Source organism: Streptomyces sp. NPDC002838 (assembly GCF_040295365.1).
In the GTDB taxonomy this organism is placed as follows: Bacteria; Actinomycetota; Actinomycetes; order Streptomycetales; family Streptomycetaceae; genus Streptomyces.
On record NZ_JBEOVF010000001.1, the window covers coordinates 98,799 to 156,469 of the forward strand.

At 68.6% G+C, this 57,671-nt stretch carries 50 protein-coding genes, 1 other RNA gene and 5 pseudogenes (1 of these 56 only partly in view); 25 read left to right on the forward strand and 31 right to left on the reverse strand.

Annotated elements, in window-relative coordinates:
• From ABT063_RS00440 to ABT063_RS00475, 8 genes are all read right to left on the reverse strand, one after another.
• Window positions 1–1,520, reverse strand: partial view of a type I polyketide synthase gene (locus ABT063_RS00440; protein WP_351054834.1) — the 5' end (the start) only. 2,515 nt of this gene lie to the left of the window's left edge; the window shows 1,520 of its 4,035 coding nt (coding positions 1–1,520); the start codon lies at window positions 1,518–1,520; the stop codon falls past the left edge of the window.
• Window positions 1,517–5,515 (reverse strand): SDR family NAD(P)-dependent oxidoreductase, encoded by a 3,999-nt coding sequence (locus ABT063_RS00445; protein ID WP_351054835.1) that lies wholly within the window; start codon window positions 5,513–5,515, stop codon window positions 1,517–1,519. Before ABT063_RS00445 ends, ABT063_RS00440 begins: the two co-directional genes overlap by 4 nt.
• Window positions 5,516–5,526: 11 nt before the next feature.
• Window positions 5,527–6,375 (reverse strand): LLM class F420-dependent oxidoreductase, encoded by an 849-nt coding sequence (locus tag ABT063_RS00450; protein WP_351054836.1) that lies wholly within the window; start codon window positions 6,373–6,375, stop codon window positions 5,527–5,529.
• A gap of 13 nt (window positions 6,376–6,388) precedes the next feature.
• Entirely contained in the window at window positions 6,389–7,981 is a 1,593-nt protein-coding gene (locus ABT063_RS00455) for a type I polyketide synthase (RefSeq protein ID WP_351054837.1), read from the reverse strand.
• A complete protein-coding gene (locus ABT063_RS00460) occupies window positions 7,978–9,747 on the reverse strand; it encodes a fatty acyl-AMP ligase (protein ID WP_351054838.1) in 1,770 nt (589 codons plus the stop codon). The genes ABT063_RS00455 and ABT063_RS00460 overlap by 4 nt, the downstream gene beginning before the upstream one ends.
• Window positions 9,732–10,271: a hypothetical protein gene (locus tag ABT063_RS00465; protein WP_351054839.1), complete on the reverse strand. Its 540-nt coding sequence runs from the start codon at window positions 10,269–10,271 to the stop codon at window positions 9,732–9,734. The genes ABT063_RS00460 and ABT063_RS00465 overlap by 16 nt, the downstream gene beginning before the upstream one ends.
• Window positions 10,241–10,882, reverse strand: coding sequence for a hypothetical protein (locus tag ABT063_RS00470; protein WP_351054840.1), 642 nt, complete (start codon window positions 10,880–10,882; stop codon window positions 10,241–10,243). Before ABT063_RS00470 ends, ABT063_RS00465 begins: the two co-directional genes overlap by 31 nt.
• 215 nt (window positions 10,883–11,097) lie before the next feature.
• Window positions 11,098–11,727, reverse strand: a complete 630-nt coding sequence (locus ABT063_RS00475) for a class I SAM-dependent methyltransferase (RefSeq protein ID WP_351054841.1) — start codon at window positions 11,725–11,727, stop codon at window positions 11,098–11,100.
• 155 nt (window positions 11,728–11,882) lie between these two features.
• Here ABT063_RS00475 and ABT063_RS00480 point away from each other — a divergent pair, with 155 nt between their 5' ends.
• Genes ABT063_RS00480 through ABT063_RS00490 form a run of 3 tightly spaced genes read left to right on the forward strand, consistent with a single transcriptional unit; the run spans window position 11,883 to window position 14,904 of the window.
• Window positions 11,883–13,046: a zinc-binding alcohol dehydrogenase family protein gene (locus tag ABT063_RS00480; protein WP_351054842.1), complete on the forward strand. Its 1,164-nt coding sequence runs from the start codon at window positions 11,883–11,885 to the stop codon at window positions 13,044–13,046.
• Window positions 13,047–13,088: 42 nt separating this feature from the next.
• Window positions 13,089–14,141: a 3-oxoacyl-ACP synthase III family protein gene (locus ABT063_RS00485; RefSeq protein WP_351054843.1), complete on the forward strand. Its 1,053-nt coding sequence runs from the start codon at window positions 13,089–13,091 to the stop codon at window positions 14,139–14,141.
• A gap of 25 nt (window positions 14,142–14,166) precedes the next feature.
• On the forward strand, window positions 14,167–14,904 hold the full coding sequence (locus ABT063_RS00490; RefSeq protein WP_351054844.1) for an SDR family oxidoreductase: 738 nt from the start codon (window positions 14,167–14,169) through the stop codon (window positions 14,902–14,904).
• 50 nt (window positions 14,905–14,954) lie between these two features.
• Here the strand turns inward: ABT063_RS00490 and ABT063_RS00495 are convergent, their stop codons facing one another.
• Entirely contained in the window at window positions 14,955–16,523 is a 1,569-nt protein-coding gene (locus ABT063_RS00495) for an MFS transporter (protein WP_351054845.1), read from the reverse strand.
• Between the two features lie 149 nt (window positions 16,524–16,672).
• Between ABT063_RS00495 and ABT063_RS00500 the strand changes: the two genes are divergently transcribed.
• Window positions 16,673–17,116, forward strand: coding sequence for a nuclear transport factor 2 family protein (locus ABT063_RS00500; RefSeq protein WP_351054846.1), 444 nt, complete (start codon window positions 16,673–16,675; stop codon window positions 17,114–17,116).
• A gap of 58 nt (window positions 17,117–17,174) precedes the next feature.
• Here ABT063_RS00500 and ABT063_RS00505 read toward each other — a convergent pair whose 3' ends face one another.
• Entirely contained in the window at window positions 17,175–17,828 is a 654-nt protein-coding gene (locus ABT063_RS00505) for a TetR/AcrR family transcriptional regulator (protein ID WP_351054847.1), read from the reverse strand.
• A 207-nt stretch (window positions 17,829–18,035) separates the two neighbouring features.
• On the opposite strand from ABT063_RS00505, the gene ABT063_RS00510 reads away from it, so the two are divergent.
• Both ABT063_RS00510 and ABT063_RS00515 read left to right on the forward strand, forming a co-directional pair.
• The gene (locus tag ABT063_RS00510) at window positions 18,036–19,529 is read left to right on the forward strand and encodes an MFS transporter (RefSeq protein WP_351054848.1); all 1,494 of its coding nucleotides are present in this window, start codon (window positions 18,036–18,038) and stop codon (window positions 19,527–19,529) included.
• 237 nt (window positions 19,530–19,766) lie between these two features.
• Window positions 19,767–20,480, forward strand: coding sequence for a LuxR C-terminal-related transcriptional regulator (locus ABT063_RS00515; RefSeq protein WP_351054849.1), 714 nt, complete (start codon window positions 19,767–19,769; stop codon window positions 20,478–20,480).
• 97 nt (window positions 20,481–20,577) lie between these two features.
• Here ABT063_RS00515 and ABT063_RS00520 read toward each other — a convergent pair whose 3' ends face one another.
• From ABT063_RS00520 to ABT063_RS00550, 7 genes and pseudogenes are all read right to left on the reverse strand, one after another.
• A complete protein-coding gene (locus ABT063_RS00520) occupies window positions 20,578–20,733 on the reverse strand; it encodes a hypothetical protein (RefSeq protein ID WP_351054850.1) in 156 nt (51 codons plus the stop codon).
• 174 nt (window positions 20,734–20,907) lie between these two features.
• Window positions 20,908–21,510, reverse strand: coding sequence for a TetR/AcrR family transcriptional regulator (locus tag ABT063_RS00525; RefSeq protein ID WP_351055219.1), 603 nt, complete (start codon window positions 21,508–21,510; stop codon window positions 20,908–20,910).
• A 35-nt stretch (window positions 21,511–21,545) separates the two neighbouring features.
• Window positions 21,546–21,894, reverse strand: a pseudogene (locus ABT063_RS00530) (CoA transferase subunit A); the annotation flags it as partial.
• Between the two features lie 50 nt (window positions 21,895–21,944).
• On the reverse strand, window positions 21,945–22,124 hold the full coding sequence (locus ABT063_RS00535; RefSeq protein ID WP_351054851.1) for a hypothetical protein: 180 nt from the start codon (window positions 22,122–22,124) through the stop codon (window positions 21,945–21,947).
• Window positions 22,121–23,806: an FAD-dependent monooxygenase gene (locus tag ABT063_RS00540; RefSeq protein WP_351054852.1), complete on the reverse strand. Its 1,686-nt coding sequence runs from the start codon at window positions 23,804–23,806 to the stop codon at window positions 22,121–22,123. Before ABT063_RS00540 ends, ABT063_RS00535 begins: the two co-directional genes overlap by 4 nt.
• 79 nt (window positions 23,807–23,885) lie before the next feature.
• Window positions 23,886–25,028 (reverse strand): alpha/beta hydrolase, encoded by a 1,143-nt coding sequence (locus tag ABT063_RS00545; protein WP_351054853.1) that lies wholly within the window; start codon window positions 25,026–25,028, stop codon window positions 23,886–23,888.
• Window positions 25,025–26,188 (reverse strand): homogentisate 1,2-dioxygenase, encoded by a 1,164-nt coding sequence (locus ABT063_RS00550; protein ID WP_502990725.1) that lies wholly within the window; start codon window positions 26,186–26,188, stop codon window positions 25,025–25,027. The genes ABT063_RS00545 and ABT063_RS00550 overlap by 4 nt, the downstream gene beginning before the upstream one ends.
• A 185-nt stretch (window positions 26,189–26,373) precedes the next feature.
• Between ABT063_RS00550 and ABT063_RS00555 the strand changes: the two genes are divergently transcribed.
• From ABT063_RS00555 to ABT063_RS00565, 3 genes are all read left to right on the forward strand, one after another.
• Window positions 26,374–27,090 carry an IclR family transcriptional regulator gene (locus tag ABT063_RS00555; protein WP_351054854.1) on the forward strand — a complete coding sequence of 239 codons (717 nt, stop codon included), beginning with the start codon at window positions 26,374–26,376 and terminating at the stop codon, window positions 27,088–27,090.
• Window positions 27,091–27,592: 502 nt separating this feature from the next.
• Window positions 27,593–29,113, forward strand: a complete 1,521-nt coding sequence (locus tag ABT063_RS00560) for a GMC family oxidoreductase (protein WP_351054855.1) — start codon at window positions 27,593–27,595, stop codon at window positions 29,111–29,113.
• On the forward strand, window positions 29,110–30,570 hold the full coding sequence (locus ABT063_RS00565) for an aldehyde dehydrogenase family protein (RefSeq protein ID WP_351054856.1): 1,461 nt from the start codon (window positions 29,110–29,112) through the stop codon (window positions 30,568–30,570). Before ABT063_RS00560 ends, ABT063_RS00565 begins: the two co-directional genes overlap by 4 nt.
• A gap of 542 nt (window positions 30,571–31,112) precedes the next feature.
• Here the strand turns inward: ABT063_RS00565 and ABT063_RS00570 are convergent.
• Window positions 31,113–32,081 carry a helix-turn-helix transcriptional regulator gene (locus ABT063_RS00570; RefSeq protein WP_351054857.1) on the reverse strand — a complete coding sequence of 323 codons (969 nt, stop codon included), beginning with the start codon at window positions 32,079–32,081 and terminating at the stop codon, window positions 31,113–31,115.
• 97 nt (window positions 32,082–32,178) lie between these two features.
• On the opposite strand from ABT063_RS00570, the gene ABT063_RS00575 reads away from it, so the two are divergent.
• Entirely contained in the window at window positions 32,179–33,717 is a 1,539-nt protein-coding gene (locus tag ABT063_RS00575) for a carboxylesterase/lipase family protein (RefSeq protein WP_351054858.1), read from the forward strand.
• Window positions 33,718–33,783: 66 nt separating this feature from the next.
• Here ABT063_RS00575 and ABT063_RS00580 read toward each other — a convergent pair whose 3' ends face one another.
• Window positions 33,784–33,999: a hypothetical protein gene (locus ABT063_RS00580; RefSeq protein ID WP_351054859.1), complete on the reverse strand. Its 216-nt coding sequence runs from the start codon at window positions 33,997–33,999 to the stop codon at window positions 33,784–33,786.
• Window positions 34,000–34,075: 76 nt separating this feature from the next.
• Window positions 34,076–34,540, reverse strand: a complete 465-nt coding sequence (locus tag ABT063_RS00585; RefSeq protein WP_351054860.1) for a MarR family winged helix-turn-helix transcriptional regulator — start codon at window positions 34,538–34,540, stop codon at window positions 34,076–34,078.
• A gap of 159 nt (window positions 34,541–34,699) precedes the next feature.
• Between ABT063_RS00585 and ABT063_RS00590 the strand changes: the two genes are divergently transcribed.
• The 5 genes and pseudogenes from ABT063_RS00590 to ABT063_RS00610 all read left to right on the forward strand — a co-directional run bounded on the left by ABT063_RS00590 (window position 34,700) and on the right by ABT063_RS00610 (window position 40,138).
• Entirely contained in the window at window positions 34,700–35,644 is a 945-nt protein-coding gene (locus ABT063_RS00590) for an NmrA/HSCARG family protein (RefSeq protein ID WP_351054861.1), read from the forward strand.
• A 141-nt stretch (window positions 35,645–35,785) separates the two neighbouring features.
• The gene (locus ABT063_RS00595; RefSeq protein ID WP_351054862.1) at window positions 35,786–36,166 is read left to right on the forward strand and encodes a DoxX family protein; all 381 of its coding nucleotides are present in this window, start codon (window positions 35,786–35,788) and stop codon (window positions 36,164–36,166) included.
• A gap of 42 nt (window positions 36,167–36,208) precedes the next feature.
• Window positions 36,209–37,246 (forward strand): pirin family protein, encoded by a 1,038-nt coding sequence (locus ABT063_RS00600; RefSeq protein WP_351054863.1) that lies wholly within the window; start codon window positions 36,209–36,211, stop codon window positions 37,244–37,246.
• Between the two features lie 718 nt (window positions 37,247–37,964).
• A complete protein-coding gene (locus ABT063_RS00605; RefSeq protein ID WP_351055221.1) occupies window positions 37,965–39,095 on the forward strand; it encodes an SGNH/GDSL hydrolase family protein in 1,131 nt (376 codons plus the stop codon).
• 323 nt (window positions 39,096–39,418) lie between these two features.
• Window positions 39,419–40,138: pseudogene (locus ABT063_RS00610) on the forward strand (IS6 family transposase).
• A gap of 357 nt (window positions 40,139–40,495) precedes the next feature.
• Here ABT063_RS00610 and ABT063_RS00615 read toward each other — a convergent pair.
• The gene (locus ABT063_RS00615; protein WP_351054864.1) at window positions 40,496–40,786 is read right to left on the reverse strand and encodes a DUF4193 domain-containing protein; all 291 of its coding nucleotides are present in this window, start codon (window positions 40,784–40,786) and stop codon (window positions 40,496–40,498) included.
• Between the two features lie 79 nt (window positions 40,787–40,865).
• Entirely contained in the window at window positions 40,866–42,950 is a 2,085-nt protein-coding gene (locus ABT063_RS00620; RefSeq protein WP_351054865.1) for a HelD family protein, read from the reverse strand.
• A 791-nt stretch (window positions 42,951–43,741) separates the two neighbouring features.
• Here ABT063_RS00620 and ABT063_RS00625 point away from each other — a divergent pair.
• A complete protein-coding gene (locus ABT063_RS00625; protein ID WP_351054866.1) occupies window positions 43,742–44,029 on the forward strand; it encodes a pirin family protein in 288 nt (95 codons plus the stop codon).
• On the opposite strand, the gene ABT063_RS00630 is transcribed toward ABT063_RS00625, so the two are convergent.
• On the reverse strand, window positions 44,013–44,369 hold the full coding sequence (locus ABT063_RS00630) for a hypothetical protein (RefSeq protein WP_351054867.1): 357 nt from the start codon (window positions 44,367–44,369) through the stop codon (window positions 44,013–44,015). The two genes, ABT063_RS00625 and ABT063_RS00630, sit on opposite strands and share 17 nt — an antisense overlap.
• A gap of 79 nt (window positions 44,370–44,448) precedes the next feature.
• Entirely contained in the window at window positions 44,449–45,234 is a 786-nt protein-coding gene (locus ABT063_RS00635; protein ID WP_351054868.1) for an SDR family NAD(P)-dependent oxidoreductase, read from the reverse strand.
• A gap of 86 nt (window positions 45,235–45,320) precedes the next feature.
• Between ABT063_RS00635 and ABT063_RS00640 the strand changes: the two genes are divergently transcribed.
• The 6 genes from ABT063_RS00640 (at window position 45,321) to ABT063_RS00665 (ending at window position 50,957) form a co-directional block, all read left to right on the forward strand.
• Complete coding sequence (locus ABT063_RS00640; protein ID WP_351054869.1) at window positions 45,321–45,770, forward strand: MarR family winged helix-turn-helix transcriptional regulator; 450 nt, start codon at window positions 45,321–45,323, stop codon at window positions 45,768–45,770.
• Between the two features lie 371 nt (window positions 45,771–46,141).
• Complete coding sequence (locus ABT063_RS00645) at window positions 46,142–47,110, forward strand: nuclear transport factor 2 family protein (RefSeq protein ID WP_351054870.1); 969 nt, start codon at window positions 46,142–46,144, stop codon at window positions 47,108–47,110.
• A 204-nt stretch (window positions 47,111–47,314) separates the two neighbouring features.
• Window positions 47,315–48,046 (forward strand): hypothetical protein, encoded by a 732-nt coding sequence (locus ABT063_RS00650; RefSeq protein WP_351054871.1) that lies wholly within the window; start codon window positions 47,315–47,317, stop codon window positions 48,044–48,046.
• Complete coding sequence (locus ABT063_RS00655; protein ID WP_351055222.1) at window positions 47,986–48,132, forward strand: zinc-binding dehydrogenase; 147 nt, start codon at window positions 47,986–47,988, stop codon at window positions 48,130–48,132. Before ABT063_RS00650 ends, ABT063_RS00655 begins: the two co-directional genes overlap by 61 nt.
• 68 nt (window positions 48,133–48,200) lie before the next feature.
• Window positions 48,201–49,109: a pirin family protein gene (locus ABT063_RS00660; protein ID WP_351054872.1), complete on the forward strand. Its 909-nt coding sequence runs from the start codon at window positions 48,201–48,203 to the stop codon at window positions 49,107–49,109.
• 669 nt (window positions 49,110–49,778) lie between these two features.
• Window positions 49,779–50,957 carry an amidohydrolase family protein gene (locus tag ABT063_RS00665; RefSeq protein ID WP_351054873.1) on the forward strand — a complete coding sequence of 393 codons (1,179 nt, stop codon included), beginning with the start codon at window positions 49,779–49,781 and terminating at the stop codon, window positions 50,955–50,957.
• On the opposite strand, the gene ABT063_RS00670 is transcribed toward ABT063_RS00665, so the two are convergent.
• From ABT063_RS00670 to ABT063_RS52145, 7 genes and pseudogenes are all read right to left on the reverse strand, one after another.
• Window positions 50,911–51,846: an SDR family NAD(P)-dependent oxidoreductase gene (locus ABT063_RS00670; RefSeq protein WP_351054874.1), complete on the reverse strand. Its 936-nt coding sequence runs from the start codon at window positions 51,844–51,846 to the stop codon at window positions 50,911–50,913. The two genes, ABT063_RS00665 and ABT063_RS00670, sit on opposite strands and share 47 nt — an antisense overlap.
• A 9-nt stretch (window positions 51,847–51,855) precedes the next feature.
• The gene (locus ABT063_RS00675; protein WP_351054875.1) at window positions 51,856–51,981 is read right to left on the reverse strand and encodes a hypothetical protein; all 126 of its coding nucleotides are present in this window, start codon (window positions 51,979–51,981) and stop codon (window positions 51,856–51,858) included.
• Between the two features lie 614 nt (window positions 51,982–52,595).
• An RNA gene (rnpB, locus tag ABT063_RS00680) (RNase P RNA component class A) lies at window positions 52,596–53,009 on the reverse strand.
• 115 nt (window positions 53,010–53,124) lie between these two features.
• A pseudogene (locus ABT063_RS00685) lies at window positions 53,125–53,907 on the reverse strand (DMT family transporter); the annotation flags it as partial.
• An 18-nt stretch (window positions 53,908–53,925) separates the two neighbouring features.
• On the reverse strand, window positions 53,926–54,765 hold the full coding sequence (locus ABT063_RS00690) for an AraC family transcriptional regulator (protein WP_351054876.1): 840 nt from the start codon (window positions 54,763–54,765) through the stop codon (window positions 53,926–53,928).
• Window positions 54,766–54,788: 23 nt separating this feature from the next.
• Window positions 54,789–54,950: pseudogene (locus ABT063_RS52140) on the reverse strand (Uma2 family endonuclease); the annotation flags it as partial.
• 4 nt (window positions 54,951–54,954) lie between these two features.
• Window positions 54,955–55,218, reverse strand: a pseudogene (locus tag ABT063_RS52145) (Uma2 family endonuclease); the annotation flags it as partial.
• A gap of 163 nt (window positions 55,219–55,381) precedes the next feature.
• Here ABT063_RS52145 and ABT063_RS00700 point away from each other — a divergent pair.
• The 3 genes from ABT063_RS00700 to yaaA all read left to right on the forward strand — a co-directional run bounded on the left by ABT063_RS00700 (window position 55,382) and on the right by yaaA (window position 57,614).
• A complete protein-coding gene (locus ABT063_RS00700) occupies window positions 55,382–56,134 on the forward strand; it encodes a MerR family transcriptional regulator (RefSeq protein ID WP_351054877.1) in 753 nt (250 codons plus the stop codon).
• Complete coding sequence (locus tag ABT063_RS00705) at window positions 56,131–56,733, forward strand: hypothetical protein (RefSeq protein WP_351054878.1); 603 nt, start codon at window positions 56,131–56,133, stop codon at window positions 56,731–56,733. Before ABT063_RS00700 ends, ABT063_RS00705 begins: the two co-directional genes overlap by 4 nt.
• A 98-nt stretch (window positions 56,734–56,831) precedes the next feature.
• Entirely contained in the window at window positions 56,832–57,614 is a 783-nt protein-coding gene (yaaA, locus tag ABT063_RS00710) for a peroxide stress protein YaaA (RefSeq protein ID WP_351054879.1), read from the forward strand.
• Window positions 57,615–57,671: the final 57 nt, after the last annotated feature.

Consider the following 57,671-nt stretch of genomic DNA (forward strand, 5'->3'; position numbering starts at 1 on the left):
CGGAACGCCCGGCGACCGTCCGCGAGGGTCAGCGCTGTGTCCGCCAGGTCGGAGTCGGGCCGCTGACCGAGGTGCGCCGCGAGACGCTCACCCGACTCGGCGAGGGCGCGTTCGGTACGCGCGCTCAGCACCAGTACCTGTGGTTCGGAGCGCACGGATGACACATCGCGCTTCGGCGCTTCCTCCAGCACCACGTGCACATTGGTGCCGCCCGCGCCCAGCGAGGTCACCCCGGCAAGCCGAGGCCGGTCGCCGGGCCAGTCGGTCAACTCAGCTTGTATTCGGAACGGGCCTCCTGCCAGCTCGAGTTCGGGATTGGCCTCGGTGAAGTGGAGCGTGGGCACCAGGGTTTGGTTCTCCAGACACAGAACGGCCTTGATGAGGCCGACGACTCCGGCCGCCGTCTCACAGTGCCCGACGTTGCCCTTCACCGAGCCGAGCGCGCACCAGGGCCCATCGGGCTGCTCGCCGAACGCTCTGCGCAGGGCGGCGACTTCCACGGGGTCGCCGAGCGCGGTGCCGGTACCGTGCGCCTCCACGTATCCCACGTCGCGCGGGTCCACCCCCGCCACGGCAAGAGCTTCGCGGACCACTGCCGCCTGCATTTCGACGCTGGGTGCGGTGTATCCCATCTTGAGCGAGCCGTCGTTGTTGACGGCGGAACCCCGGATGACGGCCCGGATGTCGTCACCGTCGGCGAGGGCGTCGCTCAGCCTCTTGAGCGCGACCACTCCCCCACCGCTGGTGAAGACCGTCCCGCCGGACTTCGCGTCGAACGGCCGACAGTGACCGTCCGGGGACATCACCGAGTCGAGATCTCGAAGGTAGCCGACGCGGTGCGGCACCTTGACGGACATGCCACCCGCCAGCGCCATGTCGGACTCGCCGCACAGCAGACTCTGGCAGGCGAGGTGCACGGCGGTGAGTGCGCTGGAACACGCGGTCTGCACGCTCAGTGCCGGGCCGTGGAGGTCGAAGGCGTGTGCGATACGTGTCGCGTAGAAGTTGACGTCGTTCGCCGACCACAGGGACATCTGGGCCGAGGACGAACCGGCACCCAGCAGCGTGCGCAGATTGTGCCGGGACAGTACGTGATACGGGTAGTAGCCGCAGGCTGATCCGGAGACGAACACCCCGATGGAGCCCCCGTGGCGTGCCGGGTCGCACCCGGCGTCTTCCAGCGCGTGCCAGGAGCATTCGAGCAGCAGCTTCTGTTGCGGGTCCATCGTGGCCGCGAGGCTGGGTGGGAATCCGAAGAACTCCGCGTCGAATTCCTCGATCCCCTCAAGCGTTCCGGCACGCCGCATATAGGTGGGATCGCTCAGCACGGAGTCGGGTACGCCCTGGCGGCGGAGTTCGGCATCGTCCAAGGTCTCCAGGCACTCCCTGCCCTCCCGTAGGTTGCGCCAGAACTCTGCGACCGTGCGCGCCATCGGGAAGCGTCCGGCCATTCCGATGACCGCGATGCCTTCAAGCGGTTCTTCGGCCATGTCCGTGTCCTGCGGGGGTCCGACGTTCACTGAGGCTTCCTCCTTCGTGCCTGCTGTGCCGTGCGCATACGACGGCTCCGGGTTCGCTGTTCGGCCTGACCGGTGGCAGGTTCCGTCGGCTTTCCCGCCATGTCGGTGAGACCGGCGACGATCTCGGTGGCCAGTGCGGTCACGCTCGCCCCCTGAAGAAGACGGGAGACGGGGATGTCGAGGCCGAAGTCGTCCCGTACGGCGTTCTTGATCCGCACGGCGGCCAGGGAGTCGAGCCCCAGGTGGACGAGGGGTGTGCCGAGCGGCAGCCTGGTGGTCTGATGGCGGAGCAACGGGCGGATCCGCTCGGTGAGCCACCTGGTCACCGCATGCTGCACCGCTTCGTGGCTCATTCCCTGGAGTCGGTGCCGGTCGAACTGAGCCGTGTTCGCCCGGTCCTGTGCCCGTCCCGCGACGATCCGCGCGAAGTAGGACGAGCCGCGAGTCTCGGGGAAGACCGTCGAGAAGTCGCGTCCGAGCCGGACGACGCCTGACTGGGTGTAACCGTGAGCCAGGAGTTCCTCCAGCGCGGCGAACGCCTCCCGTGGGCGTATTTTCCCGAGCCCACTGACCCTCGACTCCCGGGCTCCCCCGATCTCGGCCCAGGGTCCCCAATTGACGGAGAGCGCGGGGAGCCCGTGCGCGTGCCGCCACCAGGCGATCGCGTCCAGGCAGGCGTTGGCGGCGGCGTAGTTGGCCTGACCGGGGGCATCCAGCAGTGCGGCGGACGATGAGTAGCCGATCCACCAGTCCACGCCGTCCTCCGGTGTGGCGAGGTGCAGCCGCCAGGCGCCGACCGCCTTCGCAGACCACACCCGCCGGATGCGTTCCGCGTCGAGGTCGGTCACCAGGGCGTCGTCGAGTACGCCGGCGGCGTGGACCACTCCGCGGACCTGGGCACCGGCTTCCGTCACCCCGCGCATCACCAGGTCCGCGACGCCCGGTTCCGCGATGTCACCGAGGACGACCACAACGCGGGTGCCGGTGGCTCGGATTTCCTCGATGCCGCGGGCAGTGTCGGGGCCGGGAACGGAGCGCCCGTTCAGCACGACGCATCCGGCGCCTCGTTCCGCCAGCCAGCGAGCGGTGGCAAGGCCGAGTCCCCCGGTGCCTCCCGTCACCACATAGCCCCCTGCCGGCCGCACCAGCGTGCGCTCCGATGCGGCGGGGCGACCGGCCGGCAGCGGATTCAGACGGGCGACGTGACGCACACCGCCCCGCCACACCACCTCGTCGTCCGCCGCGGCGGAGCACAGTTCCCGTACCAGGTGGACGGGGTCGGGTTTCGGGTCCAAGTCGATCAGAGTGGGCCTCAGCTCGGGCCGTTCGGCGCGCAGCGACCGGGTCAGTCCGACCAACCCGCTCTGAGCCAGGTCGAGGGGAATCTCGCCGGTGGGCGGGCATGCACCGCGCGTGACCGCGTACAACCGGGGTGCTGCGGCCGCCTCTGAACGGCGAGCCATCCCTGCGGCGAATCGCATCATGGACAGCAGGCGCTGGTCGGCGCCGACCAGCGCATCGGAGCCGTCCGAGGCGGTCTGGCCGGTCTCCCAGCCGAGGAGTACTACGCCCTGTACGGCCGGTGCACCAGTCTCGGTCTCCAGAGTCCACGCCGAGAGATCCGAGCTGTCGACCAGCGTCGACCGGATGCCGGCACGCTTCATCTGGGTGAGCAGTTGTGCGCGGAAGTCCTCTTCCTCGTTGCCGCCGTACACCAGCCAGGTGCCCGACGGTGGTGGCCCGGCCTCAGCCGACAGGGGTACTGGTTCGTACTCCAGCGTGTAGAGCAATCCGTCCGTGGAGGCGGGGAGGGCGTCCTCGTCGATGTGCCGAAACGCCACACCCTGAAGTTCCGCCACGAGCAGCCCGTCCTCGTCGTACACCTCCAAGTCGGCCATGCAGCCACGGTCGTCGGTTCGGACTCGGGCTCGGCACATGACGTCGTCGCTCAACTCGCCGGTCAGCCTCAAGCTGCCGATGCCTTCGGGGAGGCAGGCCCGGCCGGTGTCCCGTACCAGGGCCGTGGCCACTCCGTGCAGACAGGCGTCGAGCAGGGCGGGATGGAAGCGCATGCGGGGATCGGGCTGCGCGGCAGCCGGACGGCTCACCCTGGTGAGGGTGAGGTCCCCGGTGACCGAGAGCGCGGTGAGGCCGGCGAACGCCGGACCGTGGTTGAGACCGGCGCCCCGCAGCTGAGGGTAGACCTCGGTGGGGCTGAGGAAAGGACCGGACAGGGCCTTCGGGTCCAGGGTGTCCGTGTCGTCTGGTTCCCGTGTCCGGACGGCGACCTTCGCCGTCGCGTGGACGATGTCCGCGTCTCCTTGCCGGCTGGTGATCTCCACCTCTCCCTCGCCTGCCCCGGTTACGGCCAGAGACGTGGTCACGGTCGCCGGTGAGGCGAGGGGCAACAGCCTCCGGAAGGCGACATCGGTCAGGACGATGTCCTCTGGTTTCGCCTCGAACGCGACACATGCCGTGGACAGTGCCATCTCGCAGTAGCCGGTCCCGGGAAGGAGCGGCAACTCGTCGAGCCGGTGGTCGGCCAGCCAGGTGAGGCGCGAGGTGTCGAGGGTCGTCTGCCAGATGTGTCGAGCCGGCGTGCCGGGCAGCCGGACGTGCACCCCGAGCAGTGGGTGGGTGCGCTCGGCCGCGACGGCGATGCGGCCGGTCACCGGTTGACGCTGCCCGTGGTCCCAGGGGGTCGTCGGAAGGTCCACGAGGCGGCCCGACGGATGTAGCCGCGCCCAGTCCACCTCAAGGCCCCGGCAATGTGCCCGGGCGAGTCCGAACAGTATGGCGGATCCTGCCGATTGCCCTCTGCGCAGGGATTCCCAGACGGCGGCGCCGCTCACCTCGGTGTCGGCCAGGGTGTCAGACAGGGACCGTACGGCGACAGGGTGCGGGGCCACCTCGATGAAGGTGCGCAGTCCGTCCGCCGTGGCGGCGTTGACCGCGTCGAGGAGCCGCACCGGACGGCGGACGTTGGCCGCCCAGTAGGCGCCGTCGAAGGCCGGTGTGGAGCGGGGGTCCGGCAGGGTCGTGGAGTAGAAGCGGACGGAGGGCGTCGTGCCGTTCACATCCGAGAGGAGCTCGGTCAGCTCTGGTACAACGCGGTCGGCGAACCTGCTGTGCCCGGCGGCATGGCCTCCCCGTACGGGAAACGTGGCGATGCCGTCCGCCTCGCAGGCGGACAGGAACTCCTCCATGATGTTCCCGTCGCCCGCCACCACGGTGGCTCGCGTCGAGCTGTAGACGGCGATTTCGAGATCGACACCGGCGCTCAGGCGCCGCTCCACCTCCTGGGCGGGCAGCTCCACGACGGCGGTGGCGCCGAGTCCGAACATTCGGCGTTGCATGACCTCGGAGCGCCGCAGAATGACGTGCGCCGCATCGGCGAGGGGCAGCCCGCCGCTCACCACGGCGGCGGCGAGTTCCCCCATCGACTGCCCCAGGACCGCGGCCGGCCTGATGCCGTACTCCTGCCACACAGCGGCGAGCCCCACCTGCATGGCGAAAAGCGCGGGCTGCACGAACGAAGCGTCGGTCCGGGAGAGGTCGGTCCTCGTCAGCAACTCGCGCAGCGAACCGCGCCCTTCGGCACGGAAGACGGGGTCCAGTTCGTCCAGCACGGCGGCGAAGGCCGGTTCCGCCACCAGACCACCACCCATGCCGTCCCATTGAGAGCCGTATCCGGAGAAGACGAAGACCACATCCGGCGACGCCTGTCGCGGTGCCTCCGCAGCGGCGATGCCTTCCCCACTCTCGCCGGCCGCGAGCGTGCGGAGCCGATCCATGAGCTCCTGGCGGTCATGGGCCAGAACCGCGCCCCGCACGGGGAGGTGGGGGCGACGCCGGGCCAGCGTGTAGGCCACATCGGCGAGGGCGGCGTCGGCCCCAGGGCCCGTGAGCCAGTCGGCCAGATCCGCGGCCCTGGCTCGCACCCCCTTCAGGGATCGGCAGGACAAGGGAAAGAGCAGCGGGCGCGCGGCTGACATCTCATCACTCATCACAAGTACTCAGCCTGTTCGCTCAGTTCCGTATACCAGTCGAGGAGTGGCAGCACGTCCTCCCGCTCGCCTGGAGGCAGTGTGAAGACGCACCGGCTGACGCCCGCCTCCACGCATCGGGCGACAGCCTCTTCCTCCGGCGGAACCTCCACGACCGTGACCGGAACCGGTCCGAGCCCCAACTCGGCGGCCTGCTCGTTGAGCAGGGCGATTCGCTCGGCCAGGCCCTCACCCTCCAGGCCGTACATGGGCATCCATTCCGCCCGAGCCGCTGTCACGCGGTCCAGTGCCCTGGTTCCGGTCAGCCCCATCAGGATCGGCGGATGCGGTCGTTGCACCGGCTTCGGCAGCGAGACGATGGGGTCGAACTTGACGAACTCTCCGGCGAACGAGGCCTCGTGGTCGGCCCAGATGGTCCGCATGACCTCCAGGTATTCCATGAGGCGCGCGGTCCGGGTCGCGGGGTCAACCCCGTGGTTGAGCAGTTCCTCGCGTACCCAGCCGGTGCCCACGCCGAACAGGAACCGGCCCTGGGAGAGCACGTCGAGGCTGGCCACCTGCTTGGCCAGGATGATCGGATCACGCGTCGGAACCTCGCAGATTCCGGTGCCGATCAGCAGCCGGGAGGTCGAGGCGGCGATCGCTGACAGCGCCGCGAACGGGTCGAGGCCCTGCATCGCTTCGGGGATGACCGGTCCGCCGTCAGGCCGTTCGCTTTCGATGCGTACGGGCATGTGCGTGTGCTCCGGTACGAAGAGGGAGTCGAAGCCGCGCTCCTCCGCCTGGCGTCCGAGTTCTCTCGGGTCGATGGAGAAGTCGGTGATGACGGAAAGCAGTCCGAACTTCATGAACACCTCGCAGTCACGGGCGTAAGGGTCGGGGGAGGTCGGAGAGGACGACGTGCGCGTTGGTCCCGCCGATACCGAAGGAGCTGACACCGGCCACTCGTTCGCCGTCGCCCGAGGGCCATTCGGTCAGCCGGGAGACCACTTCCATCCCGAGGGCGGACAGTGGAATGGCGGGGTTGGGCCGCGCATAGTGGAGGGTGGGGGGGATCTGTCCGCGGTGCAGCGCCAGGACGTTCTTCACCAGGCCCACGAGACCGGCGGCGGCCTCGAGATGACCGAGGTTGGATTTGACCGATCCGATGAGTAAAGGGGCGGCTTCCGGTCGGTCACGACCCAGGACGTTTCCCAGGGCGCCGGCTTCGATGGGGTCGCCGAGGCGCGTGCCGGTGCCGTGTGCTTCCACATAGGCGACCGCGGCCGACGGGATGCCGGCTCTGGCGTACGCCTGGGCGAGTAAGGCCTCCTGCGCGGCTGGGCTGGGGGCGGTCAGTCCGTTCGACCGGCCGTCCTGGTTCATAGCCGTGCCGCGTACCAGGGACAGCACCCGGTCGCCGTCCCGGACCGCATCGCCGTACCGTTTGAGTACGACGCTCACGCAGCCTTCGCCGCGTACGATTCCGTCCGCGGCCGCGTCGAACGGCCGGCAGCGTCCGGTGGGTGAGGACGCCGACGCCTGGTCGGCGTACACCGTTGCGCCGGGCGAGAGCAGCACGTTGACGCCACCGACGATCGCGAGTTCACTCTCGCCCGAGAGCAGGCTCTGGGCCGCCAGGTGCAGAGCCACGAGCGAGGACGAGCAGGCGGTGTCCACGGTGAGGCTCGGGCCGCACAGGTCGAGAACGTACGACAGCCTGTTGGCGATCACACTGAGGGCCGTGCCCGGCAGCGACCAGCCGTTGATCGCCTGGAGATCCTCCATACGCCGACGCGCGAAGTCGTCCCCGCTCGCGCCGACGAACACCCCCGTGCGGCTGCCCGCCAGGGTGTCCGCCGGGATCCCCGCGTGTTCCAGGGACTCCCAGGCGACCTCCAGAAACATCCGCTGCTGCGGGTCCATCTCGGCGGATTCCGCGGGAGGAATGCCGAAGAACTCCGCGTCGAATCCCTCGATGTCGTCGAGGAAGCCGCCGACTTGGGTGGTGCGGTCGAGCACCGTGGCGTGCGCCGGGGACGCCAGGCGGTATGCCTCCCATCTGTCCTCCGGTACCCGACGGATGGCGTCACTGCCGGCTCGCAGGAACTCCCAGAGCACGTCGGGGGTAGAAATCCCGCCCGGCAGCCGACAGCCGATACCCACCACGGCGAGTGCACGATCGGCGGTCTCACCGGGGTGGGCAGCAGTGACCGCCTCGCCGTCCCGGAGCTTCGACGCAGGCTGCGGGGAGCCGTCCAGCTGGTCAGACAGGCGACGCACCGTCGGGTGTTCCCAGATGATCGTCGGGGCGACGGGCCTGCCGAGAAACTGTGCCAGCTGACCGGACAGGGCGACTCCGTTCCTCGAAGTCAGTCCGTACTCCCGAAACGGCCGGTCGATATCGATCCGGTCGGCCTCGATGGCGCACAGCCGGGCGAGCCGCTCCACCAGCCACCGCCGCAACTCCGTCATGAAGGTGTCCGATCGGCAGCCAAGATCTGGGCCGCGAGCTCCCCGCCGGTGTACATGTCCCGGCAGATACGGCGGCGCAGTTTGCCGCTGGACGTCTTGGGAATGGTGCCGCGGGTGACGAGGGCGACGTCGTACAGATCGATGTCGTGCGCGTCCGCCACTGCGGCGCGGATCGCGGTGCGCAGATCCTCCGGATCGACGGTGGCATCCGGACGCAACTCGACGACCACGACGGCCAGTTCACGCTCCCCCGTCTCCACCGGGAAGGCGGCGACATGCCCCCGTCGCACCGCAGGGCTGACCCGCTCGGCCGTCACCTCGATGTCGATGGCGTGGTGGTTGCGTCCGTCGACGATGACGATGTCCTTCGCCCGGCCGGCGATGAACAGTTCGGCGTTGTGGAAAAAGCCGAGATCGCCGGTGCGCAGCCAGCGGGCCTCGCCGTCGAGGACGTTGCGGAACGTCTCGTCGCTGTCTGCGCGCTGCCAGTACCCCTGGCACACATTGCCGCCGCGGACCAGCAGTTCACCCACCACGCCGGCGGGTACCTCCTGCCCCGTGGCGGGATCCACGACGCGGACATCCTGTCCCTGGAAGGCCTCGCCACACCCCACTAGGGGGCGGGCGGCCGGGTCGGCGTCGGCGCACGGTTCGACGCGGCCGGCGGCCAGCGCGGTACGGTCGAAGCTGCTCACTACCGGCTCGGCCTCCGCGCTGATCCCGGTCACGATCAGAGTGGCCTCGGCCAGACCCCAGCAGGGCGAGTGTGCGGTATGCCGGAAGCCGTACGGGGCATACGCCTCGGTGAAGCGCTCCAGCGACTGCGCCCGGACGGGTTCGGAGGCATTGCCGAAGTACCGTATGGAAGAGAGATCGAGGCCCGCCCTGTCCTCCTCCGTGATCGCGTCCACGCACACATCCAGCCCGAAGTTGGGGATCATCGTGTGCGTCCCGCGGTACTCGCTGAAGAGCCGTAGCCAGCGCAGCGGGTGCTGGATGAAGGCGTACGGGGTCATCTGTACTGCGGGTATCCCCACGCCCAGCGGGAGAATCAACGCGAACACGAGCCCCATGTCGTGGAAGAAGGGGAGCCAGCTCACGATCGTCGAGTGCTCGTCGACCCGTTGGCGGTCGACATGCTGAGCGACCGACACGGCGATGTTTTGATGCGTGACCTCGACGCCGCCCGGTTTCCGGGTCGAGCCGGAGGTGTACTGGAGGTAGGCGGTTCCGGAAAGATCCGTGTCTACGGGGGTCCACGAGTCCGCGTGCCCGTCATCCACTTGGTCGGCGAGGACGATATGTGCACCGGCCGTCGAGCCGCCGACCGTGGCCAGGGCCTCCGCGACCGAGTCCTTGTGCCGGTTGATCGTGATGACTACCGCGGGGGTGCAGTCGGCGAGGGTGGGGGCCAACCGCTCGGTTCGGCGCTGAAGCTCGGGCGGCAGCAGGGTTACGGGCAGCAGCCCGGCGTACAGGCAGCCCATGAAGGCCGCCACGTATTCGGGGCCGTTGGGGCAGAGAATGGCCACCCGGTCGCCTGGACTCGCCAGCCTCTGCAGCAGTCCGGCCATCGCTGTCGCCCTGCTGTCGAGGTCGCCGCGGGTCAACCGGGTCGTCCGGCCTGCCCAGTCGGTGTCGTAGTCGAGGAACGTCATGGCGACCGCGTCGGGGCGTTTCCTGGCGAGTTCCCGCACGGCTGGGGCGAATCCGCCGTTCAGTGCGGAGAGTTCCTCCCGCAGGGCTGACGTCACGATGTCGTGCACAACGAGTCACCGTCCTTGGCAAGCCAGTCGGAGAACGCCGCCAGGTCGGGAAGGATCACCGTCGAACACGACAGAACGGCCACGTTGTAGCGCATCTCAGTGATCGTGACGACGGTCCGTCCTGCCTGGAAGGCGCCGTACATTTCGGCGGCGGTGCCCATGCTCGGTTCGTGTCCGGGCAGCCAGACGACGCAGATGTCGCTGGCCGAGGCGAGCCGGGCCATCTCATGGAACACGTCGAGAAGTTCGAGCACCTCGGGATCGAGGCGCTCGCGGACGATGACGGGGGCGTCGGCGATGGCCGCGAGCGCTCCTCGGATCTCCGTTACGCGGTCGCCGTAGCGCTGCAGCACCAGTTCATGGGGATCGTGCACCACGGCGGAGGGGTGGAGTCTTTCGATCATCCTGCGCAGCAGGAGGCGGTAGGACTGGTCGGCGGCATCGATGCCGCGGCGGCTTCCCTGCATGACGCCGGCCAGGAAAAAGCTCGTTGTCACTCGTCCTCCGCTGAGTATTCGGGCCACTTCTGGTCGAGCGGTACGACCCGGTGGTAGATCGCCGCGGCATCCATGACGAACTCCGTGACCTCTGCAGGTGTGCCGTTCACCGCGTCGGCGATCAGCTCCAGTACGCGGTCGAACGCGGGCGTCCCGGCCTTGCTCACCAGGCCCTGGTTGTCCTTGGCGATCAGGAAGGCGGGGTCCACCAGTTGGTCTCGCGGTCGTCCGCTGAACGGCAGGACGAGCTCGCCCATCCTGAGTTCCTGGCGATGAAGGGCGCGGATGGAGAGGTTGTTCTGCATGGGCTCCAGCAGAAGACGTCGTGCGAACCCCGATGGCACCGGGAACGCGGGAAGTTCGGTGCCCAGATGAAAGGTGAACGCCCGATGCGTCACCATGGCGGATCGTCGGGGGCTGTACCGGGAGTACTCCAGGAGGAAGACCCCGTCGCCCACCCACCACGTCGCGCTCAACCGTGACGGCGCGGGCGTCCCGTCGGCGCGGACCCTGAGCGGATAGGCGTCCGTACCTGCCTGCACCGTTCCGGATACCGCGTCCGCGCGACGCAGCCGGAGCGGTTCGAGATGGGGCAGATAGGGATCGAGAACGGTGATCTCCCCCTGTCCGAAGTACATCGCCGGCGAATGGCCGCCCGCATAGAGATGCGTCGGGCGAACGCCGCACCGCTCCTCCACAAGTCGCGCGACCTCGAAGGTCTGCCAGCCGCAACCGCGCCCCAGACGCCACGGCGGTGCCCCTCTCCCGTAGTACTCGTGATACGAGGCGGCGCTGCTGTAGGGGACTCGGAACTGCACTTCCGCCAGCGCTTCCGAGAAGACCGACGCCCCCATCACCGGCGGATCGCCGTTCCGGTGAAGTAGGGCCCGCTGAAGGGGGGCCTGGGCTTGATCGGCACCGGCGGATCGGAAACCTGCACCTCGAATCCCAGGGCCTGCATGCGCTCGATCGACCGTCGGTTGGGACGGCAGCCGAACTGCACGCGCCGCAGCAGCGGACTGGTCAGATCCTGGGTCCGGCCACGTCTGCCGACGTCACGGACATGCTCGAAGAAGGACAGCTTTCCACCCGGCTTCAGGACTCGGTGAATTTCGGTCAGTACGCCGTCGAGATCGTCCACCACGCACAGAAGAAGAAAGGAGACCGCGGCGTCGAATTCCTCATCTTCAAAGGGGAGGCGTTCGCCCGTCGCATCGATCAGTTCGACCACGGGTGCTGCGCTTTCTGTCTTCCGCATCAATTGCGAGCGCATCCCGGATGACGGTTCGACGGCAACGACGTGGTCAGCCTTGCTGTAGTACGGAAGATTACGCCCGGTGCCCGCACCTATTTCCACCACACGACCGGTCAGATCTCCCACGAGAGTGGTGCGCAGTTGGGGTCCGCCGATGCCTCTTTCAAGTCTTTCAGAGAGGCGATCGTACTGTCGGGCGAGCACTTGAGATACACGGCCGTTTCCCATGCCTGGCGACTCTAGCCCTGAGGACTGAACCGCCGCAATAGTCAGGTAAATTTCTACGAATTCGTAGAACTACAACGGCGTAGAAAATTTGAGTTACCTGTTGCTTCTGTCACTCATTCATCGCTACGGTAATTTCAGGAGACGAGGAGGCGAACGTGATCCACACTGATGCTTGGGTGCTCCATGCCGGTCCGAAGACCGCCGGCCCGGAGACTCGACCGACCGGGACTCTACACCGCGAGTCGTTTCCCTTCGTCGAACCGAGCGACCACGAAGCATTGGTCGAACCGCTGTACGGATCGTGGGAAGCAAATATTGAGCACGCCCGGTCGCGTCGACCGATCGATGTGTGCCGACTCCGGGAAGAGGAAAAGGTAGTCCTGGGAAACCTCGGCATTGTGCGCGTCCTGGACCCGGGTGCATCTGCTTCTCTCAAAGAAGGAGACATCTGCATGGTGATGCCCTTCTCTAAACGCGACCGCTATGGCTACGCAGAACTTGTCTACGCCTATGAAGCACCACAGACCATCGGGCTTCTGGCGAAGCGCACAAAAATCGATACCGACCTTCTCCTCCCCATTCCGAAGAACAGCAAGTACTCGCTGCCGCAATGGGCGGCCTACGCCCGCTACTTCACCGCTTGGGACAACTGGCGCATCGCCCACCGCTGCTGGTCGACGCAGATGGAGGACCAGGACCCCGGTGACCACCTGGTCTTCGGGTGGGGCGGCGGCGTCGTGCTCGCCGAGCTGCAACTGGCCCAGCGCGCCGGGTTCCGGGTCGCCATGACCGCCGGCAGCGATGCCAGGCTGGCCGAACTCAGCAGGCTCGGCATCACCGGAGTGGACCGGCGGCTCTTCCCGCATCTGACCCACGATCCCGACAACCCGCCGAGTGATCCCGCCTCGGTGGCACGTTACCGCACGTCCGAGAAGGAATTCCTGAGGACGATCAACGCTCTCAGTGACGGGGCCGGCGTAGCCATATTTGTCGACAACATGGGGGCACCACTGTACAAGGCAACCGTCAAGGCCATGGCTCGGCAGGGAGTCGTGACCACCGTCGGCTGGAAGCAGGGGATGCGAACCTACAATCTGCGCGCGAGCGAGTGCATCAATCGACACCTCCACGTGAACACGCACGTCTGGCGATACCAAGACTGCGCGACTATACGCGACCAGCAGGAGCACACGGCGTGGATTCCCTCAATCGATCCGGCCGGAATCTACGAATTCGACGAGGTTGAGCAGCTCGCTGAGGACTACTCAAAAGGAAAGATCGGATCCTACTTTCCGCTCTATCGCGTTAATCAGGCCTGAGAACTCGCTACGCAATACGCACGAGAGAAAGGAAACTACTCCATGGCGAGGCATTCGCTGTACGAAACGGAAAGCCGACCTGGGGTGGGAATCAGAGTGATCGGACGCTGCCTTCCGGAGCGGGTCGTCACCAACGCCGAGCTGGCGCGGACCCTTCCGACGAACGACGACTGGATCCGCGAGCGGATAGGTATCGAGGAACGCCGCTTCTCTGCGCCTGACGAGTGGTCGTCCGATCTGGGAGCGAAGGCCCTTGCCGACGCCTGCCATGAGATGAACATCAACGTCCGCGACGTGGACCTGGTCATCTGCAGCACCTACACGCCCGACCATATGCTGCCCAATACTGCGGCCGCGATCATGCACAAGGCGGGTATGCCCCCCACTCCAGGTTTCGACGTAAACAGCGGAGGGTGTCCGGGAGCAGTATTCGCACTCGACGTCGGTGCGAAGTACGTTACCTCTGGAGAGTATCCACGTGTTGCCGTAGTGCTCACGGATGTGGGATCGAAACTCTTCGATCCGGAGGATCGCACGGTCGGCGTCATCTTCGGCGACGCGGCGGCCTGCTACATCCTGGAGCCGACGCTTCCCGGAAGGGGTATGGGAGACGTCCTCCTACGCAGCGATCCCGATCACTACTCGTCGGTGTACGCCGCACGTGAGTTACGCACGGACAAGAACGGCCTGCCGAAGAAGTCCGCGTTCGGGGACAACTTCACGACTATGCGAGGAAACGACATCAAGGAGTTCGTCCTCGGCGTCATACCTGACTTCATCCGAGAGTTCGTGCTGAAGGCCGGGCTCGAGCTGGACGACATCGACTTCTTCGCCCTGCACCAGGCCAACCGAAATTTGGTGCACGGAATCCTTGACGCCCTCGGGCAACCGCGCGACAAGACGCTGACGAACATCGAACGCATCGGCAATACCTCCGGCGCGTCCGTCCCCCTCGTCTTGCGGGAGGCAGTCGACTCGGGACGCCTGCGCCCAGGCCAGCTCGCGCTGCTGACCGCATTCGGTGGCGGGCTGAACTACGGGGCCGCCCTGGTCCGTTGGTGTGGACCTGAAGACTTCGTAATCCAAGAGACGTGATCCTCACCTGGTAAGGAGACAACTCTTGCACGTTAACTATGACTTCACCGGACGGACGGTGGTCATCACCGGCGCCGGCCGGGGCATCGGCCTGGCGGCGGCCAGGTTCTTCCACACCGCAGGAGCCGTCGTATGGCTCGTCGGCCGTGACGGGGCCCGGCTCAAGGAAGCAGCCGACAGCCTGGACGGTGCGCGTTTCGCGGAAGTCGACGTCACCCGCACAAAGGAAGTCGCCAACGTCGTGTCGGATGTCATCTCGGACACAGGCCGGATCGACATCCTGATCAACAACGCGGGAATTCTACGGGACAGGATGATCTGGAACCTGACCGACGAAGACTGGGACTCGGTGCTCGCAGTGCACCTCGGGGGCCCCTTCCGCTTCATTCGTGCCAGCGTTCCGCACTTCCGCCGTCAAGGCTGGGGACGCGTGGTGAATGTGACGTCATACGCCGGAATGCACGGCAATGTTGGTCAGACGGCCTACTCCGCCGCGAAATCGGGGATCATCGGTCTCACCAAGACCGCCGCGAAGGAGTTGGTGCGATTCGGAGTCACCGTCAACGCGATATCCCCCGTAGCCGAAACCCGAATGATCACGGCTCTGCCCGATGAGCAGCGCGAACGACTCCAGAGCATCATTCCAGCCGGGTACTTCGCTCCCGCAGCCGAAATATCCTGGGCATTGGCCTATCTCGCGTCGGATCAGGCCGGCTATGTGACAGGCACCGTGCTCCCTGTCGACGGCGGGATGTCGATCTGACTCCGGATCCTGGCCGCCGACCGGGTACGAACAATGTCGACCGTTGTCGGTCAGCTGGGCTGCTTCTCCTGGAGACGAATACTCTCCGCCCTACCGGGAGCAAGGAGCAGGACGGCCACCGCACCCACCGCCACGAACGCCGCGGCGACAAGCATCGCTCGATCCAGCCCGTCAGCAAAGGCATAACGGGCTGTGTCAGCAACCCGGGCGCCGGCGCTGCCACCGATCCGCTCCGCGATGGCCAGCGCGGCATCGATGGAATTCCGCACCATCACCAGCGACTCTGCAGGGATTGTGTCGCTGCGTTCGCCGACACCGGAACGATAACCACTGTTGAAAGCACTGCCGAGGATCGCGATACCCAACGCTCCGCCGACCTCGCGGGTGACATCGTTCACCGCGGACGCCACGCCCTGCTTCGAGGCCGGGAGGGAGGCGACGATCGAGTCGGTGGCCGGCGCCAGACACATGGCGATCCCCGCTCCGACGACAGACGTACCCAACAGCACGGGAAGGTAGGTGGAGTCCTTGTCCAGGGTGGCCAGAACACCCATGCCCCCTGCCATGATCGTCATGGCTACCGTCATCACGACCCGCAGGCCCAAGCGCCGTACGAGAGCGGGAGCCGCGGGCGAGACCACGGCGACAGCGACGGTCATGGGCATCAGGGCAAGACCCGCGACCAGCGGTGAGTATCCCTTGATCCACTGCAGGTACTGCAGCATCACGTAGAAGAGGCCGAAGATCGCCACGCTCGCCATGACGATCACGACCGAGCCGGCGGCGAAGGCTCCGATACGGAAGAACCGGGGGTCAAGCAATGGATGGTCGACACGGAGTTCCCACAGCACGAATGCCAACAGCGCCCCGACACCGCCGACCGCCGCCACCACGACGGCGAGATCGGTCCAGCCGCGTTCGGGACCTTCGATGATCGCGTACACGATGGCCACGAGGCCGACGACCGACAGCAGTGCGCCAACCACGTCGACGGGGGTCTCGTCCGGATCCTTCGAGGTCGGCACAACCGCGAGAATGAGAATCCCGGACACGACCGCGAGTCCGGCGCTCACCCCGAATGTCGACCTCCAAGAAAACGCCTCCAGCAAAGCGCCAGAGATCAACAGCCCCATCAGCGCGCCGCCTGCGGCCACCGCCGACCAGATCGCCACGGCCCCTGCCCGCTCTTCCGAAGGAAAGATGGTGGTGACGATCGAGAGCGTCATGGGCATGATCATGGCAGATCCCGCACCGGCCACCACTCGTAAGAGGATGAGCACGCTCGGATCGTCCACCCACATCGCCGCCGCTGACGCCGCTCCGAAGACGAGCACACCGGCCAGCAGCATGCCCTTCCGCCCGTACCGGTCACCCAAGGCTCCGGCGGGCAGCAGGAACCCGGCGAAGACGAGACCGTAGGAATTCATGATCCACAGCAGCTCGGCCTGACTGGCCCCGGTGTCTCCAGCTATGCCCGGCAGCGCCACGGTGAGACCGACAACCATGCTGACGATCATCATCAGAGCCACACACATGACGGCCAGAACAAACCGCCGTCGCGCCAGTCCAGGCGGCGCGCTCACCACGGGAGACGAGGTCGTCCCCTGCGCTTTCTCCATGTTTCGCTCCTTGCGCGGCCATGCCCGCATGACGCGGAGGCCATCGATACAAACGATTGATTGAAACGATCGCTTGAACTACCGTACGGGAGACGCCTCGAGCGCCGCAACCAGGTGCGCAGCACCTACGACCACAGGAGGCAATCGCGTTGACTTCGCAGGGCAGCACCGAGAAGAACAAGGAAACGGTTCGCGCTTTCATCGACGCGCTCAATCGCCAGGACCTCGCCGGCCTGGATGCGCTCCTCGCGGATGACGCGACATGGACGGTGTGCGCACGTGACATTCCGGGCGCCGGCTCACACGAGAAGAAGGTGGTCCTGGATCGGATTCTCCCGACCATGCTCGCGATCTTCGAAGCCGGCGAGCCTCAGACAGAGATCACACGCATGATCGCCGAAGGTGATGTCGTCTGCGCGGAGGCGGTCAGCCACGGCCGGTTGCTCCACGGCGCGGTTTACAACAACCAGTACTCGCACGTCTACGAGGTCCAGGGGAACCGCATAACGTCCATCAGGGAGTACACGGATACCGACTACGCAGCGAAAATCATGGCCGGAGCAGTCGAAGCCGGTCACTCACTCGATCTCTGACGGGCATCGGGCGGGCTCGATACGGGGCGCGGTGGCAGCGCGCTGGGCCCGCATCAGTTCACGCGCCTTCAAAGACCGCCAGCACAGCGTCCACGAGTCGTTCCGTTTCCTTGTCCGGCCCCATCGGCGCGGGAGCGGATCCCGCGGGAGTGCCGTGGGGAGCCAGATCGGCGAGGGCACCCGCCTGATGCAGGGCAAGGAGACCGACCATGACCCGGTAGCGGAAGGCGACCTCGTCCGGGGGCAGCGCGGGCAGAGCTCGGATCAACTCCCCCAGATAGCGGCCTTCCACCGCTTCGACCTCCTGGGCGAACAAGCGGCGGATCTCAGGGTCCGGTTCCACCAGCACCCGGCCGAGGAGGCGTACGACGGCGGGCGTCCCGTCCTTCCGCTTCCGCGTCAGGTTCGCGCCCGTACGAACGAAGGCTCCGACGAGGTCCGCCACTTCGGGCTTGCTTTCGCCGGAGAGGAAGTCGTCCAGCAGGCGCTGCCGCTCCTCGTTGACCGGTCGCATGGCCCGGCCGACCACCGCACGCAGCAGGCCTTCCTTCGACCCGAAGTGGTAGTTGACCGCGGCCACGTTGGCCCCGGCTGCTTCGGTTACCGCGCGCGTCGAGGTCGCCGCGTAACCACGCTCACCGAACAGCCGCTCAGCGACGTCGAGAATCCGGTCTTTGGTGCCCGGAGGCGTGGACGCGTCCTTCTCAGCCATGACCTCAATCTAAAACGATCGCTTGAAACGGGCAAGGCCGACCTCGTCCGAGGGTCGACGCCACACCGTGCGCGGTCGGGCGAGGTCTGCGAACAGCAAGGCACGAACCCGGCACGACAGCCAGAGAAACCTTTACATTGCTGTTCACTTTAAGAGTCGACCTCGCTACGGTAACTCTTACGGCACTGTTAGAGATCAGGAGCACTGGTGACCCAGGAGAGCCCGCCCCACGGCCCCGCCCACCCAGAAGCACAGCACCATGAGCACGACCACGGCCCGCCTGTCCCTCACCGCTGGGCGACACTGGCCCTGCTGTGCATGGCTCAGTTCCTGCTCATCGTGGACGTCACCGTCATCAACGTCGCCCTGCCCACGGTCGGCGACGAACTCGCCCTGAGCGCCGGCCAACTGACCTGGGCGGTGACGGCGTACACCCTCTGCTTCGGCAGTCTGCTACTGCTCGGCGGCCGCGCCGGTGACACCGTGGGCCGCAAGCGAATGTTCCTCGCCGGACTGCTCGTCTTCACCGCGGCGTCCCTGGTGTCCGGTCTGGCCGAGGACGGCGGAACCCTGATCGCCGCCCGCGCCGCTCAGGGTGTGGGGGCGGCCATGCTGTCGCCCGCCGCGATGGCGATCATCACGTCGATGTTCCATGGCGCCGAGCGCAATCGCGCACTCGGCGTGTGGGCAGCCATCGGAGGCAGCGGTGCCGCCTTCGGAGTCCTGCTCGGAGGTCTGCTGACCACCAGCCTGGGTTGGGAGTGGGTCTTCTTCATCAACGTCCCGATCGGGGCGGCGGTCTTCGTCTGTGTGGCCATCATGCTCAAGGAGAACCCGGAGAGCTCCGGGGCCCACCGCCAGGACTCCCCCGGAAGCATCGACCTCGCCGGCGCACTCACTATGACGGCCGCGCCCGGTCTGCTGATCTACGGACTCGTCCAGGCACGCGACCACGGTTTCGGCTCGGCCTCGAGCCTGCTGCCCCTGGCGGGCGCAGTCGTCTGTGCGGGGGTGTTCGTGGCGGTGGAGAAGTCGGTCCGCGCGCCGCTCGTCCGGCTCTCCGTACTGACGCGCCGCAACCTGGTCGGCGGCAGCGTGGTCATGCTCGCCGCATCAGGCGTCCTGATCTCCATGTTCTTCCTCTGCTCGCTCTACCTGCAGCACGTCCTGGGACTGAGCGCCCTCAAGACCGGACTGGTCTTCCTCCCGGTGGCGGTCGTCATCACGCTCGCCGCGCACCTGAGTTCGCAGGCGATCGGCAGGTTCGGCTGGCGTCCCGTGGCGACCACCGGGTTCGTGCTCGGCGCCGCGGGGAGCCTGCTGCTGTCGCGGGTCGAGGAGAGCGGGAGCGCATGGACCCAGGTGCTTCCCGGCTTCCTGGTCGTCGCGCTCGGCCTGGGCGCAGGGTTCGTGTCCGCCACCACCAGCGCGATGAGCGACCTGCCGCACGAGGACATGGGGCTCGCCTCGGGTCTGGTGAACACCTGCCATGAGATGGGCGCCGCCCTGGGCGTGGCCGTGGTGGCCGCGGTCGCGGGCGCGAGTCTGGAGACCGGAGGGGATTCGGCCCCGCCGGTGAGCGGTTTCGACAGCGCGTTCTTGGCGTGTGCGGTGATCTCACTGGGTGCGGCTGTGGCCGGCGCGCTGCTGCTCCCACGTGGGCGCCCCGATCCGTCACAGGGACCGGTCTTCGCGCACTGACCGGGCACCGCCTGCCACCTGGCACTCCAGGCCAAGCGCCGTTCGTCAGACGCCCACGGGACACCCGCCACCCGGCCGTTCCCCCGACGCATCCGGGTGGCGGGTCGCTTCAAACTGCTTGACTATGTAAATACGGCGATCGATAGTACTTTCCGATGACAAGCATTATTCGTTGTCTATCGGGAGGGACATCGTCGTGGGGGAAGACCGTTCCTGTTGTCGTCGGGCACAGTGCTTATGACGGCGGCCACGGGGGGCCGCAACACAACGTCCGAGCAGTACGGCCCACCACCGAAGAACCGCTCGGACGGCCACATCCTTCTGATCGATCCCGACCCCACCTCCCGGACCCTGATCCGGCGGGCCCTGGAGGAATCCAGCCCATCCGCGCCCGTGACATCGGTCGCCACCTCGGCAAGCATTCCCGTCGGCGGCCTCGGCGCCCCGCTGACCCTGGTCGTCTCCTCCGAGGTCAACCATCACGATGTAGCCCCCCTCGTGGAGTTGCTGACCCGGCAGGACACGCACGTGGTCATGGTCCTGCGCATGCAGACGCGCGAACGGTTCGAGGATCTACTGGGCTTCCCCTTGGACGCCGTCGTGCACGCCGAGGATCTGCGCGGCCCGGCGGTGGCCGAAGCCCTGGCTCACCGAGCCGACGAGACGGTCGCGGTCTCCCGGCACGCCGTACGCCAACTGCTCCACCTGGCCGGCAACTCAGCCGCCTCGGAAATCGCCACACCGTCACTCACCGCGCGGGAGGTGGAAACACTCAGCGGCATGGCGGCGGGCATGAGCAACCGTCAGATCGCCCGCGACATGGGGATATCGGAGCACGGCGTCAAACGCCATGTCGCTCATATCTTCGCCAAGCTGAACTGCCGCAACCGCACGACCGCTGTGGCAGTGGCCCTCCGGACGGGTCTGGTGCCCTATCGGCCCTCGCCATAGTCAGCGCGGCCCCGGGCCAACCGGCCGGGCAACCGATCACGGGATGCGGCTGCTGCTCGACCGCAGGTCGGGCCGCAGATGGCTGGTGAAACCGGCTCTACCTGCGGAATCTGGCGTCGATACCTCTGAGTGCGAGGTCGAGTTTCTGGGTGAACCAGTCGAACGGGGTGAGCGTGATGGCGTTGGCCATCGCGGCTCGTACGGCCCGTCTGTTGGGTGGATCGGTGTCTTTGGGGGCCCATAGTCGCGCCATGGCTTCCAGCGTCGGCTTCCAGCGTCGCCGGGGTGTCGACGAGTCCGTGGATGTTCTCGACGCCGCGGCGGTGGTCGACGGTGAGGTCGATGGCGAGGTCGACGGAGAGTACGGCGTCCTCGGCGGTGAAACCCTGATCGACGAGGGCGACGGCGAGGTCGTCGATGCGGTGCATCATCTCGGTCGGCATGAGGGCTTGGGAGAGTTCTGTGACGACCCCCGGATACTGGGCGAGGAGGTGCCAGAACGCCGTTGCGTGGGTGTGAAGGATCTGCCGCCAGGGTCCGCTGAGGGTGGCCAGTGGGTGGTGGTGATGACGTGGTTCCACGCGAGGGCGAGCAGATCGGCTCTCGTGGGTGCGTACCGGTAGAGGGTCATGGTGGAGACGCCGAGCCGGCGTGCGACGGCGGGGACGGTGATGCCGGCGAACCCTTCCTCGAGGACGGCGTCGATGATGTCGCCCTCGGTGAGTATTCGCGGCCGTCCGCTGGAGCGGCGGGGGGTGGTCATGGTGCGAGGAGTCGCAAGGTGCGGGCGGCGTTGAGTGCTCGCCAGTGTGCTGCGTAGCGCTGGTTCATGGTGAGAAGTTCCTGGTGTGTGCCGCGTTCGACGATGCGTCCGTCCTCGAGGAAGAGTATTTCGTCCGCTGTGGTGATGGTGGAGAGCTGCCTGGAAGACGGACCCGACCGTGCGGAACAACACCTCTGAGGCGATCTGGTCCAGGGAGACGCCGCCGAGCCGGATCTGGCCGGCTGACGGGTCGGCGTAGCGGAGCATCAGCCGCGCGAGCGTCGACTTGCCCGATCCGGAGGCGTAGAAGGCGGGAATGCCGCAGCCTCCGGCGCGGAGTTTCTCCGCGAGGGTGCCCTGCGGGATGAGTTCGACCTCCAACTCGCCGGTGAGGTACTGGCGGGCGAACTCCTTGTTCTCGCCGACATAGGAGGCGGTGACGCGGGAGAGCCGACGGTCGCGCAGCAGGATGCCCAGGCCCCAGTCGTCCACGCCGCAGTTGTTGGACACCACGCGCAGGTCGTCCACGCCCGTGGCGTGCAGGGCCTGGATCAGGGACATGGGGGTGCCGCAGAGGCCGAAACCGCCGACGGCGAGCGTCGATCCCGGGCGTATCGCGGCGAGCACCTGTGCGAGTGCGGAGTCGTCGATGGTCTTGTCGAGTCGCAAGCTTCCTCCAGAAGCGCGCAGCGGACAGGGGGTTACCGGCCGTCGGGTGTCGCGGCCGCCTCGACGGCCGTGCGGACGCGTTCGGCGTCGTCCACCTCGTGGGCGAGCAGCAGGGCGAGCCGGCTCAGGTAGAGCAGCGCCCCGTCCTCGCCCGCCGCGGTCATCCGGTGGCAGATCTCCGAGTAGATCTCGTCCAGTTGTTCGGCGTTCACCGCGTGTCCCTTCCGATGCCGCGTCCGGCGGTCATGGCCTCCGTCCAGGCCCGGACCTCGCCGGGCCTCGGGTGCTGTCGGCGTGCGTACAGGTGCCCGTCCGGGCGGATCAGGCAGACGGTTCCCGGCTGGGCGCCGTAGAGGGGGAACAGGCGCCCGGTGTGGTCGTGGGACGCGATCCGCGTCGGCGCGGCGGAGATCACGGCCGTGGTCAGCGGCACTGGTCCGGCGGCCAGGGCGTCCAGCTCCGCCCGCAGGTCGGGGGCGAGTTCTCCGTCGGCGGTGAAGGCGAGCACCGTGATTCTCGAGCCGAGCAGGTCGGTGAGGTGGCCCTCCTTGTCGCCCGGGAGGGTGAGGGGGCATTCGGGCAGTACGTCGCCCGGTCGCGGGCCGTCGTCGAAAGCGTCGGCGGGACCGGTGAATCCGCAGCCCTCGTAGGAGATCGGCTGTGTCTGCCGCGGGTTGATCAGCGAGGAGGCCCAGGTGTGTCCCTCGGCGGTCAGGCCGAGTACGGCCGTGCGCATGGTGTCGAACGCGAAGGAGGGCGGCGCCATGAACTCGGTGCTCTTGGAGGCGTACCGGATGTTCTCCCGGCCCGCGTGCACCCGCTCCGTCGAGTAGGTGTCCAGCAGTTCGACCGGCGAGTGGCCGCTCACGACGAACGCCAGCTTCCAGGCGAGGTTGTGGGTGTCGTCGATGGCGGAGTTCATGCCCCGCACGCCGAAGATCGGGATCAGGTGCGCGGCGTCCCCGGCGAACAGCACGCGGCCGTGCCGGTAGGAGTCGAGCGTGAGGGCGTTGGCCTTGTAGACCGAGATCCACACCGGTTCGACATCGTCGCGTTCGCCGATCATCCGCAGGTGGCTGTGCACCCGCGGCATCACGTTCTCCGGTCGCACCGCCTCTTGGGGATCCTCGTCCGGCTGCAACTGGTAGTCCAGGCGCCAGATGTCGTCGGGCTGCCGGTGCATGAGCAGTGTGGAGCCGGGGTTGGACGGCGGGTCGAACCAGGCGTAGCGCAGCGCGGGCCGGTCGGTCTTCAATTCGACGTCGACGATGACGTACCGGCCTTCGTACGCGGTCCCCGCGAGGCGCAGGCCGAGCTGCTCGCGCACGGTGCTGCGGGCGCCGTCGCAGCCCACCAGCCAGTCGGCGGTCATGGTGTAGGTGTCGCCGTCGTCGGTGCGCACTTCCAGGTCGACCCCGTCCGGGTTCTGCCGCACGGCCTCGACGCGACTGCCCCAGCGGACCTCGACCAGGCCATCGCCGTACCGGTCGGCGGCGTCGAGCAGGTACTGCTCGGCGTAGCACTGCTGAAGGTTGATCATCGGCGGGAACTTCTGGTTCTCGTCGTGCGGCATCGCGAACCGCAGGACCTCGGTGTCGCGGTAGTAGCTCACGCCACCGGTCCATGCCAGCCCCTTGGCCAGGTAGGCGTCCGCCGCGCCGAACTGTTCCATGATCTCCAGCGTGCGCCGCGACAGGCACGCGGCCCGGCTGCCGACGCAGACGGTGCGGTCGGACTCCAGCACCACCGAGGGCACGCCGTACCGGGCCAGTCCCAGCGCGAGGGCCAGACCGGTGGGGCCGCCCCCGGCGATGACGACGCGATGGCGCACGGGGTCTTTCCCGTCGGTCAGCTCCGGGAGGTGGACGGGATGGGTGACGTAGTCGAAGTACATCGGTGAGGGCCTTTCGTGCGTACGCCCCGGGACGTCGGCCGTCCCGTCGCCCAGTGTGGTGGAAGGAGTGACGTGGAGGTCATGCCGGCACGTCGTCCAGCCAGTCCAGGAGCGTGTCCACCATGAGGGCGGTGAGCTCCAGCTGGCCGACCAGGTAGTGCTTGCCGCCCTTGATGGGTGTCAGCGCCTTGCGGTCGTGCGGGACCGCGTCGTACAGGGCCCGGGCGTGGGAGGGGAAGCAGCCCTGGTCGGCGGTGCCGTACACGACGTGCACGGGGGTGTCGACGGTGCGCAGCCTGGCCGGGCCGTCGCCGCGGGAACGGCTCAGGGACCACTGGGACAGCCAGGAGCGCAGGGTCGTGTAGTGCCCGAGCGCGGCCGGCTGGAAGTTCGCGTTCCACGCGTCGCCCCACAGGGTTCCCGGCTCGCGGTCGGACGGGTCCAGCGACAGGTCCAGGAACCGGGGGTCCGCGCAGACGCCGTGCACCAGGAACGGCGCGTCCGCGATCCCGCGCTCGTCCAGTTCTGCCAGCTTCTGCTCGGCCCAGGCGGTGATCGCCTCGCTGCGTGCGACCTGCGCGGCGCGGTAGCGGCGCAGGAACTCCGTTGTGTACGGCGGTCCGTTCCGGGCGTCGAACAGGTCCAGGTCGGGGTCGCGGTCGAACGGGTCCTGCTCGCTGCGGACCGCCGGGTCGAGCCACTCGGCGAGCAACTGGGCCCGGCCGGGGTGGGCCATCGCGAGGACGAGCGCGTCGGCGGGGGGCAGGTCGGCCTGGGTCAGGTCGGGCCCTCCGCCTGCCGGTGCCGCTGTGATCGTGGGGCGTTCGGCCTGGTTCTGGTACAGCGAGACGAGGCCCCCGCCCCCCGAGTTGCCGAAGAGCACGACCCGCTCGTAGCCCTCCTCCCGCAGGTGCCGGACGACCGACCCGACGTCGACGACGCAGTTCTCCAGCAGCAGGGCGGTGTCGTTGCCGATGTAGCGGGTGGTCATGCCGATCGCGTCCACGCCCGCGCGGGCGAAGGCGCCCAGCGCGTAGTGCCCGAGGAAGTTCGAGGACGGGTGGACGGCGACCACCGCGGTGCGGGCGGTCTTCCCCGGCCGTGCCCGGTGCCTGGTGCACCACAGCGTCCCCGCCATCCGGGCCACGCCGGAGTAGATCTCGTTCGCGGAGGCGGGGGTGCGCATGGGCACCGCCAGCAGCTCCCGGTCGGGTGTGTTCATCGCCCGACCCGCCAGCTGCTCAGGTATTCGGGGTCCTCGCAGTCCATGGCGGCCGTACCGAGGCGCAGGGGCCGGTAGGTGTCGAGCATGACGGCGGTCTCCTCGGTCCGCCGGGCGCCGAGCGCGGCCTCGATGCTGCCCGGGTGCGGGCCGTGGATGAACCCGGCGGGGTGCAGCGAGACCGAGCCCTGGCCGATGCCCGTGCCCTTGCGGCTCATGAAGCTGCCGTCGGCGTAGAACAGCACCTCGTCGGAGTCGACGTTGGCGTGGAACGGCGGGACGGGCACCGCGTCGGGGTGGTAGTCGAACAGGCGGGGCACGAAGGAGCAGATCACGAAGCCCGGGCCCTCGAAGGTCTGGTGCACCGGCGGCGGCCGGTGCAGGGAGCCGGTGACGGGCGAGAAATCGGCGATGTTGAAGGCGTACGGGTACAGGCAGCCGAACCAGCCCACCACGTCGAACGGATGGGTCGCGTGCACGTAGCGGGTGACGCCGTCCCGGTTGCGCACCAGGACCTCGATGTCGGTGCCCTCGGCGAGCAACGGGCCTTCGGGGCGCCGCAGGTCCATCTCGCAGTAGGGCGCGTTCTCCAGGAACTGCCCGGCCCCGGAGAGGAAGCGCTTGGGCGGCCGCACGTGTCCGGAGGCTTCGAACACCACCGCGTGCAGTGCGTCGCCGTCGGCCGGGACCCAGCGGTGGGTGGTGGCGGTGGGCACGATCACGTAATCGCCCTTGCCGACCTCCAGGGTGCCGAACACCGACTCGAGCCGTCCGCTGCCCGCCTCGATGTACACCAGCTCGTCGCCGATGGCGTTGCGGTAGAGCGGGGACGGTACGTTCGCGACCACGTAGGTCATGACCACGTCGTCGTTGCCCAGCAGCACGTGCCGGTCGCGGACCAGGTCGCCCTTGCCGGCGAGGTTGTGCGGGCGCAGGTGCCACGGCTTGAGCGGGAAGTTCGCGACCAGCGGTGGCCGGGCTTCTTCGACCGCCTCCACCGTGACCACGTCGGTCGGGGCCTCCCGGTGGTAGAGGAGCGAGGAATCCGAGACGAAGCCCTCCTCGCCCATCAGCTCCTCGCGGTAGAGAACACCGTCAGGCCGACGGAACTGGGTGTGCCGGGTGCGGGGTGTCTCGCCCAGGTGCATGAAGTAAGGCACGTGATCCAACTCTCCCCTATAGTTCGTTAAACGAACAGGCAAGTTCGATTAATGACCTCATCGTGGCTCTGCGGCCAAGGCTTTGTCAACGCAGGTGGCCCAGGCGCGAGAGCTTCTGGCGCAGGGCGAGATGATGCTCCGCGTTATCGTTCGTTTTGCGACTCACCAAGTTCGAGGGGGCTAGGGTGGAGATCTCCAAGACCGCCGACCAGGCGTTGGTCCTGTTGCTGCGGATCGCCGATCAAGGTGCACAGACCCCGGTCGAACTCGCCCGGGCAACGGGCCTGAACCGCACCGTCGTGCACCGCCTGCTGGCCACACTGCAGGGGCGGGGGTTCGTGCTCAAGCGTGGCGACCGCTACGCTCTCGGCGCCGTACTGATGCGCATGGCAGGTCAGTTCGAACCTGAGTTTCGGGCAGTGGCGCGGGAGGTCATGACCGCTCTCGCCGACAAACTGAACGAAACGCTGGTGCTCGCCGTCCGCGAGGACGACCAGGTGGTGATCGTCGAGCAGGTGACCGGCTCGCACCACCTCGTACGCGTCCAGTACGACCTCGGTTACCGCCATCCGATCACGCTCGGCGCCAGCGGGCTGGCACTGCTCGCCTTCCTCGACGCGCCGGAGCGCGAGGCCATCCTCGCTCGCGTCGAGGAACCGGAGCGGATCCACCGGCGCCTGTCGGAGGTCCAGACGCTGGGCTACGCGGTCACCCACGACGAACTCCGGGTCGGCGCCTACGGGCTGGCGGTGCCGGTCCGCGACGGCGATGGCTCGTTGATCGCCAGCCTGGCGGTCATCGTGCCGACCACCCGAACGCCGGGCTTCGCCGACTACGCGCATCCGCTGACCACGGCCGCCGAACGGATCACCGAGCTGCTCGCCGGAACGGCGGACGAGTAGAACGGGGATCGGTCACAGACCGGCTCCCGGAACGCAGTTCACGGCGCCTGCGGCGCGCCGTGACCAGCGAGGGCCCATGGATGTCGAGCCAAGCAGTCGGCTCAGCAACTCCACCGGCAAGGTCGGACGTCAGGGCGCCCCAGGGAACCGCCGCCGCGCGGCTGCCTGCCGCAGTTCTTTCCCATCGCGCCGCCCTGCCGCCACACGAGTGCGTCGCACTTTTCGGTCGCTGTGAGTTCGATCCACTGACCGTCCGCCCGCACATGGGCACTGACGCACCGAATCGAACTACCTCGAATCAACCTGACCGGATACCGGGGCCCTCCTATGACCGCCCTGCCGGATGATGCAGCGCGTTCTCGGCGGGGAGGTCCGTCCGCACGGCGACTCTTGACACCACTGCAACCACGCCGCAATATTCCGAACACGCAAGTTCGACAAACGAACGCGATCCCAATGATTCTCCTGGCGGGAAGCCGTCTTGATCGGTACGGGAGTACGCATGACCGAGGGAACATCCACCTATGACGACATCGTCGTCGGCGCCGGCTCAGCGGGCTCGGCGCTCGCTCGTCGGCTCGTCGACACGGGCCGACGTGTCCTGCTCGTCGAGGCCGGCCCGCTGGATACACGGCCCGAGATCCATGACCCCGCGAGCTCGCTCGCACTGTGGCACACCGAGGTCGACTACGCCTACGTCACCGAACCGCAGGAGCATGCCGCCGGGCGACGTCTGGGATGGCCGCGGGGCAAGGTCGTGGGCGGAAGCAGCTCGATCAACGGCATGATCTACGCCCGTGGCGTTCCCGAGGACTACAACAGCTGGGCGTATCGAGGCTGCTACGGCTGGGACTGGGACTCGGTTCTTCCCTACTTCAAGCGGTCCGAGGACCACGAGGAGGGCGCGTCGGAGCTGCACGGCCACGGCGGACCGCTGCCGGTCGGCCGGATCAAGAACCCGAACCCCCTGGCCGCAGCGTTCGTCGCGGCGGCGACCCAGGCGGGGCTGCCCTTCATCTCCGACCCGAACAACCCGGAATACCTCGGGGTGAGCTATACCCAGCTCAACGTGCGGGACGGACGTCGCCGCAGCGCCTGGGCGAGTTTCGTCGAGCCTGTCCTCGGCAACCCCGCGCTGACCGTGGTGACCGGCGCCGTCGTGTCGCGTCTGCTGTTCGACGGCGAGCGCTGCGTGGGGGTGGAGTACGTCCTCGACGGGCGTACCGAGCAGGCGCGGGCGGAGAACGAGGTCGTGGTCAGCGGCGGCGCGATCGGGTCGCCCCAGCTCCTGCTGCTCTCCGGCATCGGGCCGGCCGATCAGCTGCGGGCTCTGGGCATCGACGTCCTCGCGGATCTCCCCGGTGTCGGTGGCAATCTGCACGACCACCTGATCTGCCCGGTCCTGTGGGAGACCACGCAGCCGCTGCCGCAACCTGCGGCGCAGGGCCTTGAGGTGAACATCTTCTGGAAGAGCCACCCCGATCTGACCGCGCCGGACACACAGCCATTGCTGGTTCACGCGCCCTACCTCGGAGACGACCCGAACGTGCCGCAGAACGGGTTCACCTGCTTGGGCGGGCTCGTACGCCCGCTCAGCCGGGGGCGCCTGTGGCTGCGGTCGGCCGACCCGACGACGCCGCCCGCGCTGGACCCGCAGGTGTTCGCCGAGCCCCACGACCTCGAAGTGATGGTCGACTCCGTCGAACTGGTCCGCGAGATCGGCCGCCAGCCTGCTCTGGGCGAGTGGCGCAAGGACGAATGGGCTCCGGGCACCCACGTCACCAGCCGGGACGCGGTGCGCGACTACGTCCGCAACCGCGTGCAGACTTATCACCACCAGGTCGGTACCTGCCGGATGGGCGTCGACCGCGAGGCGGTCGTGGATCCGCAACTGCGCGTCCACGGCGTCGAGGGGCTGCGCGTGGTGGACGCCTCCGTCATGCCCGACGTCCCGTCCGGGAACACTCATGCCCCCACCGTCATGATCGCCGAGCGGGCCGCTGACCTGCTCATCGGGAAGTGAGGACCGACATGTACGACAAGGGCCAACTACTCATCGGCGGGAAGTGGGTCGACTCCTCCGGCGAGCGATTCGAGACGATCAATCCGGCGACCGGTGAGATCATCGGTGATCTCGCGCTCGCGGGCTCCTCTGAGGTCGACGCGGCCGTCGACGCGGCGGGACGTGCGTTCGAGTCCGCAGAGTGGGCCGACATGATGCCCGACGAGCGGGGGCGGCTCCTGTGGCGGCTGGCCGACCTGGTCGAGCAGAACGCGCGCGAGCTGGCCGAGGTCGAGACCCTCGACAACGGCATGCCGGTCACGCTCAACGAACAGTTCGTCCTCCCCAACGTGATCAGCGTCCTGCGCTACTACGCCGGTTGGACCACCAAGATCACCGGTGCCACCTCGCCGGTGTCGGTGCCCGGCTTCGCCCACCACACCCTGCGGGAGCCACTGGGTGTCTGTGGGCTGATCACACCGTGGAACGCGCCGCTGATGATCCTGGTCTGGAAACTCGCCCCGGCGCTGGCCACCGGCAACACCGTGGTGATCAAGCCCGCGGAACAGGCACCGCTGTCCACGTTGCGCCTCGCCGCGTTGGCAACCAGAGCCGGCTTCCCGCCCGGGGTGATCAACGTGCTCACCGGCGACGGTTCGACAGGGGCGGCCCTGGTCCGGCACCCCGGGGTCGCGAAGATCTCCTTCACCGGCTCCACCGAAGTCGGCAAGGAGATCCTCCGCGCCAGCGCGGATCGTCTGACGCGCGTGTCGCTGGAGCTCGGTGGCAAGGCGCCCAGCATCATCGCCGCAGACGCCGACATCGACGCCGCGGTCACGGGCAACCTGCTGGGCGGGCTGTTCAACGCCGGCCAGATCTGCGCGCAGTACGCGCGGATGTACGTCCATGCCAGCCGCATCGACGAGTTCGCCACGAAGATCACTGCCGCCGTCTCCGGCATGGGCCTGGGCAACGGCATGGACCCGGCCACCCAGCTCGGCCCGCTTGTCTCCGCCGAGCAGCTGGAGCGCGTGATGCGCTATGTCCAACTCGGCGTCGACCAAGGCGCGACCTTGCTGACCGGTGGTGAGCGGGCCACGTCAGGTGGCCTCGCGCAGGGGTTCTTCCTCCGGCCGGCCGTCTTCACCGACGTGGCCGACTCGATGACGATCGCCAAGGAGGAGATCTTCGGCCCGGTGCTGTCGATCCTGTCCTACGAGGACGAGGACGATGTCGTCGCACGCGCCAACGACACGCCGTACGGACTGGTGGCCAGCGTGTGGACACGCGACATCGGGCGCGCCAACCGGCTCGCGCGGCGGCTGAAGGCCGGAGCGGTGTACATCAACTCCCTGCCCGTGCAGGATCCGGCAGCGCCGTGGGGCGGACGCAAGGCCTCCGGCATCGGCCGCGAGATGGGGTGGCAGGCCATCGAGGCCTACACCGAAGTCAAGGGCATCTGGACGAACCTGTCATGACGGGCCGCCCCCAGCCGACGACGTCCGGGGCCGGCCCGTCCAGCCCGACCACCCCCGAAGCACGCGGCACAGATCCGGCAGACCCCGAGCCGCGAGGAGGGGCGGAGACGCAGACGGCCGGCGGGTCGCCGCTCGGCCGCCTGCGGACGCTTGCCGGTAGGCCGACGATGATGATCTGCCTGGCCACGATCGTCTGTTCACCCTGAGCCCGGCGCCGACCCCGGGGAGCCTGTCGCGGAGCGCGATCGCAGGCATGCTGCCCTTCGCCGCGATCATGGCGCTGGCCTCGACCGGGCAGTCCCTTGTGGTGCGCCAGCGTGGCCTGGACCTGTCGGGCTCAGTCACCGTCCGCGGGCCGGAGAGCCAGGCCCTGTGGTACCGGCCTGGGCGGCCGCAGGGCGCATTCGACCTGTACGTAGATCGCCGCGAACAGGACGGCCCGACGGGCAGAGGGGCGGCAAGACCGGTTGGCGCAGCCCGGCGAATGCGATGGCGGTCTCGATGCCGACGACCTGCCGTTCTGCGCAGGTCGGTCGGTGCGGTCAGGCCCGCGCACCGTAGAGCACGGTGAGTTCGGTGGCCACGGCGGCGAGTTCGGCGCGGACCTCGGGCGGGTCGAGGACCTCGACGACGGCGCCCATGGAGAGCAGGCCGCGTACGTCGGGAAGTTCGCGGAAGGCGAGTTCGGCGCGGGCCCAGCCGTCATCCGTGGGGTGGGGCGGGGCGACCAGCTGGGAGGCGAAAAGACGCCGGAAGATCTCCAGTTGCGCGCAGCGTACGCGGCAGCGGACGCGGATGCCGTCCGGCAGGCTCTCGAAGCGTTCTCGCAGGAGGGCCCAGACGGTTGCCAGGTTCTGGCCGGGGCGGCGGTGGACGGGTTCGTCGGTGACCTCGGCGGCCAGGATGCGGTCGGCGCGAAACAGCCGGGGCTCACCGTGCCGGTCGGCGACCAGGTACCAGACGCCTGCCTTGCTGACCAGCCCGTACGGGTCCACGGTGTGACTGCGTGGCTCGCGGGCGTCGCTGCTGCGGTAGGCCAGCCGGAGCCGGCGGTCGGTGAAGGCGGCGTGCTGGAGTTCCGCGAGGTGGGCGTCGGAGGCCGTTCCGGTGCCGTGCATCCAGCGGACAGGGTCGACGAGGACGCGCTCGCTGGTGCGTGCGGCGTCACCGCGGTGCGGGGCGGGCAGCGCGGCCATGACCTTGCGCAGCGCGGAGCGGAACGCCTCGCCGAGGCCGAGGGCGTCGTGCGTGCCCTCGGTGGCGAGGACGAACAGTGCGCGTGCCTCGTCGTTGGTCAGCCCGGTGACATCGGTGCGGTAACCGGGCAGCAGCCGGACGCCGCCGCTGCGTCCGCGCTCCGTCCACACCGGGACGCCGGCGGCGGACAGCGCTTCGACGTCGCGGTAGACGGTGCGGACGGAGACCTCCAGGTGCTCGGCGAGTTCGACGTGGGAGATCCGCTCGCGGGTCTGCAGGAGCAGCAGGATGGACAGCAGTCGGTCGGCTTTCACACGAGTGAGCGTAAATCCTGACGTCGGGTGTCACGTATGGGTGGAATGCTTACTTCCGCCCCCCTGACCTCGCACCATGGGAAGACAGGCTCACGCCATGGCAGACGCACTTCTGACCGACACCACCACGGGAACCGTTCGCGGATGCACCCTCCCAGACGGGGGTCGGCTCTTCGCCGGTATCCCCTTCGCCGCACCCCCGGTGGGTGAGCTGCGGTTCCGCCCGCCTCAGCCGCCCCGGCCATGGCAGGGTGTCCGCCGGGCCGACAGCTTCGCACCGGCGCCCGCGCAGGGCGCGTCTTCCCTGGCGCCGGGGGCGAGCCAGAAGTCCTCCTTCCCCACCTTCCCCACGGCAGAGATCCGGGAGACGTCCGAGGACTGCCTGTATCTCAACGTCTGGACGCCCACGACGACGACCGGGGACGCCGTCCGCCCCGTCATCGTGTGGATCTACGGCGGCGGATACGACGCCGGCTCCGCCGCACCCCCGTACAGCGACGGGGCCGCTCTCGCCCGGCAGACCGGCACGGTCGTCGTCACCGCCAACTACCGCCTGGGAGCCCTCGGTTTCCTGCACCTGGCCGACCTCGGCAGCCAGTGGGCCGGGTCCACCAACCTCGCCCTGCAAGACCAGACGGCCGCACTGCGCTGGGTACGGGACAACATCGCCTCCTTCGGCGGCGACCCCGGCAACATCACCCTGGCGGGGCAGTCCGCCGGTGCCTTCTCCATCGGAGCCCTGCTGGCCGCACCCGCGGCCGCCGGCCTCTTCCACAAGGCGATCCTCCAGAGCGGCAGTACGTCCCGGATCTTCGACCGGGCCACCGCCACCACCATGGCCGAGGACCTGATCACCGCACTCCGCCTCGACGGCCCAGAGGACCTGCTCACCGTCACCTGCCAGCGGATCCTGGACGCCCAGAGCACGGTCGTCACCGGCGACATCGGGCAGCGCAACCTGCCCGGCGGCCGGTCCTGGGGTGCCGTACTCGACGGCAGCGTGCTGCCCGTCGCCCCGCAGCAGGCCGTCGCCGACGGCGCCGCCGCCGACATCCCCCTGCTCGTCGGCGCCACCCGCGACGAAGCCCGCGTCTTCCAGATGATCGGCGGCGACTCCTTCCGCCCCGAGGACGAAACAGCCCTGTACACCGAAATGCGGCGCGCCGGTGTCACGGAACCGGAGAAACTCCTGGACGCCTACCGGAGCCGCACCGCCGACCCTGACGACCTGTCAGCCCTGCGCGGTGCCTTCCTCACCGACGCCCTCTACCGGATCCCGGCCACGCGTCTGGCCCGGGCCCAGGCAGGGGCGGGAGGCCGCGCCTACCACTACCTCCTCCTCGACGAACCGTGCGGACCGGCCATGGGCGCCTTCCACGGCGCCGACCTGCTCCACGTCTTCGACAAACTGTCCGACGTGGGCGCCGACACCCCCGAACACCTCACCGCCCGCGACACCCTCGTCGGCGCCTGGGCCGCCTTCGCCGCCACCGGCTCCCCGGGATGGCCGCCGTACGCCCCGCAAGCCACGGGCAACTCCCGCGCCATCGGCGGCTCCCCAGCCGACGCCGACCGCATGATCACCGAACCCCCGGCCGACGACGTCACCACACTCTGGCCTACCCGGCCAGCCTGACGCGCCCGGGATCGAAAGCGGCCGGCCGGCTTTACGGAAACGCCGTGAGAGCCCTGACGCGGTATGTCACGTATGGCGCGGAATGCTGTCTGCGGACACGGCCTCCGCCAGGTCCGTCATGCGCAGCCGGTGCCCGAGCGTGCGGCCCAGCCGCAGCAGCACCTCGAACCAGGTGTCCGGGACTCCCAGGTAGCGGTGTACCAGGGGCCTGAGACGAGAGAACGCCTCCACGAACAGGCCGTAGAGCGTCAGGTCGTCGTCGGTCAGCAGTTGCTCATTCACTCACGAGGATGGCAGAAAGCCGAGAGCAGAAGACGCTGCCGTTGCAATATCTGCGCCTACAGATACGCGGCGAGGGTCACCGTGGCTCGTTGTCCAGTTGTTCGAGGATGAGGTTGGAGAGCCGTGCGAAGGTGGCGAGTTCGTCCGGGCCGAGGGCGTCGATGACCAGGCGGCGGACCGTGGCGACATGATGGGGTGCGGCGGCCTCGATGGTTTTGCGGCCGGCCGGTGTGATGGCGACGAAGGCACCGCGTCCGTCCTCGGCGCATTCTTCCCGGGTCACCAGGCCGCGTTTGGTCATCCTGGCGATCTGGTGGGACAGGCGGCTCTGTTCCCACTCGATGGTGTTGGCGAGGTCCTGGAATCGTTGCCGGCCGTCGGGGGTGTCGGTGAGGGCGACGAGGATCTGGAAGTCGGCGCCGGACAGCTTGTGCGCCTTCAGGTCACGCTCCAGCGTGGCCCAGAGCTTCTGGTGCAGGCGGATGAAGGCACGCCAGGCGTGCTGCTCGGCGGGGCTCAGCCATGCGGGTGCGTCGTTCATGTGCAACGAGTTTACCCGGGAACTTGACACGTCATGCACCTGCGCCCTAACGTACATGACACATCATATGATGCGTCATGCATCGTCGGGCGCCGGGATAGATGATGTGGCATGTAGTGGGGGTGTGTCGCCCCTGAATCAAATAAGAAGGAGAAGGCCGTGGCGGAGAAGAAGGTCATCGCGGTGGTCGGTGCGACCGGTTCCCAGGGCGGCGGGCTGGCCAGGGCGATCCTGGCCGACGCCGGTGGTGGGTTCGCGGTACGTGCGCTGACGCGCCGCCCGGACTCGGATGCCGGGCGCGAGCTCGCGGCCCTGGGTGCCGAGGTGGTGAAGGCCGACCTCGGCGACCTGCGGAGCCTGACGCAGGCGTTCGACGGGGCGCACGGGGCGTTCCTGGTGACCAACTTCTGGGCGGACATGTCGCCCGAGAGGGAGAAGCAGGAGGCGGCAACCATGGCCCGGGCCGCCAAGGCCGCCGGTGTGGCCCATGTGATCTGGTCGACGCTGGAGGACACCCGCGACTACATCCCACTCGACGACGAGCGCATGCCGACGCTGATGGGCGGCTACAAGGTGCCGCACTTCGATGCCAAGGCCGAGGCCAACCAGTTCTTCATCGATGCCGGGGTGCCGACCACTTTCCTGCAGACCACCTTCTACTGGGAGAACCTGCTCGGCCCGATGGCGCCGCGACGGGGAGACGACGGCCGGCTCGTGCTGGCCATGCCGATGGCCGACAGTCTGCTCGCCGGCATCGCCGTCGAAGACATCGGCAAGACCGCCTACGGCATCTTCCGCCGCGGCGGCGACCTCATCGGCCGCACCGTGTCCATCGCGGGCGAGCACCTGACCGGCAAGCAGATGGCCGAGCAGCTCAGCGTGGCCCTGGGTGAAGACGTGGCGTACGTGCCGGTGCCCTTCGACGTGATGCGGGCGCAGCCGTTCCCCGCCGCGGCCGAGTCGGGCAACATGTTCCAGTTCTATGCGGAAGTGCCGCAGTTCAACGCGGTCCGCGACCTCGACGTCGTCCGTGACCTGAACCCGCAACTGCAGACGTTCCAGCAGTGGCTGGACGCACACAAGCCCGCCTTCGCCGGCGCCTGACGGGCGACCCGGCGGATCTTATTCCACGCATTTAATTCCCAGGGCCCCGGCGTTCTCGCGAAATACCGATTTCGTCCCGCACATCGGGACGCATCACGAGAACGTCGGGGCCCTGTCTGCTTCCCCCTGATTGGTCACCTCATGAACATCGTTTTGTGGATTCTGGCCGGCCTGCTCGCCGCGCTCTTCCTGGCCGCCGGCGTCGCGAAGCTGACCCAGCCGAAGGAGAAGCTCGCCGCCTCGCCGAACATGGCGTGGGCCGAGGACTTCTCTCCGGGCATGCTCAAGCTGATCGGCGCCCTGGAGATGCTGGCCGCGGTCGGGTTGATCCTGCCCGCCGCGCTGGACATCAGCCCCGTCCTGGTGCCGCTGGCCGCCGTCGGCCTCGTGCTGCTGATGGCCGGGGCGGCGACAACCCACGCCAGACGCAAGGAGTCCAGCGCGATCGTGCCGAACCTCGTGCTGATCCTTCTGGCCGGTGCGGTGGCATGGGGGCGCTTCGGCCCGTACCCCTTCGCCTGATCGCCGGCAGCGTCCATCCAGGGAGGAACAGGGAGGAGCACCATGCCCGCCATCACCGTCGAGGACGTCCTCGTCCTGCCTCGCCTGCCCGCGCTCGCCCCTGCCAGGACACGGATCCGTGAGGTGCGCCGGCTGGTCACCGCACCGCGCGGCTACGAGGGTGAGGGCTTCCCAGTGCGCCGCGGGTTCGCCGATGCACCCCTGCCCGAATTGGATCCTTTCGTCCACTTCGATCATCTCGGCGAAGTGGACCTGGGCCCCGGTGAGCCCAAGGGGGCCCCGTGGCATCCGCACCGCGACTTCGAGACCGTCACGTACGTCATCGACGGCATCGTGGACCACCAGGACTCCAACGGTGGCAGTGGGCGGATCGCCGACGGCGACACCCAGTGGATGACCGCCGGGGCGGGCATCCTGCACACCGAGACGCCACCGGAGAGCCTGGTGATGAGCGGGGGCGTGATCCACGGCACCCAGCTGTGGGGCAACCTGCCCCGGGCGAAGAAGCTGGTCCCGCCCCGATACCAGGACATCCGCGGCAGCCAGGCGGCGCTGCTGACCACACCGGACGGCGGCGCGCTGATCCGGGTCATCGCCGGCGACATCGCCGGGTACGCCGGACCGGGGGTCACGCACACGCCGATCACGCTGGCGCAGCTACCGCGGCAACCAGGTCCGCGGTCACTACGGCTCCGGACCCGAACACGTGACCCAGCTCATCCGCCTGGCGGCCGTCGGCAGGCTCGACCTGGCACCTTCCATCACCGATCACATTCCACTGGCCGAGGCGGCCGACGCCGTCACCCGGCTGGAGAAGAAAACCGGCAACCCGGTCCGCCTCGTCCTCACCCCGTGAACCATCGACGCCCCCGGAAGTCAGCCTGCCCGCTTTCCGCGGACCTGCCCCGAACCGAGCAGTCATCCTGGGCAGTTCACCATCTGCCACCGCGCGGTGCGCCCGGCCGACACGACGGACGGGCCGCCGCCCTGGCTCCGACCACCCGGACGACGCTTCACAACACCGAGTGCCGCCTCACCAGTCGGCGGCATCGCGCCTACCGGACCACGTGCCAGAGGTAGGCGCAACGACGGCCGTCTGATCTCGACGGCAGCGTTCGCTTTCCGAATTCGACCGTCCGTCAAGCGCCTGGCGTTCACCGACAAGTTGAATAAGGCGTTCGGGGTCGAGCAGATCTGCCGTGCGCTGTCCAACTCCGCGGAATAGGCCGGCCGGTTTCACCTCCAGCGTCTGCATTCTGCGATCGGCGCCATTCGACCAGCCGAACAGGAGACCAACTACTACGCTCAACACCAGCCCCAACCGGCCGCCGGACCCAACCCGCAGAGCCTCCACTGACCCCGGAGTGATTCAGTGCATGCAGGTGGGCGGGCTGTCGCGCGGAGGAGATTCACCACTCATTCGATCACTCAGCGAATGGCTACCAACGGGTTCGGTCACCAATTCCCGGCCGGTCGAATGTTTCTGATGAGTACACATGTCGTTGTGACCGTTCCTTTATCGACTTCCCATACCCAAGTCGGTGTCACCCTTGCTAGGTTGAAGCCCACGCCTCAGAGACGAAGTCAGGTAAGTCTCGCAGTTTCACAGAGGCAGAATCCCCCTAAGCCTTCACCAAGGCTTTCCTTGGATGCCCGAAAACCGTAACGGCCGAGTCTCGCTGCTTCCAGCCACGCCTCATGCCATGCCTTTCGGTATCCAAACCCCCCAACACACTGGAAGCACACGTAAGTGATGAGATCCCTTCAGCGTTTCGGCCCCCGGCTGGCCGTCTCCGCCATGACGATCGTGCTGAGCACGCCCGGACTGGCCACCGCCGACGAGGCGAGCAACGGCAAGGACACCACGTACTACATCTCACTCGGCGACTCCCTGACCACCGGCTACCAGCCGGACGTCGACAAGGACACCGACGTCGCCTACACCGACCAGCTGTACGCGCAGCTCAAGCAGCGCACCCCCGGACTGAAGCACATACGCCTCGGCTGCACCGCTGAGACCACCGAGTCTCTGATCAATGGCGGAAAGTGCGACTACCCGAACGCCACGTCCCAGCTGGACGCCGCCCTGAAGGCCCTGGCCCAGCACCGCGACAAGGTCGCCTACGTGACCCTCAGCGTGGGCGCGAACGACATCCTCCTCAACTGCGCCAGCCCGGCCGGCACCCTCGACGGGGCGTGCCTGAACAGCCGGAGCCAGACCATGGCGAAGAACCTCGCCCAGATCGCGGGCGCGCTCCGCAAGGCGGGCGCCAAGGGCACCCAGTTCGTGGGCTCGACGTACCACAACCCGTTCCTGGGGGCCTGGCTGCAGGGCGCCGCGGGGCAGCAGGCCGCCAAGGAGTCAGCACCCCTTGTCAAGGCCGCCAACACGGGGATCACCCAGGTGTACAAGTCCACCGGCTTCAAGGTGGCGGACGTGGCCGGGGCCTTCTCCTCGGACGACTTCACCACCCAGGTGAACGTACCCGGCGCGGGCGAGATGCCGGCGAACGTGGCCAAGATCTGCCAGCTGACCTGGGCGTGCACGAAGCAGGACCCCCACCCCAACGCCGACGGCCACAAGCTGATCGCGGGCACCTTCGCGGCGGTGCTCGCCGAGAACGACGCGCCCGGTGCGGGCGAGTCCCCGACCCCCAGCGAGCCGACCACGCCCGGTACCGGCGAGTCCCCGAGCCCCAGCGAGCCGGCCACGCCCGGTGCCGACGAGTCCCCGAGCTCCAGCGAGTCGGCCACGCCCGCGCCCGGCACGGACACGGGGGCGAACGACCCGACCACGGACGGAGACCTCGCCGAGACCGGCGCGTCGAGCAGCACTCCCGTTCTCGCGGGTGCCGGTCTCGCCGTCGTGGCGGTCGGCACCGCCGCGATCTACTTCGCGCGCAGGCGTCGTGCGGGCGAGGAGAGCTGACGGGCAGTCAAAGCTCGTCGGCGGCGGCAAGGGGCTGCTGGCCAGTAGGCACCAACGGACGCGGCCTCCAGTACGGCGACCCGTCCTGACCCCACCACACCCGAGTGGGGCCGCAGCCATAACGGCCTGCGGCCCCGCATGGCTGGGGGACCACGCCCGAGACGTAGGCCGCGTCACCTCACCGGCAAGATGTTCAACACGCACCGCTCCCACTCACCACCGCGTGCACGAGGGCATGCACGCAAGCTGGATCGTCGGCGCTGTCACGTTGGTTGACCGGGTGGGATGATCTTCTGGTTGGATCGTGCTGGAGGGGGCTGTTCGTGGGGGCCGTGTCGCCGTCGCACAAGGGGCACCGGTACCCGGCCGAGGTCATCTCCCACTGTGTGTGGCTGTACTTCCGTTTCCCGTTGTCGTTCCGCGAGGTCGAGGAGCTGATGCTCGAGCGGGGGATCGTCGTCTCGTACGAGTCGGTGCGCCGCTGGTGCGCCAAGTTCGGGCAGCGGTACGCAGGCGCGCTGCGCCGCCGGCAGCTCCGGCCTGGTGACAAATGGCACCTGGACGAGGTCTTCATCAAGATCAATGGGGAACAGAAATATCTGTGGCGGGCCGTCGACCAGGACGGCAACGTCCTGGACATCCTCGTGCAGGACCGCCGGGACTAGGCCGCGGCCAGGCGTTTCATGCGCAGGCTGCTGAAGAAGACCGGTGCGGTGCCGCGGGTGATCGTCACCGACAAGCTCCGCTCCTACGGCGCGGCCCACCGCGAGGTCATGCCCTCCGTCGAGCATCGGCAGTCGAAGTACCTGAACAACCGGGCGGAAAACAGTCACCAGCCGACGAGGCAGCGCGAACGGGCGATGAAAGGCTTCCGCTCGGTGGGCGGAGCACAGCGGTTTCTGTCCGCGTTCAGCGGCATCTCGCCCCACTTCCGGCCCCGCCGCCATCTGATCCCCGCATCCCACTATCGAGCCGAGATGACCGTCCGCTTCGCGATCTGGGAACAGATCACCGGAGCCGCCGGCCTGCCCACCACGCGATGAGCACACAGCCGGAACCCGACTCCTCCACGCCCCGTCACACCGTCAGACACCTCCACATCCAACAACGTGACAACGCCAGCCGGACGGCGAGTTCTTCGTCGTCTCCAGGGCCGCGCGCGGACAGGGCGCGGCCGTGGCCGAAGCGCTGACTCGGGCGGGGCGACGGGACGGTGATCGCCACTGATGCCAGCTCGGCGACCGAGCTGGGCCCACGAGGGATCCGCGTCAACACCATCCATCCCGGCTCCATCGAGACCGAGGAGGTGGACCGTCATGGGCGCCGGTCACGCCCTTGGCGGTCACCGCGATGCTGGGGGCTCTTGCTGCCGGCTTGGCATTGTCGTAGTCGGCGTGATGTCAGGTGTGGTCGCAGTCACGGCAGATGCGGAGAGTGCTGCTTCCGCTGGCAAATTGGCTACGGTGGTACACGAGGAAGCAGGCCGTACAGACGAATTCGTCGTCCAGTGGCGGAAGTACCGGGATGGCCAGTTGCTCGCTAGAGAGGTCGGCGCCGGGCAGTTCGAGGCCCTCGACGGCCTCGAACTCGTCGACGTCAATAGCGGAAGATGTGGACGTGTTCCGGGCTTTGAGCTCCTCGAGGTTGTCAATGACGCCGTCGTTGCGTGGGGCGTCGAAGTCCTTTGCCATGCCACCTTCTCTGTCTTGGTGCTTGCGGTGCCTGCGCATGCCTGTGGCGCATGCGCGGTAGGAAGCGGACGGTGATACGTCAGGCGGGCTGGGCGGTAATCGTGCAGAGCCTCTTGGTGGCCCGGGTCAGGGCTACGTACAGGTCCCTCTCCCCGCCGGGGCGGGCTGTGGTGATCTCCGCGGGGCTCATGACGACGACCCCGTCGAACTCCAGACCACGCCCTTGGGATGCCGGCACGATGCGTGCGAGTTGCGCGATGCCCGCGGCCGTCAGCTCGCCCACCCTCGTGTCCGCGCAGATCACCCCGACCAGCTCTCCCGGGTGGGCGGTGTGCTGGGCACGAATCTCCTGGGCGACGGTGGCGACCAGCCTGTCCGGAGGTGCGGTCACGGTGCGAGGAGCCTCGCCACGTCGCAGCGACCGTGTCGGCGTCTGGTCCGGAGCGATCCGCGCGAGCAGGTCTCGCACGCTGTCCAGGACTTCCTGGGTGGTGCGGTAACTGACGGTCAGGCTGTGGAGGTTGAACCGCGGGCCGACATGCGGACTCAATGCCTCCTTCCAGTCGCGTGCTGTCGCGACCGGGCCCGCCTGGGCGAAGTCGCCTACCAGCGTCATCGCCCGTGCCGGGCAGCGGCGGACGATCATCCGCCACTGCATTGCGGTCAACTCCTGTGCCTCGTCGACGACGACGTGCCCATACGTCCGCTCCGGCGGGCCTTCGATCAGGCTCGCCGCCTCGTCCAGCAGCGGCACATCGGCATCCGTCCCCGGGTCGTCCGGACTGCGCAGCAGACCTGACCGCTCGTCCGCGGTCAGCCGGGGCAGATGCTCGGCGAGAGAGGCAGGGTCCGTCAGGAAAGCCCTCACGAGGTCGGCGGGTACCAGCCGCGGCCACAGCGTCTCCACCGCCCGGTCGACGTGGGCGTCGTCGAGGAGATCGGCCCGGACGGCGTCCGCGTCGAACTCGTCGGCCGGTCCCGGGGCGGCCGCGCCGTCGTGGCCGTGGCGCAGGTCGGCCGCCGTGAACCGGCCGAGGTTCCTGCCCGTCAGCTGGGTGACCTCGGCATCGATCCGCTCCAGGAGGTCGCCCATATTGCGTTCCAGCGCATCGGTGACGGCGTCGACCAGGAGCTCCTTGAACACCTGGCGCGCGGGGTTGTGCCCAAGCCCGGTCGCCACGGCGGCGTCGCGTGCCACGGCGACTCTCTCGCCCGAGAGGTGAACCACATCCTGTCCGACCCGCACAGCGAAGTCGCCGTCCGGAGCCTGGTGGACGCGCAGCAGAGATTCCAGAGCGTCGGCGAGGACGGAGCTGCCCTTGAGACGCGCCGCATCGAACGGCTCCACCGCGTCCGGGAACACTCCGGCCAGTTCCTGGCAGGTCGCCAGGACGACGTCGTTCTCGCCGAGCGAGGGCAGGACCTGGGAGATGTAGTCGAGAAACCGCGCGTTCGGCCCGACCACCAGGACACCCTGCTCCGCGGCGCGCGGGAACGCGTACAGGACATACGCCGCCCGGTGCAGGGCGACCACCGTCTTCCCCGTGCCGGGCCCGCCTTGCACCACCGTCACCCCGCGGTGCGCGGAGCGAACGATCTCGTCCTGCTCGGCCTGCAGCGTCGCGACGGCCGCTTGCATCCGGCCCGTACGCCGTGCCGAAAGAGCCTCGGTCAACGGGCCGTCGCCCACTACGTCTTCGGCAGTCGGGGCGGAGCCGTCCAGCAGTTCGTCGCTCACTGCGACCACCGTGCGATCCTCCAGGCGCAGGTGCCGACGCCGCCGCAGGTTCATCGGGTGAACCGGCGTCGCCTCGCAGAAAGGCCGCGCCGCAGTCGCACGCCAGTCCACGAGGAGGGGCAGGTCGTCGGCCTCCGTCTGCAGTCCGATCCGTCCGATGCGCAGAGCGGTGCCGTCCGTCCAGTCAATGCGGCCAAAAACCAGCCCATTCTCGGCGCCCTCAAGGCGACCGATCTCCTTGGCCAGACGTTCAGCGGTGACCTCTCGCTCATATACCTCACCGGCACTCTCGGCCGGAGCCGTGAGTACATCCGTCCGGTGCGCCCGCGCCTCGGAGAGTCGCTCGGTGAGCAGTTCGTACAAGGTGGACACATGAGCTCGTTCCAATTCGACCTGGCGCACAGCGGGGTCGTTGACCTGCGACAACAGGGGGCTCCTCTCGGTTCGAGCCACCACTATGCGGTCGAAATTATTCAAAAGTAAGTCTTGACTTACTTGGATTGATCATCCCCCATGGGAGGGGAATATGGATGACCTGGGTGAATGCAGGTATGCGTTTGGCTCGGCTTACTCAATTTGCTTTAACGCCGCATGTGTGTCCCCAGGTCGTTGATCGTGGACGGCTGAAGACGGCTGCTCACCCACCGCTGAATTCCGGCGGGACCTGCTGTGACATGCCACATGTCGTGACAAGTCACTGCGTTGCGGATGCAGGCATCGGATCACCGTGGGGGTGGGCACGAAGGCCACGTCGCGGATGATGTGGTCGTCGACGGTTCCCCCGTTCGCCACGGTCCATCCGAGGTGGGCCGTGGCGACCGCTGCGACCGCCACCCGGTCGAAGATGAGGACGTCGTCCAACCAGGCCGAGAGGGCGCGGCTGCGTACCGGACACGCACCTACCGGGGCGGCCCGTAGGTTCAGGGCTGCGCCGTAGGCGGTGATGGTCGTCATCGCTGAGCTTGACCCTGTCGGGGATCTTGGAATTTCCCGGTGTGCCAGCATGATCAGCGGGCATGCTCGGCGCTGTTTCGAAGACCGATGCAGTTGGCGAGGTGTCCGTTGTCGCTCCGCACCGACCCGACGTGGGCGACCGCCCTGGTCAGGTCCCTGCTCGTCCTCACGAACCGCGAGGTTTCCCGGTGACCGACGATCTTCACCGAAGTCATCCACCCACGACCCGCCCGAGCATCCCGAACCCCGCGCACACCAGACCCGTGACCAGCAACATCATGATGCACAGTGCTCAGTGGATGACCGCCGGGGCGGGCATCCTGCACATCGAGGCGCCGCCGGAGAGCCTGGTGATGAGCGGGGGCGTGATCCACGGCACCCAGCTGTGGGTCAATCTGCCCCGGGCGAAGAAGCTGGTCCTGCCCCGATACCAGGACATCCGCGGCAGCCAGGCGGCGCTGCTGACCACACCGGACGGCGGCGCGCTGATCCGGTTCATCGCCGGCGACATCGCCGGGTACGCCGGACCGGGGGTCACGCACAGATCGTGACGGTGTGCCGGACGCCGTTGACCGTCAGGGAGACGCTGCTGCCGTGCGGCGCCTCGGCGGCGGCCGCTTCCCCGGAACCGGGCAGGGGCACCGCGACCAGGCCGCCGGCCAGGGCGGCCCCTCCGGCCACCGTGGTCGTCGCGATGAACGTACGCCGGGTCGGTGCCGAGCCGGATTCGGCGGGGGGGGAGACACGGCTGGGTCGGGAAGTTCGGTGGACATGTCCACTCTGCGGTGCGGGGTACGGATGGTCCTGCTGATCGGCGCGAACCTGGCGGGGCGGGGCGTTGGGGGCGTCTCCTGCCGCACCCTCGCCCCGCCCCTCGCCCCGCACCTGCACCGGGCGCCGACTCGCGGTCTCGCGTGTGCGCCCGCCTCCGCCTCGGCTGTCGCGGCAAGGGCAGTGCGGGGACTACTGCTCAGGCGACGGGCAGGTGCCCGTAACGGGCGGCCGGGGAAGAATGGTTGCCGGCCAGCAGGGCGGATTCGGCGGTCAGGAGGGCATCGAGCGCGGCAGCCTGGTCCTCCAGACCAGGGACGCAGACGGACTCCCCCAGGCGGACGCCGGCGAGGCTGGCATGTGCCACGCCCTCGGCCGTCATGGCGGAGGGGTAGCCCTGGCCGAAGCCGCCGTGGAACTCCGTCGCCACCACCCCCGGGCACACCACCTGGGCATGGACGCCGGTGCCGGCGAGTTCGTGTGTGAGCGTCCGCGTGAAGGCGACCGTGGCGGCCTTCGCGGCCGCGTACAGGGTGCGCGGTATCGGCATCTCCTGACCGGCGCTGAAGGCCAGCAGTGAGGCGAGGGTGATGACGGTGCCGTCACCGGCGGCCAGCATCCCGGGCAGGGCGGCCCGCACCAAACGGATGGGGCCGGCGGCGTTGAGTGTGAGGAGACGGTCGATCTCGACGGCGTCGATGTCGGTGAGCGGTGCGAAGCCGCCGACTCCGGCGTTGCAGATCAGCAGCCGGACGTCTCCGGTGGCCAGGCGGTGGGTCACGGCGTCGAGGCCGTCGTGCGTGCTGAGGTCGGCGGGCAGAACGTCGACGGCGGCACCTGCTTCGCGCAGTTCGGCGGCCAGCTCGTTCAGCCGGTCCACCCGCCGGGCCACCAGGACGAAGTCGCAGTCGGACGCCAGGAGCCGGGCGTAGGCAGCGCCAATGCCGGACGAGGCGCCAGTGATCAGAGCAAGAGTTCGGGACATGCGCCCAGCATTAACCAAGCGCCTGTCTAGAGTCAAGCGTTTGATAGCAAGTGGTTGATACACGTGAATTCCCGTATCCTCCTCGCGTGACCACGGATGACGAGAAGACGCCTGGTGGCGATGTCAGAGCGATCTGGGCCCTGCGGAGGGCGGAACTCGCCGTGCAGGCGCTCAAGGGACAGCGGCTGCGCACCCTGGACATGGCGCCCGCGCACTACTCCCTGCTGTTCTGCATCCATGACGAACCCGGCCTCACCGGCGCGGAGGCCGCCCGCCGCCTGAACGTCACCCCTCAGGCCGTGGCATCGCTGGTGACGCGACTGGAGGGGCGCGGTCAGCTGGAGCGTCGGCAGCACGCGCTGCACCGTCATGTGCAGGAGCTCCACCTCACCGATGCCGGCCGTGAGGCTTTCGGCTCCGCCAGTCGCATCGTCGCGGACATCGAGCGCCGCGTCGTCGAGCGGCTGGGCTCGGACGGCACTGCGCAACTCACCGCCTTGCTCGGGCAGGTGGTCGAGGCGGTCCAGGAGCCGTAGGTCACCGCTGCGGTCAGGTCAGCGGTACCCGGCGATGCTGCCGGCGATCGTCGACGCGTCCGGGCGGCGAGGACGGCCGTGTCGGCGTCGTGGCGAGCCAGGAGGGACCGGACGCGCTGGGTCGCGGGTGGGCCGAGGGTGTCGACGTTCGCCACACGTCAAGGGCGGCGGCCCGGATCCGCAGCGCGGACGCCGGATCGGGAAGGTCAAACCGAGCCCAAGAGTGCGGGGAACTGCGCGACACGGCGACCCCGTTGCACTAACCGCGAGTTAGTGCTTTCCTTCAGAAAGCGTGAGGTTGAGCTTTCAATCTCTGACGCATCTTTCTTGCCTGACTTCTTGAGGAGAGCGCACCGTGATCCCCACCACCCATGCCCGCAGAGCACTCGTCGCTGCTGGGCGCCGTCGGCGTCCCCGCCGTCGCTGCGCCGTCCGCCGCTCCCGCCGAGCACTCCGGTTATGGCACCCACTCCGGTTATGGCGACTTCGCCCGCCTCAGCTACCAGAAGGCCGTCACCGTACGCGTCCTCAAGGGCCTGTTCGAGCGGGGCGACACCGGGGTCGTCGATCGCTACGTCCGCCCGGAACTCATCCAGCACAACCCGCTCGCGCCCGACGGCGCCGAGGCGCTGAAGAATCTCGGTTCGGACCTCCACCAGCGGTTCCCGGACGCCAAGTACGACATCAAGCGGGTGATATCCGAGGGCGACCTGGTGCTCGTCCACTCGAACGTCGTCATGACGCCGGGCGAACGGGGCAAGGCGGTCTTCGACATCTTCCGATTCCAGGGCGGGAAGATCGCCGAGCAATGGAACGTGGCGCAGGACGTGCCCGAGACTTCCGTGAACGGCAACGACATGTTCTCGACGGAGAGTTGGCCGCGCACGGAGCAGCCGGGGCCGGCGTGGCTCACCGAGTACAACAAGAAGGTGGTCACCAAGGCCTTCGACGAACTCATGGTCCACAAGGACCTGTCGGCGATCGACCGCTACTACGGCCCCGAATACGACCAGCACAACCCGACCGTCCCCGACGGGGTGGAGGGCGCGAAGGCGGGACTCGGCGGACTCTTCGAGGCCCTCCCGCAACTGGAGGTCTTCCGGAAGCGGGTGATCGCGCAGGGCGACCTGGTCGCGATCCACCAGCACTTTGTGGAAGCACCGGGTGCGCGGGGGCAGGCGATTGTGGATCTGTTCCGGGTGCGGAACGGGAAGATCGTCGAGCACTGGGACGTGATCCAGGCCGTGCCGGAGACGTCGGCGAACGACAACACCATGTTCCGAACGGGGCCGAAGACGTCCCCCTCTCCGATCACCGGACCAGTCTGGCACAATGCATGACACATCAAGTATGTTCTTGATGCGTCATGCACCCTGATGCGTCATGCACGATCGCTGGTCCGCTCGTCGGGTCCTGTACGCGAGGAGCAATCGTGAAAGCCGTCACCGCTCACCGCGTTCGGCGCTCCGCCCGTTTTGCGCGAGGACGTTCCGGAGCCGATCACGGGGCCCTGGCAGGTACTGGTCCGCGTCCAGGCGTCGTCAGTGAACTGGCTGGACGCGGACATCACCTACGGCGCCCTCAAGGACGTGGCCCTGCACGAACTGCCGATCACACTGGGCCGGGACTTCGCCTGGATCGTCGAGGCCGTCGGTGAAGGCATCAGCGAGGTGGAGGTCGGCGACGAGATCTTCGGGGCCGTACCCCATGGCGGAGACCGTTCGCGACGAGGCCTGGGCCGAACTCGTCGTGACCGGCGGGCACATGCTGACCCGCAAGCCCACCCGAATCGACACCGCGACCACCGGTGCGGCCGCGCTGACGGCCAGTACGGCGATCATGACGGTCGATGCGCTGGACCTGGCACCCGGCGACACTGCCCTTGCCGTGGGTGCGACCGGCGGGATCGGCGGCATCGCCGTACCACTCGCCCGGGCGGCCGGTGCGACCGTCCTGGCACCAGGACGGCCCGAGGACGAAGAGTACCTGCGCGCCTTGGGCGCGAGCGACGTGCTCGCGCCCGGGGGTGGCCTCGTCGCCGCCGTACGCAGGAAACACCCCGGCGGCGTGGACGCGCTCCTCGACGCCGTGACCGCGTACGAGATCACGCCGTTCGCGGGAGTCGTCAAGGACGGCGGCCGTATCGCCTCGCCGACCTACGCCGCAGGTCATGGCCCAGACCGCACCAACGTCGTGCGCGGGGCCGTGCCCCGAGATCCTCGGGCGCGTGGCGCGCCATCTCGCCGACGGCACGATCAGGATTCCCGTCGGACTGACCTACGCGCCGGCGGACGCGGCCACGGCGCTCCAAGCCCTCGCGACCCGCCACACGCGCGGCAAGATCGCTCTGCGCGTCGCCTGAACCCGGTCCATCCCCCTTCATCACCCCGTCTCCCTTCGAGAGCCGGGCATCGGCATCACGGAGCAACCATGACCGCGCAGTTGCCGGGTGAGCGCACGCTGACCCGCATCACCACCAAGCAGCAGCTGGGCCCCGACGCGCAGGTCGACGACAAGGCACTCGTCTTCGTGCCGACCGACCCGGCCCTGACCGACCCCTTCCTCGCCCTGGTCGAGGACTGGTTCTCCACCCCCGGCTTCGAGTGGCACCCCCACCGCGGCCTGGAGACCGTCACCACCGTCGTGGACGGCGTCCTGGAACACGGCGACAACCTCGGCCACGCCGGGGCGCTTCAGGCCGGTGAGGTGCAGTGGATGACCGCCGGGCGCGGCATCATCCACCGTGAGCTCGCCTACCGCGACGAGCACGCCCACGTGCTGCAGATGTGGCTCAATCTGCCCGCCGAGAAAAAGCTGACGCCGCCGCGCTACCAGGACCTGACCAAGGCCGCCATGCCACGCGTACACGCGCCGGGTGTGACGATCGACGTCCACGCCGGCACCGTCGGCGGCGTCACCGGCGCGGCAGACGCCCGTCACCCGGTGCAGGGCGTCGTCGCCACGCTCGACCCCGGTGCCTTCTACGACCTGCACGTCCCCGCCGAACACCGGCTGTTCGCCCACGTCATGAGCGGGCGCCTGCTGATCGGCGGCCGGGAACTGCACGCGGGGCAGACCGGCTGGTCCGACCCCGTCACAAGAGGGAGCGGGGACGACGGCGGTGCTCCGGCGGCCACCTCGCTGCACCTAGCGACCGTCGACCCCGAACAGCCCGCCCGCGTCATGGTCTACAGCGGCACTCCCCTGCGCGAACCCGTCGCCCTCGGCGGCCCGTTCGTGATGAACACCAAGGTGGAGATCACCAAGGCGTTCACCGACTTCCACGCCGGCGCCTTCGGCCCGGTGCCCCGCCAAACCCGCCTCGCCTACGACCGATGACCGGACATCTGCGACACGGACCGAGAACAACCCAGACCACCAGAAGGACAGAAGGACCAGAAACAAGATCGGGTACTCGCCGGCGCTGCCGGCGCGCTCGACACCATGGCCGTGGGAGTGGGCGCCGGCCTAGGGGTGCCTCCGCGACCGCGACGGCATCCCCGGCACCGCCGGCCGCGCCGGTGACGTTCGCACCCGGCCGGCCCCTCCTCTTCCGCCGGGCAACCGTGATCACCATGGACCCCCGTCGCGGGATACTGCCCGACACCGACGTCCTGGTCCGCGGCACGGACCTGCTGGCCGCCGTCGGGCGTGGTGGTCTGTCATGAGCCGAAGGCGGTGGCACACGCCGTCCGGAGACACCCGAGCAGTCCTGCACGACTTGAGGGACAGGGCTTTGCCGACGAGGCCGACCGTGCGGGCCTGGCGCTCCCCTCACCGCACACCGATGACCTCGCTTCAGCCGATCGACACGGCGATCGCGTCCCCGTCGCGTTCCTTCACGCCCACGCACGCCCTGGACCCCCGCCCCGGCGTGGAGCAGACGGGTGGTGCGCGCCCTGCTCGGACACCGCGCCCGTCCGGAGACGTCGACCGACCTTCACCGACCGGTACGCACATACCTGATCGAGCGAATTCACCGCACGACACTCTCACTTGGAGCTGACAGTGATACACAGCGCACTTCAGGCGCTACGGGCAGGGCACGTCTTCGACGGCGCCGACATCAAGGGAAAACCCGGCATGGTGCTGGTAGAGGACGGCGTCATCCGTGACGTGGACGTCACCGGAGCCCCGCCGCCGCAGCACGCGACGGTCACGGACTTCGGGCCCGACGGGTGGCTGCTTCCCGGGCTGGTCGACGCGCACGTACATCTGTGCTGGGACGCCGGTACAGACGCCGTGGCGCACGTGGCGTCCGGCGACCGCGACACCGTGTTGAAGACCGCGCGCGCCTCCGCGGCGACCGCGCTGCAGGCCGGCATCACGACCGTCCGGGATCTGGGCGACCGCGACTACCTCACCCTGGAGCTGCGGGACCTGGTGCCGCCCACCGAGCGGCCGGAGATCGTCGCGGCAGGCCCGCCGATCACCACGCCCGGCGGCCACTGCCACTTCCTCGGCGGTGAGACCGAGGGGGCCGACGCGCTGCGGGCAGCCGTACGGGAACGCGCCGAGCGCGGCTGCGACGTGGTGAAGGTGATGGCCAGCGGCGGCAACGTGACTCCCGGTTCCAGTCCGCTGCAGCAGCAGTACGGCAGGTCCGACCTGCGGCTGGTCGTCGCAGAAGCGCACCGGCTCGGGCTCGCCGCGGCCGCACACGTCCACGCCGCCGAGGCGATCGGAGACGTGATAGCCGCGGGCTTCGACACCATCGAGCACTTCACCTTCTTCACCGCCGAGGGCATCGCCCTGCGCCCGGAGCTGCTGGACGAGGTCGTGCGGCGAGGAATCGTCGTCAGCCTCACGCTGGGCTCCGTTCCGGGGTCGCCGCCTCCTCCGGCCGTGGCCGCCCGTATCGAGGCCATGGGGGACCTAGCGGGCAAGGTCATCGCCTCGGGTGCCCGGGTTGTCGCCGGCACCGACGCCGGCACCGACGCCATCAAACCCCACGATGTCCTGCCCTATGCGCTGTCTGAGCTCTCCCGGCTGGGGATGCCGACCCTTGACGTGCTGCGATCCGCGACCGCCGTGGCCGCCGAAGCGGTGGGCCTCGGCGGACGCAAGGGCGTACTGCGCCCCGGCGCGGACGCCGACCTCCTCGTGCTCGGCAGCTCTCCGGTCGACGACATCTCCTCGGTCACCGATGTCCGCGCGGTCTACCGGGCAGGCCACCGCGTCCGCTGACGCGGCCGGACCGCGGTCGAGGAGCCGTCTCAGTGAGCCACAGGTACAGCGCGACAGTATCCGCCTGAAACGCGGCCGAAGACACTTTCATCACCGTCAGTGACACCTCTGCCGCTGGACCGTCAAGGTCCGGGGTCAGGCTGTGCACACATAGAGGGGATGGACACATAGAGGGGATGGTGATGCGCCCGGAGGCGCTGCGCGAGGAGACCAGAAGGGCTGCCGCCAAGAAGGCTGCGGCCGGGGGCGGCCCGTTCTTCTCCCCGCCTGGCCGGCGGGGAGAAGAACGGGCGGAAGCGAAGGGCGACCGTCGGCGCGGTCTACGACCTCGCGCCCGACGCCGCGTGAGCCCGGCGATGTGATCGGGCGCGGCGATGCCGACCGGCCCACACCCGCCAAGCGGCCCACGGCGCAGGCGAATTGGCTGACCGCCTCGGTCGAACGCGACGCCGATCAGGTGATCGCGGCGGTGTCCGATGAGGCCGAGCGGCGCGATCCCGGCCGTGAGCGGGAGTGGGTGATGCTGGTCGACGAGGCCCGCCACCAGCTGGATCGGGGCGACGGCGTTGAGGGTGAGCAGCCGGTCGACCTCGTCCGGGGCGACATCAGTGAGCGGGGCGTAGCCGCCCGCTCCGGCGTTGCTGATCAGCAGACGGACGTCTCCGGTGGCCAGCCGGCCAGTCACCGCGGCGAGTCCGTCGTGCGAAGAGAGATCAGCGACCAGGACTTCCACCCCGGCACCGGCTGCGCGGAGTCGGCCGGCCAGGTCGTGGAGCCGGTCCCCGCGACGGGCCACCAGGATGAGGTCGTGGTCCGGCGCGAGGAGGCGGGCGTAGGCGGCGCCAATCCCGGAGGAGGCGCCGGTGACGAGAGCGAGAGTGCGAGACATGCGACCCGTCTACTTCAAGCCGAGGAAGCCGTGACCGCCGACACGCTCGACCGGACTGCTGCGCAGCCGGGGCCGGCGGGTGAGGCTCATGTCCTCCGCCGCACTCGGCACGGTGGCACCAGTGGTGGACTTCACCGCGATGGCCGAGTTCCTGCACTGCGCTCGACGGGATCACGGGCTCCGCGCTCATCGGGCTCGGCATCCGACCGGGCGTCGTTCCACTGTGAGACGTCCCGCGACCGAAGGGCTCCCGCGAGTCACGTCCTCGCAGGAGCCCTTCGTCCTACCACCTGCAAGTGAAGGGCGAGAAGACGATCACGAGCACAGAGACGGGCAGGCCTCGGCGATCACACAGGAGAGCCTGACCACCACCGCCGCACGGGGTTCAGTCCGGCGCGTCCAACGACACCGAGAGGGCGCCATTGACAGCTGTCTCGATATGCCGCGCGAGCAATGCCACGTACCCCGGCCCGGACACGGCCCGCCGGAGGACGCACCATTGGTGCTCAAGTTCAGCCAGAGCAGGCCAGCAAGAGGACACCTCGTACATGTACTTCCAATGCATCAGAATCCGAGATGTCTGCTACAGAACGCCGCTGAACCACATTTGACACCCGGAATGTCCGGATGTGCCGCACGAGCAGCGGACGGGGACAACAATACCTACATCCTGAATTCGACCCGGATTCGACCCGAGCTATTTATTCAGTGAGTAAACATGGCCTCTGACCTGCGGAAATAAAGAGCGGCAGACGAGTCGGGCTATACGCCGGGTTCTGTTCCGAGGGGTCCTCGCGGTCCCCTCGGCGACGGCCATCCATCTAGGACCGGCGTTGCCGCCGGCCTCGTGCGGTCTACCCGCGGACTCGGGCGGGCAGCCCTCGAACGTCCGCGCAGGAGTGCCCCTTCTTCCGAAAGGGCGGTCCCTTTTGACCTTGCTCCGGGTGGGGTTTACCGAGCTGCCCAGGTCACCCTGGGCACTGGTGGTCTCTTACACCACCGTTTCACCCTTACCCAGCGCCTGAGCGCTGGGCGGTCTGTTTTCTGTGGCACTGTCCCGCGGGTCACCCCGGGTGGCCGTTAGCCATCACCCTGCCCTGTGGAGCCCGGACGTTCCTCGGGAAGCCCCCTAAGGGACTCCACGCGGCCGTCCGCCCGGCTCGTCTGCCGTGTCGACCATGTTACCGGGCCGGGGCCCCTCTTCGGTCCTGCCGCCGTCGCCAGCACCGACCCCGCCAGGATCAGCGTGAACGCCGCCACGATGCCCGCCGTCAACGCCTCGTCCAGGAAGATCGCGCCCGCAGCCACCGCGACCGCCGGATTGACGTACGTGAACACCGTCGCCCGGGTCGGGCCGACCTCCTTGATCAGTTCCAGGAAGGCCACGAAGGCGACCGCGGTGCAGACGGCGCCCAGGGCGGCCAGCGCGACCAGGACCTCGGTGGAGGGCAGCTCGGCGGGCCGGGTCAGCGCCGCCGCGGGGGCGTAGACCAGGGCCGAGAGGGCCAGGCAGGGGGCGATGAGCTGGAGGGTCGGGACGTCCTTCAGGTACCGCGCGGCGATCAGCGGGGCGGTCGCGTAGCCGAGGACCGTCAGCAGCACCTCGGCGAGGGAGCGGGCGTCCCCGCCGGTCAGGTGCGGGACCGTGAGGACTCCGACGCCGGCCAGGCCCAGGACCAGGCCGGTCATCCGGCGTATCCCCAAGCGCTCCGTGTCGCCGAAGAAGCGGGCCAGGGCCACTCCTACGATCGGGACGCCGGCGATCAGCAGGCCCGCCGTGGAGCTGGACAGGTGGCGTTCGGCGTCGGTCAGGGTCCACCAGGGGCCGATGATCTCGATGCACGCGAAGGCGAGCATCGGGCGCCAGTGGGTCCGAACGGCGGCGGGCAGGCCGCCCTGCCGTATCGCGAAGGGCAGGAGCAGCGCGGCGCCCAGCGCGCAGCGTGTGAACACCACCATGGACGGGGACAGCGGGGCGTCCACCGCCACCTTGATCAGCAGGTAGGGGATGCCCCAGACCACTCCCATCAGGGAGAACAGGAACCAGCCGCGTGCAGTCATGCGGCCATGCTCACCAGATCAGCGGCGCCCGTCTTGAACGCTGTTGCGGTACACCGCCGGCGTCACCCCCAGCACCCGCCGGAACCAGCGAGTGAGGTGCGCCTGGTCGGCGAAGCCCACCAGGCCCGCGACCTCGGCCGGCTTCAGTCCGGACTCCAGCAGTCCGCGGGCCCGGTGCACCCGGTGCTGCGCCAGCCAGGCGTACGGGGGTATCCCCATCGTCGTACGGAAGGCTCGGAGGAGTTGGTAGCGGGACAGGCCCAGCTCGGCGGCGAGCAGGGCGAGGGAGGGAGGCTCCAGGAGCTCGTCGGCGAGCCGGTCCCGTACGGCGTGGGCGATGTGCGCGGCACCGGGCACAACATCCCTAGCTGCGCGGGCCGTCGAGTGGCGACGAGCCAGCGCCGTGAGCAGCCACGGGAGGCGGGACTCCGTCTCCAACGGGTCGGGGCAGGAGCTGAGTTCGGTGTGGGCGCGGTTGAGGGCGGTGGCGAGTTCGGGGTCGTCGAGGAGGGGCTCGCGGAAGTACGGGGGGCCGCCGAGGGTGCCGTCGGTGAGCAGGGAGGGGTCGGGGTACAGGGCGCGGTAGGCGTAGCCGTCGGACGCGGCGGGGCGGCCGGTGTGCATCTCGCCGGGGGCCAGTACGACGATGGAGCCCGGGCCGGGCCGGAGGTGGTCGCCCCGGTAGTCGATGACCTCGGAGCCTGCGACGCAGATGCCGATGCTGAACTCCTCGTGCGTGTGCGAGGCGTAGACGTGCTGGTCGAAACGGGCCGTCAGCAGGTCGAGTTCGGGGCCGCAGCGGCCGAGGCGTGCCCTGGTCCAGCGGGCCTGTTCCCGGACGCGTTCCTGTGTGCTCACGTCGTACCCCCTGCTCAAGGGGATCAGAGGAAGTCCGTGGTGTCCAGGTCGAAGGCGAACGGCTCGGGGAGGGTGAGCGGTTTACCGAACGGGCGGGTGCAGTGCTCGCGGTAGTCGTCCTGCTTCGGATCGCTGAACAACGTGATCTGAGCCGTGTCCCGGTCTACGAGCAGGTAGAGAGGGATGCGAGATCACGTGGTTCTTCGGGCAGGCATTTCCGCTCCGCGATTTCAGCCCCTTGTTCCCGGAGAAATCCATGTCGGTCTGGGACTGCTTGATCACTTGCCGCACGATCCGGCTGATGTACTTCTCATGATCCCCGTCCGGCGGCGGCGTCACAACGATCTCCCCCTCGATCAACTCGGCCCGGAAGCCCTCCGGGGTGTCGAGGGCCAGGAAGATCTCCAGCAAGCCCTCCGCCGGCGTGAGCGGCTCATGGGCCACGGCAGTCATGTCACGCCCCTCCTTCGGTCGCTCGCCGGACTGGGACATCGCCGGATCACCTGTTCGTGAGATCGGGAACCGTTCCCTCGACCGTGGCACACGATCACGGCCACCGTCAGGCGCCGAGCCGCGCGCTTGACCCTGCCGCAACGTCAACGTCTCTACTGTTCCCATGCGGATCGGAGAACTCGCCGCCGCCGTCGGCGTCACCACGCGGACCGTGCGGCATTACCACCACCTGGGCCTGCTGCCTGAGCCCGAGCGGCTTGCGAACGGCTACCGGAACTACACGCTCCGGCACGCCGTCGTGCTCGCCCGGATCCGGCGGCTGACCGAGTTGGGGCTCGGTCTCGCCGAGGTGCGGGACGTGCTCGCCGAGGACGCGGGCAAGGATCTCGTCGAGGTGCTCACCGAGCTGGACCAGGATCTCGCCCGGCAGGAGGCCGCGATCCGGGAGCGGCGGACGCGGCTGCGCGCCCTGTTGGACGAGGAGGGCGGGCTGCCCGTCGAGGGGCCGGTCTCGCCCCAGCTGGCGGCCCTGTTCAGCGAGGTGGGGCAGCCGTCCGGCTCCCCCATGGCCGCCAAGGACCGCGAGATCCTCGCGCTGATCGACACGGCGGCGACGCCGGAGGCCCGGGAGCAGATGGCGGCCCTGCTGGGCACCGCCTTCGGGAGCCCGGAGGCGGTGGCACGGGCGCACGAGGCGTACGCGCTGCTCGACGACCTCGCGGACGCCGATCCGGACGACCCGCGCGTGACGGAGGCGGCCCGCCTCCTCGCCGATCTGATCCCTCACGAGATGCTCCCGGAGGCCGACATCGACCACGACAACAGCTTTCTGCGCGCCCTCTACGCCGACTTCGCGCCCGCGCAGGCCGAGGCGATCCGCCGAGCGCTGCGGATCCTGACCGAGGGGCGCCGATGAGGACGGCGCTCGTCCTGGCCCGGCACGAGCTGCGGCTGATGGTGAGCCTGGTGCTGTGGGCGGCGAGGAGAACCCACGACACCCAAGGCGGGCGGGCCTTCGGTTACGCGGGCGGGCAGGGCGCGATGATGTTCGGCTTCGCGTTCGTGTGCCTGGTGGAGACGGTGGCGATGTCCGTGCTGCTGCGCGACTGGCCGACCGTGCACGCGGTGGTGTTCTTCCTGGACGTGTACGGGATCGTCATCGTCGTCGCGATGCACGCGGCGAGCGTGGTCCGGCCGCATGTACTGGAGGGCGGCTCGCTGCGGATCCGCCGTGCCGCCCATGTCGATCTGCGCATACCGGTGGAGAAGATCGCGTCCGTACGCCGGGAACTGCGGACCGTCCACGAGCGGACCGACGGCGAACTGAACCTCGCCATCGGCGCCCAGACCTCCGTCACCCTCGAACTCACCGAGCCCGTCCCCCACTTCACCTTCCTCGGCCGCCGCCGGGACGTCCGTCTCGTCCGCTGTCACGCCGACGACGCCACCGCGTTCGTCCGCGCGATCACGCAGGCGCGCAGCGCACCTTCGCCGCTCCCGGATCGGCCTGCGTGAGCCGCACCCGCAGACGTTCGGCATACGGCGAGCGTGGGGCGGGGGCTGCCGGGTGGCACGCCGTACCCTGTCCCGGAGCTCAACCGAAGGAGATCCCCGTGCTTGTCCTGCTGCCGCCCTCCGAAGGCAAGGCGTCTTCCGGCCGTGGCGCCCCGCTGAAGCTGGAGTCGCTGTCGCTGCCGGGGCTCACCGAGGCCCGTGAGGCCGTGCTCGACGAGTTGGTCGAACTGTGCGTGGGCGACGAGGACAAAGCGCGCGAGGTGCTCGGGCTGAGCGAGGGACTGCGGGGCGAGGTCGCGAAGAACGCGGAGCTGCGGACGGCGGGGGCACGGCCCGCCGGAGAGATCTACACGGGCGTGCTGTACGACGCCCTCGACCTGGCCTCTCTCGACACGGCCGGGAAACGGCGGGCCTCCCGCTCCCTGCTCGTGTTCTCGGGGTTGTGGGGTGCCGTCCGGGTGACGGACCGGATCCCGTCGTACCGCTGCTCGATGGGAGTGAGGCTGCCCGGGCTCGGGGCGCTGGGCACGCACTGGCGTACGCCGATGGCGGCGGCGCTGCCCGAGGCGGCCGGGGGCGGGCTGGTGCTGGACCTGCGGTCCTCCGCCTACGCGGCGGCGTGGAAGCCGAAGGGCGAGGTCGCGGGGCGGACGGCGACCGTACGGGTGTTGCACGCGCCGACGCGGAAGGTGGTCAGCCACTTCAACAAGGCGACGAAGGGGAGGATCGTCCGCAGTCTGCTGTCGGCCGGGGCAGCTCCCAAGGGCCCGGCGGAGCTGGTGGAGGCGCTGCGGGATCTCGGGTACGTCGTGGAGGCGCAGGCCCCTGCGGCGGCGGGGAAGTCGTGGTCGCTGGACGTGCTGGTGACGGAGGTCCACTGAAGCACCCCCGGCGCGTCCACTGAAGCACCCAAGCGCGTTGCAGTACACGCAACGCGC

Excerpts from the sequence above, each read along its gene's own strand:
- ABT063_RS00445 (WP_351054835.1), bottom strand. The coding sequence starts at position 5,515 with ATGTCAGCCGCGCGCCCGCTGCTCTTTCCCTTGTCCTGCCGATCCCTG.
- ABT063_RS00450 (WP_351054836.1), bottom strand. The coding sequence starts at position 6,375 with ATGAAGTTCGGACTGCTTTCCGTCATCACCGACTTCTCCATCGACCCG.
- ABT063_RS00455 (WP_351054837.1), bottom strand. The coding sequence starts at position 7,981 with ATGACGGAGTTGCGGCGGTGGCTGGTGGAGCGGCTCGCCCGGCTGTGC.
- ABT063_RS00470 (WP_351054840.1), bottom strand. The coding sequence starts at position 10,882 with ATGTACTTCGGACAGGGGGAGATCACCGTTCTCGATCCCTATCTGCCC.
- ABT063_RS00475 (WP_351054841.1), bottom strand. The coding sequence starts at position 11,727 with ATGGGAAACGGCCGTGTATCTCAAGTGCTCGCCCGACAGTACGATCGC.
- ABT063_RS00485 (WP_351054843.1), top strand. The coding sequence starts at position 13,089 with ATGGCGAGGCATTCGCTGTACGAAACGGAAAGCCGACCTGGGGTGGGA.
- ABT063_RS00495 (WP_351054845.1), bottom strand. The coding sequence starts at position 16,523 with ATGGAGAAAGCGCAGGGGACGACCTCGTCTCCCGTGGTGAGCGCGCCG.
- ABT063_RS00505 (WP_351054847.1), bottom strand. The coding sequence starts at position 17,828 with ATGGCTGAGAAGGACGCGTCCACGCCTCCGGGCACCAAAGACCGGATT.
- ABT063_RS00515 (WP_351054849.1), top strand. The coding sequence starts at position 19,767 with ATGACGGCGGCCACGGGGGGCCGCAACACAACGTCCGAGCAGTACGGC.
- ABT063_RS00520 (WP_351054850.1), bottom strand. The coding sequence starts at position 20,733 with ATGGCGCGACTATGGGCCCCCAAAGACACCGATCCACCCAACAGACGG.
- ABT063_RS00525 (WP_351055219.1), bottom strand. The coding sequence starts at position 21,510 with ATGCTCCGCTACGCCGACCCGTCAGCCGGCCAGATCCGGCTCGGCGGC.
- ABT063_RS00540 (WP_351054852.1), bottom strand. The coding sequence starts at position 23,806 with ATGTACTTCGACTACGTCACCCATCCCGTCCACCTCCCGGAGCTGACC.
- ABT063_RS00545 (WP_351054853.1), bottom strand. The coding sequence starts at position 25,028 with ATGAACACACCCGACCGGGAGCTGCTGGCGGTGCCCATGCGCACCCCC.
- ABT063_RS00560 (WP_351054855.1), top strand. The coding sequence starts at position 27,593 with ATGACCGAGGGAACATCCACCTATGACGACATCGTCGTCGGCGCCGGC.
- ABT063_RS00575 (WP_351054858.1), top strand. The coding sequence starts at position 32,179 with ATGGCAGACGCACTTCTGACCGACACCACCACGGGAACCGTTCGCGGA.
- ABT063_RS00585 (WP_351054860.1), bottom strand. The coding sequence starts at position 34,540 with ATGAACGACGCACCCGCATGGCTGAGCCCCGCCGAGCAGCACGCCTGG.
- ABT063_RS00595 (WP_351054862.1), top strand. The coding sequence starts at position 35,786 with ATGAACATCGTTTTGTGGATTCTGGCCGGCCTGCTCGCCGCGCTCTTC.
- ABT063_RS00600 (WP_351054863.1), top strand. The coding sequence starts at position 36,209 with ATGCCCGCCATCACCGTCGAGGACGTCCTCGTCCTGCCTCGCCTGCCC.
- ABT063_RS00605 (WP_351055221.1), top strand. The coding sequence starts at position 37,965 with ATGACGATCGTGCTGAGCACGCCCGGACTGGCCACCGCCGACGAGGCG.
- ABT063_RS00615 (WP_351054864.1), bottom strand. The coding sequence starts at position 40,786 with ATGGCAAAGGACTTCGACGCCCCACGCAACGACGGCGTCATTGACAAC.
- ABT063_RS00635 (WP_351054868.1), bottom strand. The coding sequence starts at position 45,234 with ATGTCCCGAACTCTTGCTCTGATCACTGGCGCCTCGTCCGGCATTGGC.
- ABT063_RS00645 (WP_351054870.1), top strand. The coding sequence starts at position 46,142 with ATGCCCGCAGAGCACTCGTCGCTGCTGGGCGCCGTCGGCGTCCCCGCC.
- ABT063_RS00660 (WP_351054872.1), top strand. The coding sequence starts at position 48,201 with ATGACCGCGCAGTTGCCGGGTGAGCGCACGCTGACCCGCATCACCACC.
- ABT063_RS00670 (WP_351054874.1), bottom strand. The coding sequence starts at position 51,846 with ATGTCTCGCACTCTCGCTCTCGTCACCGGCGCCTCCTCCGGGATTGGC.
- ABT063_RS00700 (WP_351054877.1), top strand. The coding sequence starts at position 55,382 with ATGCGGATCGGAGAACTCGCCGCCGCCGTCGGCGTCACCACGCGGACC.
- ABT063_RS00705 (WP_351054878.1), top strand. The coding sequence starts at position 56,131 with ATGAGGACGGCGCTCGTCCTGGCCCGGCACGAGCTGCGGCTGATGGTG.